Below are 57,671 nucleotides of genomic sequence, written 5' to 3' on the forward strand. Positions count from 1 at the left end.
AACAAATAATTTACAAAAACACATAACACAATGCTTTACATACAAAAAACCGCTCTTAAAAAAGAGCGGCTTGCTTTTATCGGGGTGTCGCTAGCAAATGTGTTTTGACGATACTTACCTACAATCTACTGATTTCTCGGTTAAGTTCAAATTCCCTTGAGGTCACATACGTTTCCATCTTACGTAGTCGTATTTCCGATTTTTGAAAGCGATTACGAATATCGTGAAATGCCTGTTTAGGTGGCTCACCAGCCTGCCAAACTTTTGTTTTCACTTCCACTTTGTGACTCTCTTTATTGGCTGCCACGTTTGCATTTTTCCAACCCTTACCGCGGCTTTGATGCACAGTGGTTTGCTCTTCTGAAACATCACCTAAAGGCTTTTTATCTAAGATAAACCAGCCAGCGATGTAAGCAACAAACATGAATGGACCTGCAAGTAAGAAGAAGCCTGTCACCGCTAGAATTCGCACTAACCATGTCTCTAAACCAAAGTAGTGCGCTATTCCTGAACATACACCCGCTATTCTTGCGTTGTCTGTATCACGGTATAACTGCTTGCCGTTTCTCATGCGCGATTCCTCCACTCTGGGGCTTCGCTGTCTAAAATAGCCTCTAAGGTTTGAATTCTGTCACTCATTTTTTCAGCTTGTTCCGCTAGTGATTGTAGTGAAGCTTGTTCTTCAACACTCAAACCTTGATTAACTTGTTTTTTGCTTCGGTAATGTAAAATCAACCAAATCGGCGCCACAAAAATCATAAAGATGACTAAGGGCATTACCAACATTGCAATGATACCTTCATCCATTGTAAATACCTCCAATAAACCCCGATGAGCCTGCCTAGCCCCCTAACACTAAATACCTAGTGTAATACGCTCAGTGCTATGCGCTTAGAAGCAAGGCAGACTACCTATAATTATTATTCTGATGTTGAAGATGAACTAGTGTTACCTTTCACTCTCGCTTTAAGCGCAGCTAGCTCTTCGTCTATTTTATCGCCCGTTTCTAATTCTGCAAATTCATCATTTAAGGTTTTCTTACCTAGGTCGTAAGCATCTACCTGCGACTCTAAATCATCAATCTTACGCTCGTATTGTTCAAAGCGCCCCATGGCTGAATCTACTTTTGTACTATCTAACGTGCGTTTCACTTCTAAACGTGAACTCGCTGTTTTCTGACGCATAATAATCGTTTTCTGGCGACTCTTCGCATCAGCTAGCTTGTCTTGAAGCTGACCAATTTCATCTTGAAGCTTGCTAATTTGCTGTTCAACAACCGTTAGCTCGTTAGTCAATGTTTCAGCAGCTTCTGCTGATTTCTTTCTTTCTTGCAATGCTGCGCGGGCTAAATCATCGCGGTCTTTGCTTAACGCAAGTTCCGCTTTCGCCTGCCAATCGTTAGCGTCTGCTTCATATTTATTAATTTGGCTTACAATTTCCTTTTTGTTCGCCAACGTTTTAGCCGATGCCGAGCGCACCTCTACTAATGTGTCTTCCATTTCTTGAATAATCAACCGGACCATTTTCTCCGGATCTTCCGCTTTATCTAAAAGCGCATTAATATTCGAATTCACAATGTCAGTGAAACGCGAGAAGATACCCATAATAATTACCTCATAGTCGAAAACTGGTTGTACCAAGTTAAACTTGTAATAAGACTATTCAATATGCTTGCCAGTTTTTTAAAATACCCTAACTTGATAATTTTAAAAGATATTCGTTTAGTTTAAATAATGCTCGAACAACAAGTTTTTTTACTCTACACTATTAATTGGTCGAAATGACTAATATTTGAGGGATTTAATGAGTAGGTATCGTCAGCAGGATAATTTGCTAGGCCAAGCGAATAGTTTTTTAGAAGTGCTAGAACAAATTTCACAAATAGCACCACTGGATAAACCCGTATTGGTTATTGGTGAGCGCGGAACCGGTAAAGAGCTTATAGCAGCACGTTTACATTTTCTGTCTAAGCGCTGGGATCAAAATTACGTTAAGCTCAATTGTGCCGCACTAAACGAAAGCTTATTGGAAAGTGAGCTATTTGGCTACGAAGCTGGTGCATTTACAGGCGCAGCAAAACGCCGAGAAGGACGTTTTGAGATTGCCCACAATGGCACCTTGTTTCTTGATGAGCTGGCGAACACGTCTGGTTTAATCCAGGAAAAGTTATTACGGGTAGTGGAATACGGCGAATTTGAACGTGTGGGCGGTAACAAAACGGTTAAAACCGATGTACGCTTAGTAGCCGCTACAAATGAAGATTTACCTGCCCTGGCTGACGCGGGGGAGTTCCGTGCTGACTTACTCGACAGGCTCGCTTTCGATGTTATTACCATCCCTCCTTTAAGAGAGCGACGTGATGATATCATGATGCTTGCTGAGAACTTTGCCATTAGCATGGCAAGAGAAATGGAAATGGAGCTTTTTAGCGGTTTTACTGAAAAAGCAAAACGCACCTTGCTTGATTACGATTGGCCAGGGAATATTCGAGAGCTTAAAAACGTGGTTGAACGTGCGGTTTATAGAACGAACAATCCACATTTGCCGGTACACGACATTGTTCTCGACCCCTTTGAATCTTTATTCAGACCCACCTCTCGTATTAAAACAAACGACAGAACCTCAAGTACGTCTGAAGCAAAGTCGACTTTGCCATCTAATACACTGCCATCTAATACAGTAGGTGCCAATGTAGAGGGTATAGCTAAAATTAACGCCAACAATAATGAACCTGCTGCGAATTCATCCCCTGCGGTGTTACCCTCGTTAAAACCCGATACGGTAGAATACCCAATTGATTTAAAAGACCGCTCTCAGCAATACGAAATTGACATGATTAAGCAAGCGTTATCCGACAGCCAATTCAATCAGAAAAAGACTGCTGAGAAACTTAGTCTCACTTATCATCAACTTCGAGGTTATCTAAAAAAATACAACCTGTTAGACTCTTCACCTGAATCGATGGAGTGCTAACTGAATGCCTGTGAAACCGCTTTTTTATGCTGCCTTTACTGTTGTTATGGTAATACTGGTAGCGGCCTGTTCAAAACAAGATGAACATGCATTTTATAATAGCGGTTTAGTGTATTGCTCTGAAAGCAACCCAGTTACCTTTAATCCTCAATTAGATACATCTAGCACTACAACCGATGCGTCATCGCATCAATTGTATGACAGATTGTTAGATTTCGATCCTGATTCTGGCCGTATTATACCTAGCGTGGCCAGTAGCTGGTTAGTATCTGATGACGGCTTAACCTACACTTTTCAACTCAGAAAAGACGTAGAGTTTCATACCACCAGCTATTTCACGCCCAGCAGAAATTTTAATGCCGATGATGTCATTTTTAGTATTGATAGATGGCGACTTACCTCGCACCCTTACCATTACGTGTCTGGCGGGCGTTACCCGTATTTTGAAAGTTTGGGGCTGGCACAAAATATTGCTTCAGTTGAGCGATTAAACGGATACCGAGTAGAGATAAATTTAAAACGTCGAGACAGTTCTTTTTTAGCTAATTTAGCTACTGACTTTTCGGTGATGTTGTCGCAAGAGTACGGTGAAGCATTGTTAGAACAAGGCTTGCCCAATCGAATTGACCAATACCCTATTGGTACAGGCCCATTTAAATTCGAAAACTACCGTAAAGATCACTACATTCGTTACCAACGTCACCAAACGTATTGGGGTGAGCAAGATAATGCTGAACGCTTAATTTATGACATCACACCAAAGAGTTCATTGCGGCTGGCTAAGTTAATGACCGGTGAGTGTGACGCTACAGCTTTTCCTGCCCAAACAGAATTGGAAATTATCCGTTCCCGTGACGACTTATTACTGGCTGAAAAGCCAGGGTTGAATGTAGGTTTTTGGGCATTTAATACCCAGCGCCCTCCCTTTGACAATCCGGATGTTAGGCGCGCATTAGCCGCGGCTATCGATAAAAACACCTTGTTAGAAGCGGTATATTTCGACAGTGCTACCCGCGCTAAAACATTACTACCCGCCGCTAGTTGGGCCTTTCAAAACGATGCAGATGATACAGCTTACAATCCTGTGTTAGCGAGAAAGCTACTTGAAAATGCAGGCGTGGAGCCTGGGTTCACCATGACCATATGGGCTATGCCCATTGAACGCGCTTATAATCCTAATGCAGCTAAGATGGCAGAGCTTATTCAACGATATTTACGTGAGGTGGGTGTTACCGCCACTATTGTTAGTTACGACTGGGCAACGTTTAGACGTCACTTGCAAGAAGGCCTACACGACTCTGTATTAATAGGCTGGTCTGCCGATAATGGCGACCCTGATAACTTTTATCGACCATTACTTAGTTGTGGCGCCATTCCCTCTGGTACTAATCGCGCTATGTGGTGTGACAGCGATTATGACGAACTTTTAGATAAAGCCTTGCAGACAGAAGACCTTGAGGCCAGGCGCTTAATCTATCAGCAAGTCAATAGACTGCTTTACGAACGATTGCCGTTGGTGCCTATTGCCCACGCTTATCGTTATCAAGCCTATAGAAATGAGCTTGAGGGCATGACCATTAACCCCTTTGGCGGCGTTAGATTTGGCGGAGTAGGTAAATCACTGTGATTCAAATATTATCTCGATACGGTGTGTTATTTATTTTAACCCTTTTAGTATTGACCGCCATGTCATTCTCGCTGGTGTATCTGTTTCCCGGTGATGTATTAGAAAACCTTACCGGCATTGTGCCGCAGAATGAGATTCAGCGTGAGGCGCTTATGCGCCAATTTCGCCTAGACCAACCCTATATAGTACAGTTTTTTTACTATTTATCGTCGTTACTACAAGGAGATTGGGGTTACAGCCTAGCGTCAGGATTGCCCCTTCGAGAAGAAATTGGCATCGCTATGCCCGCTACTATCGAGCTAAGCACTTATGCAATGCTGATGGCGCTTTTCATAGGCATCCCGTTGGGATATTACGCTGGGCTGAAAAGTTACTCTACTACCGACCACACCATTAATGCTTTAAGCATAACCACCTACTCATTCCCTGTTTTTTGGTTAGCACTCATTTTAATCCTGTTTTTTAGCTTACACCTTGATATCGCGCCTTTGTCGGGTCGGATTAGTTTATTGTTCGATATTGAACCGGTTACCGGCTTTGTGCTTATTGATATTATGCTGGCAGAGGGTATTGACCATGGACTGGCCTACCGTGATGCCATTTCACATCTTGCATTGCCTACACTGGCAATTGGGGCAATTACAACCGCTTCAATGGTGCGTATTACCCGCCGTTCGGTTATTGATGTTATTCACCGCCCATATATTGTGGCCGCGCGCTCTAGAGGTGTGTCTGAATGGCAGATTTTCTTTAGGCATGTATTACGTAATGCGTTGCTGCCTATTTTGCCCTTAATGGCAATCCAAATTACCACGCTCATCACCAATGCCATGATAGTAGAAACCTTATTTTCATGGCCAGGGATTGGTAGCTGGTTAATTCAAGCAATTTATCAACGAGACTTCCCTGCGCTTCGAGTAGGAATGTTGGCGGTATCAACGCTCGTTATTACGTTAACTATTATGGTCGATTTGTTTAACCGCATTATCGATCCTAGCCGAGAAAAGTACGAACGTGCCACAGTTTAGTTTATACGAAGAGGAGTTTCATCCGTCTCCCTGGCAACGCACTTGGGCAGCTTTCCGTGGCAGTCACATTGCAATTGTTGGTCTTATTTTGCTTGGCTTCTTTATCATTTTTTCGCTGTTCGCACCGGTGGTGTCGCCCTACAACCCTGCAGAACAGAATATAGACGCGTTACTTATTCCCCCAAGTTGGGAAAGTAGTGGCTCAATAACCCATTTATTTGGCACCGACCCTCTCGGACGAGATGTTTTCTCTCGTATTATTTACGGCTGCCGCACTACATTAGGTTCGGGATTTCTTATGGTGGTGCTAGCCATGTTGATTGGCGTAAGCATTGGTACATTTGCAGGCATGTTGCGGGGCGTGCGTTCAAGTATAGTGAATCACTTGCTAGATGCCTTAATGGCTATTCCAACCCTGCTAATCGCTATTATTATCGTGGCTATTCTCGGAACTGGGTTGGTGAATAGCATGTGGGCGATTACTCTAGCGCTCATTCCACAATTTGTTCACCGTACACGCACCTTTGTGCGAGCTGAAATGAAAAAAGAATATATTATGGCGTCGAAATTAGATGGCGCAAATAGATGGCAACTGTTCGTGCATTCTATTCTTCCTAACATGACAGAAATGCTTGTGGTACAAGGCACTGTGGCACTGTCGATTGCGGTGATTGATGTGTCTGCATTAGGCTTTTTAAATTTAGGTGCACAATCACCACTCGCCGAGCTTGGGGCTATTTTGGGCGATGGTCTTGATGTGGCCTACCTTGCACCTTGGAATGTAGCATTGCCTGGCATTGCCATTTTCTTATTGGTGTTGTCGATAAATATTGTGGGGGACGGTCTACGTTCTGCACTCAGAAAAAGAGTGAGCCACTAATATGCCTATGCTAGATATTAAAAATTTGACCCTAGAAATGGTAGATGGCGACACCACTATTAAGGCGTTAGACAAGGTTAACTTAACCGTTAATACAGGTGAAATTCGAGCCCTTGTGGGTGAATCTGGCTCGGGAAAAAGTTTAATCGTGTCTGCCATTTGTGGTGCCCTGCCCTCGCAGTGGAGAATGACCGCAGATCGCATGAGCTGGAAAGGCGAAAACCTATTAGGTATGTCTAAATACCAGCGCAGAGAAGTGATGCGCCGAGATATTGCCGTGGTATTCCAAAACCCACAAACCAGCTTAGACCCCTCTGCCACATTAGGTGAACAGCTTGAAGAAAGTATTCCCGATGAATTTGTAGAAGGTTACTGGTTTTGGCAACGTGCACAGCACAGAAAACGCATAGCCATAAGCACAGTACACAAGGTAGGAATAAAGCAACACAGACATTATTTAAATGCCTACCCACACCAAATTCCCAGTGATATTGGGCAAAAGTTCATGATAGCCATGGCGTTGGTATCTCAGCCGAAACTATTAATAGCAGATGATCCCACCCGTGGAATGGAGCCAACCACTAAAACGCAAATTCTTAAGTTATTTACGCGTTTAAACCAAACCCGTTCGTTAAGCATATTGTTTGTGAGTCATGATTTGCTAGCAATCGCCAGTATGTCTCATTCCATGACGGTGCTTTACGCAGGGCAAACGGTAGAGTCGGGTAAAATGAAGCATATTAAGAAACGCCCGCTTCACCCTTATACCAAGGCATTGTTGGACAGCGCACCGAGCTTCAGAAAAGATTTACCGCCAAAATCACAATTACCGACACTAGGTGGCTCTATTCCTACGTTGCAGCATTTGCCTATTGGATGCCGGTTAGGCCCACGCTGCCCTCGCGCGCAGCGTGCCTGTGTTTCCAGACCTGCAGTAAGGCACATTCACGACCATACCTATAACTGCCACTACCCGCTGCATATGGAGAAGTTATGACAGATATTATGCAGGTAGATGGCTTAACGTTTAGGCATAACGACAAGAAACGTTGGCTAAAAAAACCCGAAATATTTGAACTGGGGCCTATCGACCTGACTGTGCAGCGTGGTGAAACCATTGCGATTATTGGTGAAAACCGCGCAGGTAAGTCATTGTTAGCCAAATTACTGGTAGGCGCTATTCCTGCTGATGAAGGGGTTATTGAGCTTAATAGTCACAAATATTTAGCGAAATACAATCAACACAACAATCAGCAAAAGCGCACCCATGATATCCGCATGATATTGCAACACAGTAGTGAGTCGATGAACCCTTCTGTGCCCGTGGGAAAAGTACTCGACGAACCCCTTCGTTTAAACACAGATTTAACGGAAGCGGAACGTAAATCTCTTATTGAAGAAATGCTGACAAAAGTGGGTTTGTTACGCGAGCATTATTATTTCTATCGTCATATGCTATCTGATGGCCAACAGCAGCGTGTATCTCTTGCACGCGCCATAATATTGAAACCGAAAGTCCTTATTGCTGACGAACCGTTTGCGGCACTAGACCCATCTATACGCTCTCAAACGGTAAACCTTATTTTGAAGCTACAACAGGAAATGGGGTTGGCGTTTATTTTCATTAGCCATAACTTGGGAATAGTTCGACATATCGCCGATCGGGTTATTGTGATGGAAAATGGCAATATTGTGGAAGAAGGGAAAACCGAAACGATTTTTCGTTGGCCTGAGCATGCCATTACTAAAAAACTCATAGTGGCTTATCAGTCGTTAATTACGAGCAATACTATCAGCTAGTTAACGTTAATCTCAAGATGCTTGGAAATTGATTTAAAGCAACCTTAAAACGATTCTGACCCTATTATTATAACGCTTTTCACATGCGCTTTATGCAAAAACAAAAAATGCGGCCTAGTGAAGAGGCCGCATTTTAGTTTTTAAATAAACGGGTTTATTAAACCTCGCCCTGTCGCCAATTTAAATAAATTGGCTAACGCATTAGCCTACTAGCGCCAGCAAGATACCTGCCGCAACTGCTGAACCAAGCACACCTGCCACATTGGGCCCCATTGCATGCATCAATAAGAAGTTATGAGGGTTTGCCTCAAGTCCAACCTTATTCACAACCCTTGCGGCCATTGGAACAGCCGATACACCAGCGGCACCAATCAGTGGGTTTATCTTTCCACCACTCATACGGCTCATTAGCTTAGCCATTAACACGCCAGTTGCAGTACCAATAGCGAACGCTACTGCACCTAACCCAAGAATGCCCAAGGTTTCAACGGTTAAGAATTTGTCTGCAGATAGCTTTGAACCTACCGCTAGCCCTAAGAAAATAGTAACTATGTTAATCAGCTCGTTTTGTGCCGTTTTGCTAAGCCTATCTACAACACCACACTCTTTCAGTAAGTTACCAAAGCAAAACATACCCACTAGAGGCGTTGCTGAAGGCAAAAACAAGATAGTTAGGAATAGTGTAGCCAGTGGGAAGATAATCTTCTCACGTTGCGATACAGGGCGTAATTGCGCCATTTCTATGGTGCGTTCTTCTTTGCTAGTTAACGCTTTCATAATTGGAGGCTGAATAATAGGTACCAGCGCCATGTATGAATAAGCAGCAACCGCAATAGCACCTAATAAATCGGGCGCTAATCGAGAAGCTAAAAAGATAGCCGTTGGACCATCAGCACCGCCAATTATAGCAATCGCGCTGGCATCTTTGAGAGTGAACTCAAAACCAGGGATCATGTTGAGCGCAATAGCACCGAACAAGGTCGCAAAAATACCGAATTGCGCAGCCGCCCCTAAAAGTAACATTCTAGGGTTTGCAATTAACGCACTGAAGTCCGTCATTGCGCCCACGCCCATAAAGATAAGCAGCGGGAAAACCCCAGTGTCTATACCGATAGCGTAAATGTAATGGAGCAATCCTCCCGCCTCTGAAAACCCGGCTAATGGAATATTGGTCAATAAGGCACCAAACCCAATAGGGATTAACAACAGCGGTTCAAACTTTTTCACAATCGCTAAGAACAGCAACAGGAAACCTACTGCCATCATGATTAACTGGCCTGACTCAAAATGCGCCAGTGCAGTGCTGTCCCACAGCACCATCAACTTATCCATGAATTACCCCAGCGCAATAAGTGGTTGAGCACTGGCTACGGCATCGCCTTCACCTACAAGTACTTCACTAACGGTACCGGAAACAGCTGAGCGAATTTCAGTTTCCATTTTCATGGCTTCTAAAATAATAACCACATCACCTTCATTCACAACATCGCCAGCACGAACTAGTATTTTGAACACATTACCGGCTAACGGTGCGTTAATGCTTTGCGCACTTTCACTACTGGATGAGGATGCCGGCTGAGCCGCTGGCGCTGCTGTAGATGGCTGACCTGGGGTTATACTAGATAACTCCCCTGATGCTGCTACTTCAACATGGTATACCTTGCCTTCAACTTTTACATCGTAGGCCGCTGGTGCGCCGGTAGCTGAAACGGGCGCAGCCGCTGGCACACTTGATGCTACATCAGCTTCAGTGCCAGGCGCAGGTTCAAATGCGTCAGGGTTGCCACGATTCTCTAGGAACTTCAGCCCAATTTGTGGGAACAATGCATAAGTAAGCACATCGTCAATCTTAGTATCTGATAGCGTAATACTTTTCTCTGATGCTAACTTAGTAAGCTCTGTTTCAAGGCTGTCTAGTTCAGGTGCAATATTATCTGCCGGACGACAGGTAATGGGTTGCCCACCATCTAACACGCGTTCTTGTAGTGCTTTATTTACTGGCGCGGCAGTTGCACCGTACTCGCCCTTAAGGACACCCGCCGTTTCTTTGGTGATACTCTTGTAACGCTCACCGGTGAGTACGTTCAATACAGACTGCGTACCTACAATTTGCGACGTTGGGGTAACCAGAGGAATAAAGCCTAAATCTTCACGTACGCGAGGAATTTCTTTTAGCACTTCTTCAAACTTATCTTCAGCGCCTTGCTCTTTTAACTGGCTTTCCATGTTGGTTAACATGCCGCCAGGTACTTGAGCTAGTAAGATACGGGCATCAACCCCTTTCAAGCTACCTTCAAATTTACTGTATTTTTTGCGCACGCCACGGAAGTAGCTGGCGATCTCTTCAAGATCGGGTAATGACATACCCGTATCTCGTTCTGTGCCCTCAACAATAGACACCATGGTTTCAGTTGCGGTGTGACCGTATGTCATACTCATTGAAGAAATGGCGGTATCAAGCATATCGATGCCAGCATCAATGGCTTTTTGGTAAGTCGCCGTGCTTAACCCTGTAGTGGCATGACACTGCATAGCAATAGGCACACTGACGGTTTCTTTTAAACCCGTAATTAGCGCTTCACAGTCGTAAGGCTTTAACAGCCCCGCCATATCTTTTACGCAAATAGAGTGAACCCCCATATCTTCTAGTTGCTTGGCCATATCTAGCCAAAGCTGAAGGTTATGCACTGGGCTCACGGTGTAAGAGATTGTACCTTGCGCATGAGCACCACTGTCGACGGTGGCTTTAATCGCTGTTTTCAGATTACGCATGTCGTTCATGGCGTCGAAGATACGAAATACATCAACCCCATTTTCATGTGCACGCTCAACAAAGCGTGTCACTACATCGTCAGCGTAATGGCGATAGCCTAATAAATTTTGACCACGCAACAACATCTGTTGCTTCGTGTTTGGCATTGCCGTTTTAAGCTGGCGAATGCGATCCCAAGGATCTTCCCCTAAATAGCGAATACAGGAATCAAATGTCGCCCCGCCCCAAGATTCAACAGACCAAAAACCTGCTTTATCAAGTTTTTCGGCAATAGGCAGCATATCTTCTATACGCATACGCGTAGCAAGTAGCGATTGATGGGCATCACGCAAGACTAGCTCGGTTAAGGCCAGTGGCTTAGACATGGTAACTCCTGAATGATTTGTTTAATTAATTTTTATTGGCTTGACGATGAGTATGAACAGCAGCGGTGATAGCAGCAACAACGTTACCATCGACACCAGCTTGAACCGCTTTTCTTCGGGGTGCAGCGTACTGCGGTGCGGCTTCGCCTGGAAATGCTTCACAAAATTTTGCAATTAGGTGAATTCCAACGATTAACAATGCTAAGAATGAAAAAACAAATACCATTCCTATGAGCATTAGTGAGCCGGCTTCAAGCAGCAAACTGGTAACTGATTCTGATCCCATAGCGAATCCTCAAATATTTTGATGAGGAATAAGTATCATGTGAGGGTATAAAACACAACAAAAAAGCAATCTAACTGCATAGAAAATCACGATTTATGCTGCTAAATATCAGCAAACTAACTATTTATGCTACCTCTTTGGATATTTTTTCAAAAAGAGACCCTTAATGAACACCTGTGGTTTCCGTGAAGTCAACATCAAGCTGTTTAGCAAAATTTTTAGCATGCATGGCAACGAGTTCTAATTGGAAGTCTTGCTCATCTTGAGGAGTGTAAGAAGGTACAGCAACTGGGTGACCTTCTTGATCAATCGCCATGAAGGAGATAAAGCAACGATTGGCGACTGTCATCTTGCTTTCTGTTGCCTCTCCGGAACTAACAGAAACATAGATATGCATACTAGATGTGCCCGTGTGTACAATAGAAGCCGTTAACTTTACCAACTGCCCCACTTTAATTGGTTTAATAAACCGAATTCCGTTGGCTGACACAGTCACACAATATTTCTTCGACCACTGCGCCGCACAGGCATAAGCCGCTTGATCTATCCACTTCATCACCACACCACCATGAACATTACCACCAAAGTTCACGTCGGTAGGCTCAGCTAAAAATTGAAATGTTATTGTTGCAAGTGACATGAGTACTACACCTTCATAAAGAAACTGCTGTACTGAAATGGTAGTCCATAATCCGAACAGGGGGTAGTACAACGCAGAGATAGGAGACTAAAGTGTATAGTTGGGTTGAAGCAATTTGTGCAGATCTGCAAATTAATCAGTAGAAATAAAAAAACCCACCAAATGGTGGGTTTTCTTATATGGCGCGTGTGGAAGGATTCGAACCTCCGACCGCCTGGTTCGTAGCCAGGTACTCTATCCAGCTGAGCTACACACGCGTAAACTTTTTTACTTTAAGGTGTTACCCCCAAAGGTGACGCATTTAAAAGAAGTGGCGCGTGTGGAAGGATTCGAACCTCCGACCGCCTGGTTCGTAGCCAGGTACTCTATCCAGCTGAGCTACACACGCGCAATAAAACTTTTGTTGACCGTCACACCATCAACGAACAATGGCGGAGAGGGAGGGATTCGAACCCTCGATACCAGTATTAGGTATGGTTCCTTAGCAGGGAACTGGTTTCAGCCACTCACCCACCTCTCCTTAAGTGGTGCCGCATTTTACGGATTCACTGGCCGGAGTCAAACCTTTTTTAGATAAAAATGTTTACTCGCTGTCATTTTGTACGATTCGTACAAAAAACCTGTGTTTTGGTTAGGTTATAATCAAATATTAGCGGGTTAATTTAAGATTGCACGCACTAACGCGAAATGAACTTTTTTAAAAAATATCGAAAAAAAGCTCATTTTTTTAAAATTAATTTTAAAAAAGTCCCAAAAACAAAAAAGGCCAGCATGAGCTGACCGATTTTTGTGCAGAGATTTGATTACTCAGCCGTTCCAGGTTGTCCACCCTTCTCAGCTTGAATTCTCATATAAATCTCTTCACGGTGCACAGAAACTTCTTTCGGTGCATTCACACCAATTCGGACCTGATTCCCTTTCACTCCTAGTACAGTGACAGTTACATCATCACCAACCATAAGTGTTTCACCAACTCGACGAGTCAAAATAAGCATTCGCTTGCTCCTGTTCCTTAATACTGAACATATCCTTAATTACTCCGCCACATATCGGCACGACCCGACAGTAGCAACAGTGATTCCATGTTTCTGTGTCACTTCAAAAACTCACTGCAAGTTTCAGATTTGATTATAGCTTATCTTCTAACCAAGCGTTAACTGAATCTAACGCTGTGCCTAGACACTCTGGCTTATCGCCACCCGCTTGAGCCATATCTGGGCGACCTCCCCCTTTTCCGCCAACTTGCGCGGCGATAAAGTTAACCAGTTCTCCTGCTTTCACTTTACCGGTAAGGTTTTTCGTCACCCCAGTGATAAGATTCACCTTATCTTCACTTGCCACACCTAGTACTACGATGCCTTCGCCAATTCGGTTTTTAATATCATCCATCATTGAACGCAGTGATTTCGCTTCAACACCTTCTAACTTAGCTACAAGTACTTTTACACCATTTATTTCAATAGCGTTACTAAGCATATCAGCACCTTGCTGACTCGCCAGTTTTTGTGTCGCAGAAGTGAGTAATTTCTCTAGTTCTTTAGTATGAGTCTGTACCGCAGTCACACGTTCAACCAAGTTTTGCGTATCGGTTTTTAACAAACTAGACAGCTCTGTCAGCGTCGCTTGCTGGTCTTGAACATAATATAGCGCCTGCTCACCGGTAATCGCTTCTATACGGCGTACACCTGATGCGATGCCCGCTTCGCTGGTAATTTTAAACAAACCAATATCGCCAGTACGGTTAACATGGGTTCCACCACATAGCTCTACAGAGAAAGGCCCCATAGTCACTACACGCACTTTCTCGTCGTATTTTTCACCGAATAACGCCATTGCGCCTGATGCTTTGGCTTCATCCAAATCCATCAATTGGGTTTTCAACGCATGGTTTGCACGAATTTCTTCGTTAACTCTACGCTCAACTTGAATAAGCTGGGCGGGTGTTACTGCTTCAAAGTGAGAGAAGTCAAAACGCATACGCTGTGCTTCTACTAACGATCCTTTTTGCGTGACATGGTCACCTAAGGTTTCGCGAAGTGCAGCGTGAAGTAAGTGAGTCGCACTATGGTTTTTCTTCACAGCATCACGGTTTGAATTATCGATAGCAGAAGTAACACGATCACCTTTTGCGATAGTCCCTTTTACTTTTCCTTTGTGAGCAAAAGCATTACCCATTTTTTGAGTATCGGTAACGATAAACTCGCCATTCACAACACGCAGTACACCTTTGTCACCAGACTGACCACCACTTTCAGCGTAGAAAGGCGTCTGATCTAATATCACTACTCCTTCTTGACCGTCTTCTAAACGCTCACAAAAGGCATTATCTGCGATAAGCTCTACAATGTTTGCTTCGCCTTCAACATCGCTGTAACCAGTGAAAGATGTAGTATGGTCAACCGCAAGCGTGTTGTTGTAATCGGCGCCAAAGTTACTGGCTTGTTGCGCACGGGCGCGCTGCGCCTGCATAGCACTTTCAAAGCCTTCCATATCAATTTTAAGGTCGTGTTCACGGGCAACATCGTTGGTGAGGTCGGTAGGAAAACCGTAGGTGTCATAAAGCTTAAACACCACGTCACCTGGAATAGTGTCACCTTCAAGGGTTTCTAGCGTATCGTTTAGCATCGCCATACCACGGGCTAGGGTTTTGCTAAACTGCTCTTCTTCTACTCGTAGTACTTTCTCAACTACCGGTAATTGGTCCACAAGCTCTGGGTATGCTTCACCCATTTCTTTGCTAAGTGCTGCAGCCAGTTTGTAGAAGAAAATATCGCTAGCACCTAACTGGTAACCATGACGTACAGCACGGCGAATAATACGACGAAGTACATAGCCTCGGCCTTCGTTAGATGGCATCACACCATCACAAATTAAGAAGCTACAAGAACGAATATGATCGGCAATAACCCGTAAGGATTTATTCTCTAAATCTTCAGTGCCTACAATTGTAGCCGCCGCTTGAATGAGGTTTTGGAACAAATCGATTTCGTAGTTACTGTGCACGTTTTGCAAGATAGCTGAAATACGCTCAAGCCCCATACCGGTATCGATAGATGGCTTAGGCAATGGGTCCATGGTGCCATCAGCTTGCTTGTTGTACTGCATGAATACCAGGTTCCAGATTTCGATGAAACGATCGCCATCTTCTTCTGGTGTTCCTGGAGGACCGCCCCAAATATGGGCGCCGTGGTCGTAAAATATTTCTGAACACGGACCACATGGCCCTGTGTCACCCATAGACCAGAAGTTATCTGATGTACTGATGCGGATTATCTTCTCTTTAGGTATACCAATGTGGTTTTCCCAAATATCAAAGGCTTCCTCATCTTCTGAATACACCGTAACCAGTAGTTTTTCTTTTGGAAGGCCTATTTCTGATGTTAAGAAATTCCACGCAAATTCGATGGCTTCTTTTTTAAAGTAATCACCAAAGCTGAAGTTACCTAGCATTTCAAAAAAAGTATGGTGACGGGCGGTATAACCAACGTTTTCTAAATCGTTATGCTTACCACCAGCACGAACACAGCGCTGAGAAGAAACCGCACGTGTGTAGCTGCGTTTTTCCGCACCTAAAAACGTATCTTTAAACTGGTTCATTCCCGCGTTAGTAAAAAGAAGGGTTGGATCATCTGCTGGTACGAGAGACGAGCTAGCCACAGGCTGGTGACCATGACTCTTGAAATAATCTTTAAACTTTTGGCGTAAGTCAGCAGTTGATAATGTCATTGAAAACCTAACTTCCTTAATACATTGAATGAGAATGTGCGAGATTGATGCTACTGGCCGATTAATCGTTAGATTAACTTTTCTAAGATTAACCTTACTAATAACCGCCTAGTTGTTTATGCATTTCATACCCTCGCACGGATGTGCGCAACAATACCATGGTTAGCGCTTTTTTGTTAAGCCCATAGCCTGCTCTAGCATTATAAATAAGCCCTTTTATACCCGTTATAAAGGGCATAAATGAATTTTATGCGATTTTTATTCACCCTTAACGGCAAATTCGATGTGTTCGCTATAGAAACCACGGTATTGAAGAAACTGCTTTTGCTTCATCAGCAGCTTGAAATCGGTTTCTTGAAACGGCCCGAACTTTTTATCTTTAACCCATTTCGCTTTTTCGAACCAATCAGGTTCTATTTCATCAAGGGCACGTTCAGCCGCAATTTCATCAACACCGTATTGCTGCAAATCGAGTTTAATTTTTCTAGGGCCAGAACCCTTCATATACAAAGCGCGGGCGCGACTTTCAGCAAAGCGCTCGTCACTTTGAATATCTGCTTCTCGAAAGGCTTCAAGCACAGGCATAAAAGCCTCACTTTCAATGCCTTTTTGGGAAAGCTTGCGGCAAATTTCTGAAAAGCTATGCTCTCGTCGTGCAAGCATGCGGGTAATCGCGTCGGTAATGAATTTTCTGTCAAATTCTGACATTTTATTAATCGAAACCTTCTTAAAATACTTTTCAATCTCGTTATATTACTATTAATGGTAATCTCTAGCGTCGTAGAACGAAAGTGAATAAAGTAAACGTGAGCATGGAATATAAGGTAAAAGTAGTTAATGCGGTGGCGGATATTCACCAAGCTACATGGGATGCGCTTGCTAGAGGCGAAGGCCCTTTCTTACGTTACGACTTTTTAAATGCGTTAGAACAAAGTGGATGCTGCAATGAAGCTTCTGGTTGGATACCGCAACACCTTGTCATTGAAAAAGCTGCTGTAGCTGACCAATCGCTTATAACTGAACAAGCCCTTGCAAATGATCAAGCCTCGTCTAACGAAGAACTATTCTCTGGATCAGATGAAAGTACGGTAGATGAAAGTACGGTAATCGCCATTATTCCCGGTTATTTAAAAACCCACAGCTATGGCGAATACGTGTTTGACCATTCATGGGCAAATGCGTACCACCAGCACGGTATTCCTTATTACCCGAAGTGGGTTTCCGCTATTCCTTTTACCCCTGTCACTGGTTCACGAATATTAACTCGCGAAGAAGCGCCATTTAGTGGCGCGCTTTTAGCCCTTATTTCCCAAGCTGTGCAATCCATGGGCGAAGAAACTATCTCTTCCTGTCATTGGCTATTTACCAATGCACGCACCCAAAAATTACTCGGTACCCATTCAGATCTGCTCACACGCTACGCCGTTCAATTTCAATGGCACAACTACGAATACACCAGTTTCGACAGTTTTTTAAATGCGCTAACGTCACGCAAACGTCGAGATATGAAAAAAACGCAACGTAAGCTTGTAGAACAAGGCATTCACTACCGACATTTATGTGGGAATGAAATTACCGATGAGGTACTCGATTTCTTTTTGCAGTGCTATCAAGCAACGTATTTAAAACGCAGCGGCCACACAGGCTATTTGAATGAGGCATTTTTTCATCAGTTGCGCGATACCATGGCCAACAATATGCTTATTGTCACTGCGTTTAAGCATGATTGCCCGATGGCCAGTGCGTTGTTTTTTTATGATGACTCGGGTTTATATGGCAGATACTGGGGGGCATTAGAGGAAGTCAGCGGACTACATTTTGCGTGTTGTTACTTTGAAGGCATTGCGTTTGCGATAGAGAAAAAGCTTCCACTTTTTAACCCTGGCACTCAAGGCGAGCATAAGATTCTTCGGGGGTTTGAACCTATTTATTGCCAGTCGCAACATCAATTGTTTTCGGCCCCCTTTCATGATGCTGTAGCGTCATTTTTACAACAAGAATCAGCACATATTGTTGCGTATTTCAATCAAGCCCAAGATGTTTTACCTTTTAATAACGATATAACACCTACCCTTAAAACGACAAACACCACTAACCCTTTGTTAGCGGTGAATAATCATAATGAGAAAACGATATGAAACAAAAACTACTCGCGCTAGCCATAGCAGCATCGCTAGGCTTAGCTGGCTGTGGTCAGCCAGAACAAAATAAACAACAAGCTGCTGACAAGATGGCAATGGAAGAAGAGCAAGGTCAAGCTGAACTAGGTTCATTTGGCGTAGACTTATCTGCCCGAAACGAAGCCGTTAAACCTGGCGACGACTTCTTCATGTACGCTGGCGGTACGTGGTACGACAATTATGAGCTTCCTGCTGACAAAACCCGATTCGGTGCCTTCACAGCCCTTGCTGAGCGCAGTGAAGAACAGGTCAAAAATATTATTGACGGGTTAATGGAAAAAGAAGACTTGAACGCTGATGAGCAGCTAGTTCATGACTTTTTTGTGTCTTATATGGATGTAGAAACCCTTAACGAAAAAGGACTTACACCGATTTCTGATGTGTTGTCGTCTATTGATGCTATTGCGTCAACCAAAGACTTAACTGAAGTATTTGGTAAAAGTTGGCTCACCGGTGCGAGTTCCCCTATTGATACGGGCATGTGGTACAACCGTTTAGATCCGAATGAGTACCAACTTAGCGTTGGCGTTGGCGGCCTTAGCTTACCCGATCGCGATTACTACATAAGCGATCACGAAAGGTTCGTAAAAATTCGTGAAGCTTACCTTGCTCACATCGAACAGATGTTGAACTTTGCAGGCGTAGAAAATGCCGCTGAGCAAGCTGCCACTATTCTTCAACTTGAAACCGAAATAGCAAACATTCAGTGGCCTCGTGAAAAACGCCGCGACCGCGACCTGACATTAAATCAAATTGAGCGCAGCAAACTTACCGATGCTTATCCTCAATTCGATTGGGATACTTTTTTAGCGCAAACCGGCTTTAAAGCCCCTGAACTTAATATCACCCAGCCTGAACCCATCAATGATGTCATAGATATTATCAATGAAACCAGCCTAGACGACTGGAAGGCTTACCTGACTTACCACACTATTAAAAACAATGCGGGTCTACTATCAGAAGATATTTATTTGGCCAACTTTGACTTCTATGGCACAACGTTAAGTGGTCAGCAGGAGCCTCGCCCTCGCTGGAAGCGTGCCGTAAGCCAAATGGCTGGTACTGAATCTTTAGGGTTTGCCATTGGTAAGATATACGTTACTGAGTACTTCCCTGAAAGTTCGAAAGCACAAATGGCCGAGCTGGTTGAAAATTTACGCACGGCACTGAACGAACGTATCGATAACCTAGATTGGATGAGTGAAGACACCAAAGTTAATGCGAAAGAAAAGCTGATGGCGTTTCGCCCTAAGATTGGCTACCCAGACAAATGGCAATCTTTCGACGGGTTAACTATCAACAGTGATGACTTGCTAGGAAACGTGCGTAATCTTAGAGAGTTTTTCAAAGCTGAAGGTATTGCGAAAGAGCTAGAAAAAACCGACCGTGAGCGTTGGGGCATGACGCCACAACGTGTTAACGCGTATTACAACAGTTCGTTTAACGAAATTGTATTCCCTGCTGCTATCCTCCAACCACCGTTTTTCGATCCTAATGCTGATGCCGCAGTAAATTATGGCGCAATTGGCGCGGTTATAGGTCATGAAATGGGCCACGGTTTTGACGATCAGGGTTCTAAGTCTGATGCCAAGGGTATTCAGCGTAACTGGTGGACTGACGAAGACCGCGCTGCGTTTGAGAAAAAAGCCAATATGCTGGCCGAGCAATACAATCAATACGAGCCGATTGAAGGTAACTTCGTTAATGGTCGTAACAGCTTAGGCGAAAACATTGGTGATGTAGGTGGTTTGTCTATGGCTTATCACGCTTACAAACTAAGCTTAAATGGTGAAGAAGCACCGGTTATTGATGGCCTAACTGGCGATCAGCGTTTCTTCCTTGCATGGGCGCAAGTGTGGCGTGAAAAGCGGACCGAAGAGAGTATGTTGAACCAGTTACGTGGTGGAACACATGCACCGGGACGCTACCGTGCGCAAGCACCACGAAACCACGATGCTTGGTATGAAGCCTTTAACGTGCAACCTGGCGATGATTTGTATCTTCCGCCAGAAGAACGAGTTCGTATTTGGTAATGTTAGTGGATACCCATGCGGACGCTTTGTCCGTGTGGGCTTCTTTGATGACAGTATATGTATTTGCAGCATTTATGATTGAAGGCATTTAATGTCATATTCCCTGCTACCACGCCGCTTTTATTGATATTGTGATACTACCAATCGTACATAACGCTTCACTGCGTTACTCGTCCTAATTACATTTTCCTTATTATTTTGCTTTTCACCTTCAAGGGCATTGCGTAACCAAAAACCATCTATCATAGCTGCGGTAGACAACGCAGCCTCTTTGGCATGCTCCCTAGGAATAAGGTTTGCAAAACTATAAGTTAAGTTACTTTCTAACCGTTTGTGGTTTATTCGTTGAAGACGGTGTAAGCCTTTGTTGTGCAGTGATAACGCCCAAAAATTCAACCATGTATTGGTGGCTGAGGATTCTTGCTGTTCACCGGAGAAATTGCTTTCAATAATGGCGTCTAAGCGATCTATATGGCTGCTAAAATCACCCTGCAGTTTCAACTTTTCTAACAAATATCGCATAGCAGCTTCAATCAGCCCCTGTTTATCACCAAAATAATGGCTAATAATACCGGTTGAAAGACCCGCTTGTTTACTAATTAAACTAATTGTGGCGCTGTGAAACCCGTGTTCAGCTATGACCACCAAAGTGGCATCGATTAGCTGCTGCTTTCGAATGGGCTCCATTCCTACTTTAGGCATGTAACTGCTCCATACCGTATGAGTCGCTGCAACATATGCCTATGTCACAGCGACCTAAATTACAGTGAATTAAAACGTTAAACGTGCATTAATGGCGACCGCTCGTGGCGCACCAATCCAAAATGCATTAGGGGCAATGGTAGACGCATAGTCTTCATCTAGCAGGTTATTTACAGTTAGGCGCACTTCAAGCTCTTCCATGCCTTGACCTATATTGCTGATGTATCCACCAATATAAAGGTCGCTAACCAAATAGTCATCTACTTCAGCAGTATTGTAAATATCGATGAAACGAGAGTCGACATACTTTGTCGATATACCTGCAAAATAATTGTTTTTACTCCAGTCAAGGCTGATAACTGCCATGGTATCTGGTGTACCAATAACCGTATTCCCTTTCACCGCCACTAACGACGCTTCAGCATTAGTTGCATCGTCAATAGCGGCTTGGGCACTTGCTAGTGAATCGTACTGAGTACCTGTGCCACCAATGGTTTCAATGTATTCCGATTCACTTAATGTAAGCGAGGTAAAGACAGTGAGGTTGTCGGTAATCGCAAAGTCAGCAGACATTTCAAAACCGCTAGATTCAATCCCGCCTACATTTCGATATCCACCTGCCGCAGCTTCTAAAAAGTCTATACCGCTAGCAGTTTCATTACTGGTGAATTGAATGCGGTTATTAAACTCAATGGTGTAGTAAGTAATATTGGCATTGAACTTAGCGCTTGAGTAACGTAGACCTACATCAATGTTCTCTGCAGTTTCTGGTTCAATAAAGCGTAAATCCGTATCGTCGCGCTCAAGTTGTGCGTCTTTTATTGATGCAAAGTTTTCACCGTAGCCAGCGAAGAGTTCCAACCCATCTATTGCGATAGGCGCTACAAAACCAGCAGAAAACAACGTGTCTGAATCAGAATTAACTTCAAGGTTATTGGCGCTGTCGAAGTTATCATTTTTTGCAATATCAACATTAAAGCGCTTAGCGCCTAGACGTACTTTCGCTATTCCAAAATCAATTTCGTCTTCAACGTAATACATTAAGGTATCAATAGGGAAACTGCGATCATACTGCACCCAGTAAGGCGAGTTATTAAAATTGTAACCAATCGCTGAATCGGTGATTTTGTGCCAATCTCGGTACTCATCACGCTCATAATCTTCCCACCACAATCCAAAGCGAAGCGTATTATCGAACTCACCTAACTTGGCGTACCAGATACCATCGGCATTAAAGCCAATACGCTCTTTGTTGTAATGTGTATGTCGGTATGAGCCAACTGGAATTGCACCTTGTTCGTGACAGCTTGGGTCGTACTCGGCCCCTGCACCGCCATAAGGGAAGGTAATTGAACTTGCACAGCCAGCAATAGGAGAAAGTTGCATACCATCGCGGTCCACAAAGTAGATATTGCCAAGTGCACTACCACCGTAAACCGTGTTTCCGTTGACCAACTCTGAGTGGCCATCAGCGCCGTCATCTTTTACGTCTACAAGATACGGTGGTACCCAATCCCCACGTCCTTCGTTTTCGTGATAATAGACACTTGTCGACATATCGACCGCGCCAATAGAAAACTCTGCTTTTAAGTAAGCTAATAGATTTTCACGTAAGGTAGACCAGCCACGACGATAAGATTGGTCTTGGTAAGGAATGCCAGTCCATTCACTGGTGAGCTGATCCCAGTCTGGATTTTGTGCATATTGCTCTAGGCTATATATACGTTGGTAGTTTTCTTCATGGGTATCGTCATACGAGACATAGCCCGTTAGCGCAACGTCTTCCACCATAGAGGTTATTTTCAACGCCAGGTGATCACGGGTATTTTCAGCCACTTGATCCATAAAGTCGCTGCTTTCTTGCGTAGAAAGGCTGATCCACGCGTACGTATCTTTTAAGATTTCGCCAGTGTCATAACGCACATAATACTTAGATGCATCAAACTCCCCCGCCGTCACGCTCGCGACAACCCCTTCTTCATCGCTCGGGTTGATAGTAGTAAAGTTTAGCGTACCGCCTAGCGCTTCATGAGAGCGAGAAGCAATATCAGACGTACCTTGTGAAACTTCGATAGTTTGTAAATTTTCGGTATCAATATAACGGTTTGCTTTAGCACCGCCGCCGTAGTTCGAGTTGCCATTGGCAATGCCATCTACCGTCATACCGATTTGCTGTTCGTTAAGGTTAACTTGAAAGCCACGAATAACAATAGAAGTAGACCAATCATCGGCCCCAAAGGTATCACCTTCGTTAATTAACACACCCGGTAAGTTATCTACCACGGCAAGCACACTACTTAAATTAGCTTGTTGTTTTTGCATGTCGTCAGAAGCCGCGTTATTCGCGTATGACACACTTCGCCCAACAACAGTAATTTCTTCTATTTCATTAGATTTATCTTCGGCAATAGCTTCTGCATGGCTATTTGAAATACCTGATAATCCGGCAAGTACACTAAGTGCAATAAGATGGTAACGCGTCATGTGTATGTTTCCCTTTTTAATAGTTTGAGTATTTTTCACCCAATCAGCTTAAAAAGCGGATGTGACAGTTACGTTAAGTTAAATTGAACATTCAATTAATAAAAAATGACAGATTATGAAAAAGCACAAAAAAAAGGCCCTTCTCGAGAAGGGCCTTTATTAAATACACTAAATTATCAAAAGGTTAAGATTGCGATACAGCGTTAAAATTAACTTCTTGATTCGGTGTTTCCGTCACTTTTTTTTTCGCATAAAGCAATGCATCGTGCAAGTTATCGTAAATAACGATACCTGGATGGTTAACACAGATACTTTCTAGCACTTCGTTCACCGCAGCGTTAGCACCGCAAATCACTAGCTGCCTACCTGCCGCCATAGCATCCACAGTTACTGTTTCTACCGCCATTGCCGCAGACACATCCACAGTAGGCACACGAGTGAAGTCTAGTATCATCACCTTAGAACCGGCTTTTACGTTGTCTCGTACATGGTGACCAACATCAGCAGCGGCACCAAAACTTAACGGACCGCCAAAGCTAAAGATAGATACTTTACCTCTAAGCGACTCAAGTAACGCATTCTCTTCAGGATCGTTAAGCGACTCAGGAATTTTACGAAGCTCTTCAAGTTGCAACTGAGCAACTTGACGGACGTAAGCTAACGCAGCGAATACCACACCTACACCCACAGCAGTGATAAGATCTACAAACACAGTAAGTGCAAGTACTAAAATCATCAGACCGAAGTCCCAGCGAGGGCCTTTGTGAGCACGCTTTAGGTAGCTCCAATCGATAATATCTAAACCCACTTTTACCAAAATACCAGCTAGTACAGCATGAGGAATTTTCGCCGCAAGCGGGCTAAGACCCAACACAATCGCAAGTAATACCAATGCGTGTACCATACCCGAAATACGGTCTTTACCACCGCTACGAATATTCACAACTGTTCGCATGGTCGCGCCTGCACCAGCAATACCACCAATGAATCCAGCTACAGTGTTACCAATACCCTGACCGATTAGTTCTCTATTACTATCGTGACGTGTACGAGTCATGTTGTCGGCTACCAATGATGTCAACAAACTATCGATGGCACCTAATACCGCAAGAATAAAGGCAGCTTCTAAAATTAATAATGCTGTACCCTGCTCGAACACTGGCATTTGGATGCTTGGTAAACCCGTTGGGATTTGACCTAGAATAGGCACCGATAACGCCAAGCTTGCAAGAGTACCAATGATAAGTGCTGCTAGCGCACCCGGTACATATTTACCTAGTGATGCTGGCCATTTGTAGGCAATAATTAATGTACCGATACCTAAACCTAGGGTGGCAAAATTAATATCTGCAAGGGCAGTTGGTAAATAGCTTAATGCACCAATAGTGCCGCCTGGAGGCTCATGACCTAAAAGACGACCTAATTGTAGAATAATAATAATTGCACCTATACCAGACATAAAGCCCGATATAACAGGGTATGGTACTAGGCGGATATATTCTCCAACCTTCAAAAAGCCGAAAATAATTTGAAAAATACCAGCAAGTATAACAGCGGTAAAGATCAAGCTTGCATCACCAGATAGGCTAGCAAACAAACCGGCTAATACCACCACCATAGGCCCAGTTGGCCCAGAAATTTGTGACGGCGTACCACCAAACAACGCGGCGAAGAAACCCACCGCTATGGCGCCATAAAGACCGGCCATTGGGCCAAGTCCTGAGGCTACCCCTAGCGCCAAGGCTAGCGGTAAAGCGACAATACCGGCGGTTAAACCACCGGTGATGTCACCACGTAAATTACTTACATTTAACTTAAACATGGAATGTTTCCTAAGTTCTCAACGCGCAAAAGAGCTTAGCGTGTAAGCTGCGCTTCTGCGTGAGATTGATCCATTACCTCAAACTCACCAGACTCGCTGTTGTAGCACAACACTTCGCCACTACCTATATTATAAACCCAACCATGAAGAGTAACTTGTTTGTTCGCAATTTTTGCAGCAACAGCAGGATGTGTACGTAAATGCTGAATTTGCTGTACCACGTTTTCTTTTGTTACATCTTCTAAATGATCGTGGGTTAGTTCAGAACAACCACTACGTTCTTTAACAACTTCAGTCGCAGCGCGACAATGGCCTAGCCACTCTTTAACATGAGGCAATGAAGCAAGCCCTTCAGGCTTTAAAGCGCCTTTCATTGCGCCACAATCTGTGTGACCACAAACAACGATATGCGTAACGCCCAGCGCAGCAACTGCAAATTCGATTGAGGCAGTCATACCACCCGTTTGGTTACTATGCGGAGGCACGATGTTGCCTGCGTTACGACAGATAAACAGTTCGCCTGGTTCGGTTTGCGTCACCAAGTTAGGATCGATGCGAGAGTCTGAACACGTGATGAAAAGCACTTCTGGGTTCTGACCATTAGCCAGCTTTTGGAAAGCCGCTTTTTTTCCTGGGTAAACTTCCTTTTGGAATTTAGCAACACCCGAAATTACGTGATCCATAAATTTCTCCATTAAATAATAATTATTGTCTTTTACTGTCTACGCCAGTGTCGCCTGATAGATTAATAGTTTAATATACTAGTTCGTGATAGCTCCTAGCTATCACGCTTTTTAAATTATAAAATTAAGGCGACGTAATCACCATGTTACTGAACGGTAAAACTCCATCAATTAACCAAATTCGTTATTTTGTTGCCGTAGCTAAATACTTAAGCTTTCGACAAGCGGCCACAAGCTTAGGTATTAGTCAGCCTACTTTAACGAGTCAAATTAATACCCTCGAAGCGAGTTTGGACTTAATATTATTTGAACGTTCACGAACTGGCACCTTATTATCGCCTCAAGGCAAAGCACTTTTCGAAGCCGCCGAAGAAGTACTTCAAGCGAATCACCGTTTTAATGAAATTGCACGGGATCTGGCTGAAGGTGAAGTGGTTACTTTCCGCCTTGGAATTCCCCCTACTCTTGGCCCTTATTTGTTGCCCCATATTTTGCCTGAACTACATCAGCGCAAGCCGGGACTTCGTTTCTACGTGCGAGAAGCTGCACCGCAGGCACTACAACATGGATTGCTGCATGGCGAGTACGATTTAATTATCTCACCACTTTCCAGTGAATATTCGCAGCTAATTACGGAGCCGTTATTTAACGAACCCCTTAAATTTGTTGTTCCCTCCGATCATCACCTTGCAGGGAATGCCTTTGTTCGCCCTGAACAAATTGCCGGGGAAAAAGTACTCACATTAGAAGATAGACACCATTTTCATCATCAAGTGCAACATATTTGCGACGAGATTGGCGCAAACCTGCAACGGGACTATGAAGGAACAAGCTTAGATACACTGCGACAAATGGTAGTAATGGGTATGGGGGTAGCATTTTTACCTGGGCTATATATACATTCAGAGTTGCATCACCCTGAGGCACTTCATGTTTGTGAAATAGAAGGTATGCCCATTGAAAGACAGCACTCCTTAGCATGGAGAAATACCGCACCTGGACGCAAAACCTTCAGGGAAATTACCTCTGTGATAAGAGATATTATAGGTAATCGACTTTCAACTGCCGTGGATGTCATTCACGGTTAATTACGTATTTACGTTTCTACACTTATCGCAATTTAGCTAATTAGCATGACAAAATTGATTAAAAATAATGGTATATTTACGTTAATACATGAGCAACTTTCATAAATTATGATTGAACGTCAGCATCTTAAAATTATTAACGCTATCCATAAACACGGCACCATGACGGAAGCAGCCAAGTCCTTGTTTGTTACTCAGTCTGCACTTAGTCATTCGATGAAAAAACTAGAAGCTAGCTTTTCTTTACCGCTTTGGCAAAAAGAAGGTCGAACATTAGTGTTGACTCAAGCAGGTAAAAGCTTGGTTGGGTTATCTCAACGGGTGCTGCCTCAGTTTGAACATACTGAGGCTCAGCTTCGCCGTATGGCAGAAGGGAAGCAAGGTATATTGCGTATTGGGATGGAATGTCACCCTTGTTTCGAATGGTTGCTAAAAGTGGTTGCGCCTTTTTTAAAAGCCTTCCCCGATGTAGACGTTGATGTAAGACGAGCATTTTCGTTCGGTGGCTTACAAGCCTTACATGGCTACGATATCGATTTACTCCTCACCCCTGACCCATTACATGTAGACGCGATTAATTACACCGGCGTATTAGATTACGAACAAGTGTTAGTTATGCACAATGAGCATCCGTTGGCTGAATACGCCTATATCAAGCCTTCGCAATTAGCCAATGAAGTGGTGATCACCTATCCGGTAGAAACCAATAGACTAGATATTTTTTCAGGCTTTCTTACCCCTGCTGGTGCAAGCGTAAAACAACATAGAACTATTGAAACCACAGAAATTATTTTGCAAATGGTGGCAGCTGGGCGCGGTGTTACTGCGCTGCCTAAATGGCTGGTTGATGAAGCGAAAGAATCTGATGTGTTAACGTATAAGCCCTTAGGTGAAAAGGGCTTACAGAAAACCTTATATTTGGGTCACCGAAAAGAGGTTGACCCAATTGGGTTTGTTGACGAATTTATCTCGTTAGCCAAGGCTACCGTATTGCCTAAATGAACAGATAGCCGTGTTTACATTTTAAATCGCCCTATCCATCCATTTAACCCTATAGATACGCCACTATGCTGAGTGGCCTCAACAGCCATGATGACCTGCATTTACCATGGCTACTCAGATTACTAAAAGACCTCTAGGGTTTATGCCATTCCAGCAATAAATTGTTTGCGGGCATCTTATGAATTTCCCGTAATACTAAGTCTTGGCTCCACCCAGTTAGCTCGCTGATATCACGATAGCCGCCATATCCTCGTTCAATAAGTGATTCATGGAATGATCTGTTACTTTCAGATGAAAATTCGCCGCCAATAGTAAAGGGGCCGTATTGGCAGAAAACACCGCCTGAAGGTAAGTATTCACTTACCAATTTCATCAACAGCTCAGCTTCATGACGCTGCATGATGTGAGCGGTATTAGCACTGTAAATACCTTGAACTGCGAGTGATGGAAAGCTGTCTTTGCCTATGGTTAATGCCACTGGCTTTGAGACATTGGGTAACGCAGCATCTTTCAACCATGCTGCGATACCCTCATGGTAGTCAGGTTGGTCACTACAATGCCATTGTAAATGTGGCAAGTTTTCAGCAAAATAAACGGCATGCTGCCCCGTACCGCTGCCAATTTCTAACACACCCTTACAATTAGCAAACGTACGATTTAGCACAGCTAAAATCGGCGCTTTGTTATTTTCGCACGCTTGGCTAAACGGCTTTGAGAACGACTCAGTCATGTAAATTAGGCCCCAACCATTTCTCAGCTTCTTCCAATGTCCAACCTTTACGGGCGGCATAGTCTTCTACTTGGTCTTTTTGAATTTTAGCCACGGCAAAATATTTGCTTTGAGGGTGGGAGAAATACCAACCTGATACCGCCGCACCTGGCCACATGGCATAGCTTTCAGTAAGCTTCATACCAGTATGTTGCTCTGCCGATAATAAATCCCAAATAAGCTGCTTTTCAGAATGCTCAGGGCACGCTGCATAACCTGGCGCAGGTCGAATACCTTGGTATTTTTCACGAATAAGGTCGTCATTGGTTAAGTTTTCACTTTCGGCGTAGCCCCAATATACTTTACGTACTTGTTCGTGAAGGTATTCGGCAAATGCTTCGGCTAACCTATCGGCCACGGCTTTCACCATAATACCGTTGTAGTCATCACCAGCTTTAATGAAGCTATCGGCTAGCTCATCTTCACCTATTCCGCCTGTCACCGCGAAAGCACCGATATAATCATTAATACCTGATGATTTCTCTGCAATATAATCGGCTAAGCAATAGTTAGCGAATTTATCTTTTAAGGTTTGCTGGCGAAGATGATGCGCTACGCCTTGTACTTCTGAGCGGGACTCATCGGTATACACTTCAATATCATCATCTACCCTATTGGCAGGAAATAACCCAATAACACCTTTAGCGGCTAATGAATTATTAGCGATAATGTTATCTAGCATCTCGTTTGCATCGGCAAATAAGGACTTTGCTTCTTCCCCTACCACTTCATCATCTAGAATTCGTGGGTACTTGCCGGCCAAGGACCAAGTCAGGAAGAACGGTGTCCAATCGATATAAGGGCGTAAGGTAGCTATATCTACATCCACCGGTGTTACCCCTAATTTCTTAGGTGTTACGGGTGCTTCTGTAAAATCTGGGTTGAACGCATTGGCGCGTGCTTGGGCTAGAGTAATAGGCTTACTACGCGGCTTCTTACGGGCATGTTGCTCACGTACTTTGTCGTATTCTTTTGCCAGTTCTTCGGCGTAAATATCTCGAGAGCCACGGTTAAGCAGCTTTTGACACACGCCAACTGCACGACTCGCATTAGGTACATACACCACAGGGGCATGATAGTTTTGTTCTATCTTCACCGCTGTGTGTGCTTTGGAAGTAGTGGCACCGCCAATTAATAGTGGTAAATCGAAACCTTGCCGCTCCATCTCTTTTGCCACATGCACCATTTCATCAAGTGAAGGGGTAATAAGGCCTGAGAGGCCAATCATGTCCACATTTTCATCTTTCGCCACTTGCAAGATAGTAGCAGCGGGTACCATGACACCGAGATCTATCACTTCAAAGTTATTACACTGCAATACAACCCCTACAATGTTTTTACCAATGTCGTGAACGTCGCCTTTCACGGTGGCAAGCAATATCTTGCCATTGCTTTTGGTGCCATCGGATTTTTCAGCTTCAATGTAAGGCTGTAAGTGGGCTACGGCTTTTTTCATTACCCTCGCCGACTTTACAACTTGAGGCAAGAACATCTTACCTTCGCCAAACAAGTCACCAACAATATTCATGCCGTCCATTAACGGCCCTTCAATTACATGTAGCGGACGCTCGGCTTGCAGGCGGGCTTCTTCTGTATCATCAATGATGTAATCGGTAATGCCTTTAACAAGTGCATGGGCCAAACGCTTATTAACGTCTTGCTCTCGCCAGCTTAAATCTTCTTTTGCCGCTGCTTTGCCGTCGCCTTGATAGTTGGGGGCGATATCGAGCAAACGCTCAGTAGAGTCGCTACGACGATTTAGAATGACATCTTCTACCGCTTCACGAAGTTCTTTTGGTATTTCATCATAAACTTCAAGCTGTCCCGCATTTACGATGGCCATATCCATACCGGCACGAATAGCATGATATAAAAACACCGAATGCATCGCTTCACGCACAGGGTTATTGCCTCTAAACGAGAACGATATGTTAGAAAGGCCGCCCGAGATGTGCGCATAAGGGCAAAGCTCACGAATTTTTCGCGTGGCTTCAATAAAATCTACGGCGTAGTTATCGTGTTCTTCTATACCCGTTGCTACCGCAAAAATATTCGGATCGAAGATAATGTCTTCTGGCGGAAAACCGATAGATTCTGTCAGCAGTTTATAGCTGCGCTGGCATATCTCAACTTTACGTGCTTGTGTGTCGGCCTGCCCCGTTTCATCAAACGCCATCACTACCGTGGCGGCACCATAACGTTTAATTTTCTGTGCTTGGGCAAGAAAGCTTTCTTCACCTTCTTTAAGGCTGATTGAGTTTACAATCGCCTTGCCTTGCACACATTTAAGTCCGGCTTCAATCACTTCCCATTTTGATGAGTCAATCATAATAGGCACCCGACTGATATCAGGCTCAGATGCAATTAAGTTCAAAAAGGTAACCATGGCCTGCTTGGAATCAAGCATGGCCTCGTCCATATTGATATCGATAATTTGCGCGCCACTTTCCACTTGCTGGCGGGCAACATCAAGGGCGGTTTCATAATCGCCTTCAAGAATAAGACGTTTGAAGCGTGCTGAACCAGTTACGTTAGTACGCTCACCAATATTAATAAATGTAGAAAATTGTGCGCTCACGCTGCCTCCTAGTGTACAAACGGCTCAAGGCCAGACAAACGCATTTTAGGTTCGAACTTAGGCACCGTTCTTGGTGCTACGCTGCTTACCGCATCGGCAATAGCACGAATATGTTCTGGCGTACTGCCACAGCAGCCACCCACAATATTCACTAAACCAGATTCTGCCCATTCTTTGATATGTTCGGCCATTTCAGGCGCCTCTAAATCGTATTCGCCAAACTCGTTGGGTAAACCCGCATTCGGGTGAGCAGATACTAGACACTCGCTGATCGTTGAGACTTCTTCGACATATTGGCGCAACAAGTCTGGCCCTAACGCGCAATTCAAGCCAAACGAAAATGGACTAATGTGGCGCATTGAATAATAAAAAGCTTCAGAGGTTTGGCCTGAAAGCGTTCTGCCTGAAGCATCGGTGATGGTGCCTGAAATCATTACAGGCAAATGCTTACCTAGTTTTTCGAACACGGTTTCCACGGCAAAAGCAGCCGCTTTAGCATTTAGCGTATCGAAAATAGTTTCAAGCATAATCAAGTCTACGCCGCCTTCAATTAACGCTTCAGTAGACTCTGTGTAAGCTTCTACTAAGGCATCGAAAGTCACATTGCGCTTACCTGGGTCGTTAACATCGGGAGAGATAGAAGCAGTACGATTTGTTGGACCTAGAACACCTGCTACAAACCTGGGCTTGCCTGGCGTTTTTGCAGTGAACTCATCGGCGGCTTTTCTGGCTAATTTAGCAGCGGCAATGTTGATCTCTCTTGATTGCGCTTGCATGTCGTAATCGGCCATAGCAATAGTAGTAGCGTTAAAGGTGTTGGTTTCAACAATGTCAGCACCGGCTTCAAAGTAGTCGCAATGAATTTGGTAAATAATATCTGGCTGTGTAACAGCCAAAAGGTCGTTATTACCTTTTACGTCACAATGCCAGTCCGCAAACTGGGTGCCACGGTAATCTTCTTCTTCCAGCTTGTGTTGCTGGATCATGGTGCCCATCGCGCCATCTAATACGAGAATACGTTGTTGTGCAGCGCTTAGCAGTGTTGCTTGCGCGCTAGAAACTTGATGTTGACTCACGCGTTACCTCTTTGGCTGTGATTTTTCAGCTAACTGATTTAAGTCATACGGCGTTGTTTGGTAAACATAGTAGTTTAACCAGTTTGTGAAGAACAGACTCCCGTGGGAGCGCCATCTAACGATAGGCGATTTGTTCGGGTCGTTATCCGTAAAATAATTTTTTGGTATGGCGGGGGTTTGCCCGGCTTTGACGTCCCTAAAATATTCATCTTTAAGGGTATCAGCATCATATTCTGGATGCCCTGTAACGAAAACCATGCGCTTGTCTTCTGAGGCAACAATATAGGCGCCTACTTCTTCAGATTCTGCCACCACATGCAGTCCATCTACACTATTATAATTCGCGGTATCGATATGCCCATAACGAGAATGAGGCGCATAGAATACGGGATCGAAGCCACGTAATAATTCATTATGTGGGTCGTTTACTTTGTGCTCGAACACACCTGAAAATTTTTCTTTGCGCAGCGTGCGAGTAAAGTTATAAAAATGATACATGGCAGCATGTGCAGCCCAACATAAATATAGAGTGGAGTTAACGTGACGCTGTGCCCACTCTAAAATGGTGGTCATAGTATCCCAGTACTTTACGTCTTCGTATTTTAGTAAAGCTAGAGGTGCGCCAGTCACGATAAGCCCATCGTACTTTTTGTCTGCCACTTGCGAAAAGTCGTGGTAGAAAGCATCCATGTGAGACTGTGGGGTATTTTTGGGCGCCTGACTATCGATGCGAATAAAATCCACATCAATTTGTAATGGCGTATTGGAGAGTAACCTCAACAGCTGTACTTCAGTCTCAATTTTATTAGGCATCAAGTTTAAGATACCCACTTTAAGAGGACGTATATCCTGATTCGCCGCCCTATTGCTCTCCATGGTGAAGATATTTTCGCCCAACAACACATTCTGCGCAGGCAGTTGTTCTGGTATACGAATTGGCATAGAAGGCTCCAGTCATAAATTACTATGACTGTATTGTGGCAATTACCACACAGATGTCAACATCTTTACGTCTAGACGTCTAAACGGATGTTGAAAACCATTATTGGGAAGAGGATTGCTTGTGTACCATAAACAGCATTTCAGCTTCGGCACGAGGGATATCACAGGCTTCCATCACTTCTTGCATACTTGCGCCCTGCTTTACTAATTCCGCAGCACGCTGATAAAGCCTTAGAGAGGGATCTTGCAGTTTTAACTCGCGAATTTGATTTTCGAAATCGTCTTGTTTTTCTTGAAGGGCTTGAAGATGACGAGTAACAACGAGGCTTCGGGTTTGCGCCTCATTTTGCTGATGACCAAAATCTCGAATTTGGGTATCCATGTCATCGGTTCTGCGCGTTACAAGCTCTTGCAGTTCAACTAACGCCGCATGTGTTTTTCGCTCTTTAAACGTCAACCATATTGCAAAAATACCCAGTGCTAATACAAGCGCAAGCAATATAAGTTCGTTGAATGTTGGAGCAATAAACTGCAGATCCATATGCGAAGAAGCCTTAATTCGTAGCTATATAAAACGGAAATAAAAAAGGCAGATAACCCAGTTACCTGCCCTTTAGACGTGTTGGCTGATTAAATTGAACTTAGTTCATCCCACTCATCGTCACTTAAAAGTTTATTTAAATCGACTAGGATAAGAAGCTCACCGTCTCGGTTGCTAACACCTTGAATAAACTTAGCACTTTCTTCAGTACCCACGTTTGGCGCACTGTCAATTTCAGACGAGCGAAGGTAAACCACTTCAGCCACGCTATCAACAAGTATACCCACGACCTGCTCATCAGATTCGATGATCACAATACGGGTATTATCCGTTATCTCTGTTGGTGGTAATCCAAAACGCGCACGTGTATCAATGACCGTAACAACATTACCACGTAGGTTAATGATACCTAGTACGTAGTCAGGTGCGCCGGGTACAGGTGCAATTTCAGTGTAACGCAATACTTCTTGCACTTGCATTACGTTAATACCGTATGTTTCTTCACCTAAGCGGTATGTCACCCATTGAAGGACTTCATCGTTACTGTCGGTGGTATTACTGTTCGTTCTTTCGTCGCTCATGAACCTGGCTCCCAATACTCGGCGTCTGGTCGTTACTGCCTAAGCCTTTGTTAAGCATAGATATTAATTCGTTAACGTCAATTAACGCGCACATTTTCTCTTTAACCATCCCCGCTAACCAGGGACGCTTACCGGTAGACTCACGCCATTTGACGTCAGCTTTTGCCAAGGTGACCGTGTTAACCAGTTTCTCACTGGCCAATCCCCACGAACTATCCCCTAACATAATAAGATATCGGTAGTTCAATGACTCTGCGAGACTCTCATCATACTTTTCTGGCATGACCCATCTTGCAGAATCTACAACGCTAAGCTTCTCTTCGCGATGTATCATTACCCCCATAAACCAATCTGGTTTCCCAAATAGAGGGCCTATCTTTTCAATCTGATGAATACCACCTAGGGTGGTCAATGGCACCGCTAATGTTAACCCTGCCACTTCAAAAAACAATGCCTGAAAATTATTTTCGAGGCTGTCGACCAACAATCCATTTTCTACTGATTGCCCCTCTTCTGGAAAGGCTTGCACTGACTCAGCAGTCTCATTATCTATTTCATTGTAGTCGCTTTTTTCGTATTGCGTAGTTTCTTCGACATCTTTGCCTGTGCTAGATGACACGGCTTCAATGATGGCTTCTTCAACCACGATTTGTTCAGTGGCAGGTGCTTCATCAATTGTGGCTTCTTCGGCTAACGTTTGTACTGCCTGCTCAAGCAATTTTGCCGTTCGCGCAGTTACGTCTGCCGGATCATCTGGCTCTTTTAATAGGCTATCGAGATAAGCCTCTACAACGTCTTCCCGTGCAAAAGGTCCTTGATTGCTCATCTAACTTTACTTCTCCAAAACCTCAAGTAACTTGCTATAAGCCGTTACCCCTCGGGTTTTCGGGTATGCTGCGGAAATTGGCAACTGTACTAAACTCGCATCTCTAAAATGCGTATCTACGGGAATTACACCTTGCCAAACCCGCTCTCCATAATCGCTCATTAAACGCTTTCTTGATTCAAGTGCCGCGTTCGTGCGCTTGTCGAACATAGTAGGAATAATCACAGTGTCAAAAGACTTTTGCAGAGAGCGCCCCATTATTTCCATGGTGCGTATCATTCTGTCCAAGCCTTTCAGCGCCAAATACTCTGTTTGTGTCGGCACTATCACTTTATTACATGCTGCCAATGCGTTGACCATAAGTACACCAAGTACCGGCGGGCAATCAATAATGACAACATCAAATTCATTCTCTACTTTGGCCAGCGCTTTTTTTAGCACCAAGCCCATCCCTTGCTCACTACCCATTGTTCTGTCTAGTGTGGCTAACGCCATGGTAGCGGGCAAAACGTACAAATTATCTAGCTTAGTGGGACACAAACAGTCCATGACCATATCGGCAGTGATATCAGAAGACTTAATAAAAATGTCGTAGACAGATTGACTGAGTAACTCTGCGTCTATGCCGAAATAGTAACTAAGTGAGGCGTGGGGGTCGGTATCAACCATCAATACCCGTTTCCCGCGCTGAGCTAACAAACCACCTAAGGTTACTGTCGTTGTTGTTTTACCAACTCCGCCTTTCTGGTTTGCAACTGTCCACACCTTCATCGTTTTAATTCCCAGCTTATATTTACTTGGGTTGTTGTTCATTCACAGACAACACTGCCGCTGCGCTTTAGCTATTTCATTTCGGTTAAGATACAGCTGCTCATGTCATCTATATCAATACTGTTAACCGATATGTTTGCAACAGCTACTGCTTGAGGCATGCCATAAACAACACATGAATCCTGATCTTGCGCCCAAATGGTAGCACCATTATCTTTCATCAAACGGCAGCCTTCTCGCCCATCTGCGCCCATACCAGTTAATATAATACCCAATAAATCGCCACCATAAGCTTTGGCCAGCGAACCGAAGGTTAAATCAACACTCGGCTTATAATTTATTTTATCAGACGGGTTAGCGTCGGTAATTACTACTTTCTTATGAGAGCCTGAACCCTCTATCAACATTTGTTTACCACCGGGTGCTAAATAAGCGCACCCTGGTTTCAATATGTCACCATGTTCAGCTTCTTTAACCGCAATATTGCAATGAGAATTAAGCCGCTGTGCAAACGCGTTAGTAAAAGTGCCAGGCATATGTTGCACCAACACAATTGGATAAGGAAAATCTGAAGGCAATGCTACCAGTATCTTCTGCAATGCCACGGGCCCCCCCGTAGATGCACCAATTGCTAAACACTTATACCTTTTACCAGAAGCCTTAATCGAGGAAACGGTAGGCTGCCTCGTGGCATCTTTTCTTCCAGTCAGTAGATTAGAACTCTTGAAAAACGCTGGTTTTGGCGCGTTATCAGGAAACTTTCTACTTTCAATACGCTTCAATACAGGGCGTTTGATACCAACACCACGCCGTGCAATTAATCTTACTTTTGTACAGAGCAGTCGTGCTGCGTCTTTACGATCTTGGGCGATATCTTCGAATTTCTTTGGCAGAAAATCTAATGCACCGGCTTCTAACGCATCTAGTGTCGCTTGTGCACCATGATGCGTTAGAGACGAAAACATCAAAATAGGCACAGGCCGCTTTTCCATGATGGCCTTTACCGCTGAAATGCCATCCATTACCGGCATTTCCACATCCATTGTGACTACATCAGGTAGCAGTGTATCTATTTTATCTAGTGCATCTTGCCCGTTACGAGCTTCGCCAATAACTTCAAGTTCTCTATCGTCGTCGAGAATTTCACGAACTCGACGACGATAAAAAGTAGAATCGTCCACGACCAGGACTTTAAAGACCATGGATGTAAATTTCCTATGTGTTCCGCCGTATTACTTTAAAGGCTTCCGAGCATAACGCTTCAGTAAGCTAGGAACATCTAGGATGAGTGCAATTCCACCGTCGGATGTGATAGTTGCTCCCGCCATACCTGGCGTTCCCTGTAATAAGGCATCTAATGGTTTTATCACCACTTCTTCTTGGCCTATTAGCGCATCAACAACAAAACCAACTTGCTGGGTGCCTATTTGAACCACGACGACGTGACCTTTATCTTTGATTATATTTTTAGGTCCACGGATCAACCATTCTCCAAGGAAGAACAGTGGTATCGCTTTAGAACGAACTATCATGGTTAATTGGCCATCAACCGTATTGGTTTTCTTGATGTCCATGTTGATAATTTCGTTGACCGCACCTAACGGTAACGCGAACGTTTGTTTGCCAACCACAATCATTAGGGTCGGTAAAATCGCAAGCGTAAGTGGAACTTTAATATCGAGTCGCGTGCCTTTCCCAAGGTGAGAATCAATATTAATGGTACCGTTAAGCTGATTAATTTTTGTTTTAACCACATCCATGCCTACACCACGGCCCGAGATATCACTTATCTCAGTTTTTGTAGAGAAACCTGGTGCAAAAATGAGATTGAACGCTTCAACATCAGACATACGCGCAGCCGCATCGGCATCTAAAACACCTCGACTTATCGCAATCTCTTTTAGTTTTTCAGCATCCATTCCCTTACCGTCATCTTCAATGGTAAGTAGGATATGATCACCTTCTTGAGAAGCCGATAATCTCACGGTCCCCATTCGGGCTTTACCTGTAGCAGCACGGTCATCAGGCATTTCAATACCATGATCCACTGAGTTTCTCACTAAGTGAACCAACGGATCGGCCAATGCTTCTACCAGGTTTTTATCTAAATCTGTCTCTTCACCTTCCAACTCTAAGGTGATTTCTTTTTTCAAACTACGTGCTAAGTCTCGAACAACGCGAGGGAAGCGGCCAAACACTTTCTTAATTGGCTGCATACGGGTTTTCATAACCGCACCCTGCAAATCGCCAGTCACCACGTCAAGGTTAGCAATTGCCTTAGACATACTCTCGTCGGCATTGTTTATTCCTAAACTCAGCAAACGATTTCGTACCAATACTAACTCACCGACCATATTCATAATTTGGTCTAGGCGCTTAGTATCAACACGTACTGTGGTTTCTGCTTGAGGAGGTGTTGGGTTTGCTTTTTTGTCGTCTTTCTTAGCCGCGGCTTTAGCAGGCTCTGGCGCCTTTTTAGCTGCTGGACTAGGCGCTGGCGCTTTTGCGGCAGGCGTTGATTTAGCTGGCGTACTAGCGGCAGATTGCTCTGCTTTAGCCTTCTGAATTGCTTCTGTCGCTTTTTTATCTACAGGCGGAGTATTTGCTGCTGGTTCAGAGCCTTGCGCTGTAGGCCCTTGTCCTGAACCGTGTAGTTGGTCAAGTAGTGCTTCAAACTCATCGTCAGTAATTTCTTCACCGCTAGGCGCAGCTGCTTTGGGCGCAGCTGCAGGTGCGGGTTCTTCTTCTTTGAATTTACCTTTACCGTGCAATTCGTCTAACAGTGCTTCAAATTCGTCGTCGGTGATATCATCACCTGAACCAACGGCAGCGGGTGCAGCCGCTTTTGGTTCTGCTTTAGGCGCAGATTTACCCGGAGCATTTGAACCATGAAGTTCATCAAGTAAGGCTTCAAATTCATCTTCTGAAATTTCGTCAATACCGCCATCGCTGCTAGCAGCAGGCGCTTCAGGTACGGGCGCTTCTTCCAACGCAAATTCTTCCTCGACAACTTCGGCAGCGGGGGCTTCAGCCGCCTCACTACTGTCACCAAAGATATTTTCATCTGGGGTTTCTGGGGTGCTTAACTTATGCAGCAAATCAACTAACTTTGCGTCTGCAGGTACTAGCGGCTCTTGCGCTTTAACACGCTCAAACATATCTACTACTACATCGGTGGCCTGAAGAATGGTGTCCATCAATTCAGGCGTAAGAGTACGTTGTCCGTTTCGCATTACATCGAAAACGTTTTCTGCACCGTGGCAAATTTCAACTAATTCGGTAAGCGACAAAAAGCCGGCGCCACCTTTTACGGTATGGTAACCCCGGAAGATAGCATTAAGTAAATCTCCATCTTCAGGATTATTTTCCAGATCAACGAGCTGTTCTTGTAATTGTTCAAGGATCTCCCCAGCTTCAACTAGAAAGTCCTGTAATATATCCTCGTCAACATCAAACGCCATGCGCCCGCTCCCCTAAAAACCTAAGCTAGACAAAAGATCATCTACGTCATCTTGGCCAGATACCACATCATCGCGTTGGTCTGCATCAATAATTGGACCTTCGGCTTCGACACCATCAATCTTGTTAACTTTTTCGACTTTCGCTTCCGATGGCTTGTCTTGCTCTGACTGTTCGGGTTCACCGAACATCGTCAGCATATTAACTAAGCTATCTTCCACTTCTTTTACGAGTTCAATCACTCTGCGAATAACTTGACCGGTAAGATCTTGATAACCTTGTGCCATTAACACTTCGGTAAGCAATGATGTAAGCTTAGACGATTGTTTCGATCCGTCTTCTAGCAATTCGTCTAAATCTGCGCATAAAACTTTGAATTCACCCAACTCAAGTTGACGATTCATCAGTTTTTTCCACTCCGGCATAATTTTTTCGATGCGCGTGGAAAGCACTTCCGCAATTGGCATGCACTCTTCAACAGCATCCATGGTGGTATTGGCCGCTTTTTCCGTCTCTTCGATAACGTACATCAGTCGCGTTTGCGCATCAGGAATGTCATCAACGGTTAAATTTTTAATACGTTCATCGATTTGGAAGTTATTTAACGAATCATGAAGTTGACGCGTTAATTTACCAACTTCAGCAAAGAGCTCAATGGACTCTTTCATCGAAACGGCTTCTAAGACGGCGTTCGCAGATGCGTTATCGCCCTCTTCAAGATACGCTACCAATTTTTTGGCTTCTTCGAGCGTTATAGAGACACTTTCATTTGTCGACATCCAGTAAACCTCATTTCTCTGGTGAGCGTCTGGATCAACCTAAACGTTCGAAGATTTTGTCTAATTTCTCTTTCAACGTAGCGGCAGTGAAAGGTTTAACAACATAACCGTTCACACCAGCTTGCGCTGCGGCAACGATTTGTTCTTTCTTCGCTTCTGCTGTCACCATAAGAACCGGTAGGTGTTTCAACTTATCGTCGGCACGTATAGCGCGTAATAAGTCGATACCTTGCATACCTGGCATATTCCAATCTGTTACAACAAAGTCAAAATCACCTTGTTGTAGCATAGGCAGCGCGGTGTTACCGTCGTCCGCTTCCTGGATATTGGCAAAACCCAAATCTTTTAACAGGTTCTTTATGATACGTCTCATGGTAGAAAAATCGTCAACCACGAGAATTTTCATACTTTTATCCAAAATAGCCTCCAATGAGGGGTTAATTGTTATTAATTTCTATTCTTCGTCAACTTGCCACGATTTCATTCGTGATTTGAGTTTTAACATGGCCTGACTATGAATTTGACTCACTCGCGATTCACTAACATCAAGAACTTCACCAATTTCTCTAAGGTTCAGTTCTTCATCATAGTATAAAGAAAGTACAATCGCTTCCCGTTCGGGTAATGTAGTAATAGCATGTGCTAGCGCTTTTTGGAAAGCCCCTTGCATCAAATCTTCTAACGGTGCATCGCTGCCTCGGTTTTTTTCTGTAGAAATAACATCTTCAGAAACACCTAGGTCTTCAATACCCACCAATTTTCCAGCATTCACTTCGTTAAGCATTTGATGATAATCTTGCATGCTGACATTCATTTTAGCTGCAATATCAACATCTCGCGCGTCTCGGCCTGTTTCACCTTCAACTTGAGAGATAGCTTCGGTGATTGCCCTTCCATTTTTATGAACAGAACGAGGTGTCCAATCACCTTTTCTTATTTCATCAAGCATGGCGCCGCGAATACGAATACCTGCAAAGGTTTCGAAACTTGCACCTTTGGAACCGTCAAAATTTCGTGCAGCTTCTAGCAGTCCAATCATACCTGACTGGATTAAATCATCGACAAGAACACTGGCTGGTAATCTCGCCATTAAGTGGTGTGCTATTCGCTTCACCAGCGAAGCGTGACGCTCAACTAATTGTGACTTGTCCGTTTGCTGTTGATAAGCGGCTGCTTTGCTATTCAACGCTGACTTCCTACTGCTTTATCTGCTACTAGTTGTTCAATAAAAAATTCTAAATGGCCACCTGGTTGCGCAGGAATAGGCCATGATGCTGCTTTGGTTGCTAGCTGGCTAATCGCCACTGCTGCCGGAGAACTCGGGTAAGCATCTACAATTGACGTTTGTTTACGTACTGCTTTGCGTATGTTCTCGTCAAAAGGAACTGTTGCAACCAATTCTAGCGCAACATCCAAGAATCGCCCTGTTACTTTAGATAATTTGCTGAAAAGCTCCTGACCTTCTCTAACATCGCGGACCATGTTGGCGACCACTTTGAAGCGAAAGACACCGTGCTCTCGGTTAAGAATTTTAATTAGCGCGTAGGCATCAGTGAGTGAAGTGGGCTCATCGCACACTACCACCATAATATCTTGAGAGGCTTTGGAGAAACTTAGCACCATATCGGAAATACCCGCTGCGGTATCTACAATAAGCACATCAATGGGCGAGCGCAATTCGCTAAAAGCTCTAATGAGCCCTGCATGCTGCGTTGGTGATAGCTCTGCCATTGATTGAGAACCCGATGTGGCTGGTGCTATTTTTATACCGTGAGGGCCCGTAACGAGTACATCGTCCAAGGTACACTCACCAGATAAAACGTGTGAGAGGTTTTTCTCTACGCGCAATCCTAGCATTACATCCACATTGGCCAGACCTAAGTCTGCATCCAATACCATTACTCGCTTTCCCTGCTTTGCCATAGCAATAGCTGTGTTTAGCGTAATATTTGTCTTACCAACGCCACCTTTACCTCCGGTGACGGCGATAACTTTGATTAATCGTGATTGCTTCATTTTTCGTAAGCTACTCGCTTGATCATCAATCATACTGCTCGTGCTGTTTTAACCACATTGTTACTAGTAGTATGATTCAAACCGTACTTTTTATAAAGCTTTGCAGCAGCAGATACTAAAGATTTTGCTTCTGCAATCTTAATGTCTTCAGGAACTTTCTGTCCATCTGTTACATAACTGACAGGTAACTGGTACTCCACCGCAGCGCTAAGCACTTCGCCTAGAGAGTAGCACTCATCAAGCTTTGTAAAGATACAACCGCTAAGTTCCACCCCTTCGTACGCATCTATAATACGTTGCAACGCAGCATATTGGGTATTCGCTTGCGCTACTAGGTATTTTTTCACTGGCTGCATTTGGCCGTTATCAAATTGATTTATCTGTTTAATTAATCGACTATCTCGCTGACTAAAGCCTGCCGTATCAATTAACACTAGTCTCTTATGGCGTAATTGAAACAATAAATCTGATAATTCTTCACTACTTTGTGCTTTACGGACCGTGCAACCAATAATTTTTCCATATGTGGCTAATTGCTCAAACGCTGCAATACGGTAAGTATCTATCGTAATCATGGCAACGGAGTCAGCACCGTATTTCTGTGCGTAGCGGGCAGCCAATTTCGCTACTGTAGTAGTTTTACCTGTTCCGGTTGGCCCCACTAACGCTACTGCGCCCTTTTGCGTAAGTATATCGTTACCTGTCACATTAATGCGATTAGCCAATAGGTTTAAAAGATACACCCAAGCGTCTCGCTCGTTGTAATGCGACGGCGTATAACTAATCAGTTGCTCAGCCAGAGATTGGCTTAACCCCATATCGGTTAAACGCTGAATTAAATAATGATGTACAGGCTGCTGACGACGACTTTTTGCTTCCATCAAATCGGCAACTTGGTATTGAAGTACATTTCGTAGTGACGCCAATTCCTCTTTAATCTGAGATAACTCGTCAGATTTAGCAGCACTACCATTATCAATACTTTCATTAAGGCTAGACGCTTGATGGCTTGGGAATTCAGAGGTGTGCTGGCTTGCTTCTACGTCGTCGATAAAGGCTTCTGAAAAGTCTAAGTGCGAAGCAATTTGATTGGCATGCTGAGCATTGGCACTGGGGGCCGGCGCTGAAGCTGGGCTTTGAATACTGCCACCATGTTGTTTTTCTAACAATGCTTTTAAGCTATCTGGACCATCATCACCGATAATTTCACTAAGACTAGGAACCGCTGCTTTCGCTTGTCCTGATGTTCTAGGTGCAGGCTTTTTAATCGACAGTTTGGCTTCTGGCTCTTTATCGTAAGCGGCTACCAGTTCAATACCGTCAGCTAGCTTTCGGTTTGACATGATAACAGCATCACTGCCTAATTCCGCTTTAACTTGGCTTAAAGCTTCTCGCATATCTTTGCCAAAGAAACGTCTGATTTTCATTGAAAACTCTCCAATCACCCAGTGTCAGATTATTGACCGACCGAACTGACTATTTTTATCTGCTTATCGTCGGGTACTTCCTGATAGGAAAGTACATGTAAGCCCGCGACCGAATACTTTAAGAAGCGAGATAGTACGGGGCGCAACATACCGGAAGTGAGAAGTACCGCAGGCTCACCTTCTAATTCTTGTTGCTGACTAGCTTGCTGCAATGATTTTTGCAGCTTATCGGCCAGTCCTGGTTCTATACCAGCGCCATCTTCGCCACCTGCTTGTAATGACTGGTGCAACATCTGTTCCAACTCTGGCGCCAAGGTTATGACGGGTATCTCTTTCGCCCCTTGAGTAATTTCTTGAGTGATGAGACGTTTAAGCGCAATACGTACCGCAGACACCAGTACATCAGGGTCTTGGCTACGTGGGCCATACTCACTCAAGGTTTGTACAATGGTACGCATGTCGCGAATAGGCACCCCTTCAAATAACAAGGTTTGCAGCACTTTAACAATGGTGCTTAGCGGCAGAATATCAGGCACTAACCCTTCAACTAATTTAGGATGCTGCTTAGCTAGCATGTCTAATAGCTGCTGAGCTTCTTCATGTCCAAGTAGTTGATAGGCGTTGTTTGTCAGCAATTGACTTAAGTGAGTAGCAACTACAGTGGCAGCATCAACCACGGTATAACCTAAGGTTTGTGCGTGCTCACGCTTATTCGGTTTTATCCATACTGCATCTAAGCCGAAGGCAGGATCTTTAGTGGCACGGCCTTCCAACTTGCCAAATACTTGACCCGGATTAATCGCAAGTTCTTCATCATGACTTATCTGTGCATCGCCAATGGTGACGCCCAACATGGCAATGGTATAAAGGTTAGGCTCTAAATCTAGATTATCGCGAATGTGTACGGGCGGTATAAGAAAGCCCAGTTCTTGAGATAGCTTCTTACGCACCCCTTTAATACGAGTGAGCAGTTCTCCGCCCTGAGACTTATCTACTAATGGGATTAATCTATACCCTACTTCTAAGCCTATGGTGTCTACATGCTGAACGTCGTCCCATCCAAGCTCTTTTATTTCAGGCGCGACAGTGTCATCTTTCACTATGTTCGCTGGGGTTTTAGGCTTTTCTGCCTCGCGTTTAGCGGCAACACCCTGCCAGTAAGCGTAACCAGCTATAAGCACTGAAAAACCAATAAAGGCTAAATGAGGCATTCCGGGTATAATACCCATAACAAATAGCACACCAGAGGCAATATAAAGGGCTTGGCTATTACCCAATTGACTACGAATTTCTTTACCCATTTCTTGGGTTTCGTTTTCTCGGGTAACAATAATTGCGGTAGCCACAGACAGTAACAGCGATGGAATTTGTGCCACTAAACCGTCACCAATGGTTAATATGGTGTATACCTCAATGGCATTTCCAAAACTTAGCCCGTGTTGAATCATGCCAATAAAAAGGCCACCTACAATATTGATAAGCATGATGAATAGGCCCGCGACCGCATCACCTTTCACAAATTTTGACGCACCGTCCATCGAACCGTAGAAATCTGCTTCGGCGGTAATTTCTTCACGGCGAGCACGCGCCTGATCTTGGTCGATATAGCCTGCATTCAAGTCGGCATCGATAGCCATTTGCTTACCTGGCATAGCATCAAGCGTAAAGCGTGCACTTACTTCTGAAATACGCCCTGCACCGGCGGTGACTACTTTAAAGTTGATAATAAGTAAGATAGCAAAGACCACCACACCCACCGCATAGTTGCCGCCAATTACCACTGCACCAAAGGCTTCGATAACCTTACCCGCAGCATCGCCCCCTTCATGTCCGTACAGCAATACCACACGGGTAGAGGCCACATTTAGGGCTAATCGCAGTACGGTAGCAATCAATAACACGAGGGGAAAAATACCAAAATCAACCGGCTTTTGGGTGAGTACTGCCACCAAAATAATGACTAAAGACAGCGCAATATTAAAGCTGAACAATACGTCGAGCAGGAATGGCGGCATGGGAAGAATAACCATGCCCATAATGGCAAGAAGAACAATGGGAGCGCCTAAGCCACTGGTAATGTTCTGCAGCTGACTTTTATCGAATCGCTGAAGGTAACCGGATAACTGCATTGCAGGGAGTCTCTCTATCGGAAAATTGACGCTTAACGCTATCTTTCAATGAGTATTACAACTACCGTGCCAGCTTTATATAAAACCGATTAAACATAAGTGGGAGGGCTGCAATTCGCAGCACTACAATAAAGAGTGTCTCATTATAAGCCTAAGTTCTAGCTCCTATTCAGGCACTTATTTAGGCTTTAACTAAGCAGCGAGCAGCGCGCTAGCGGCGCAGCTCTGGTGGTATGGGTAAGTCACGTTTAAGCGGCTTGGGACGTTTTCCTTTGCCCGCCCTGTGTGCTTTTAATTGATAAACGTGTGCTAATACTTGTGCTACCGCCATAAACAAGGCGTTGGGTACTTCACCGTCAATTTCAGTCGAGTAGTAAACGGCACGGGCTAGCATGGGTGATGGAATAAGCGGCACATCGTTGGCGGTGGCTATTTTACGAATATGCATGGCCAATTCATCGGTGCCTTTTGCCACAACTACAGGGGCGCGGTTACCACTGTCATCATACTTTATCGCGACAGAGTAATGGGTTGGGTTGGTCACCACCACATCGGCCTGAGGGACTTCTTGCATCATACGCTTAGTAGCAGCTTGATACTGCAAGCGACGAATGCGGCCTTTTACCAAGGGATCACCTTCAGAGTTTTTACGCTCGTCTTTCACCTCTTGTTTAGTCATCTTAATTTCTTTGTTGTGCTTATAAATTTGATAAGGCACATCAATAAGTGCAATAGGTATCATGCCGCAAACCAACATGATAAAAGCCCATTTCAGCATATCTAACGCGTGAAAAATGTTACCCGGGTACAGCTCTAAGTCCAGATGTAGCGCTTCGTCTTCAAAAAACAGCAATGCGCCTAACGCCATCCCAACGATGACAACCACTTTGGCGATAGATTTAATTAACTCGACCAAGCCATTCATGCCGAACATACGCTTAAACCCACTAAGCGGGCTCATTTTAGAGCCTTTAAATTTGGCACCTTCCCATGTGAAGTTGTAGCCGCCTAATGCAATAGAGCCGTATATCCCGGCTAGCATGGCTACCGTCATATACAGTAAAACCGGTACACTTACCGTAGAAATCGCGTCGCCCCATGCACCAAACATATGAGTGGTATCGTAGGTTTCATCTCGTGACAAAACGAACATACGCTGAGTAAGTTTAAACACCGATTCGGCAATCCACCCTCCAACGAACAAAAACATAAAAGCACTGACTACCAACACTAAGGTTGTGGATAGTTCTCGGGATCGAGCTATCTGCCCTTTTTTTCGGGTGTCTTCGAGTTTTTTCCCCGTGGGGTCTTCTGTTTTTTCACTAGAATCTGAATCAGCCATGTATCACCTGACTTATTTTCATGGGCAAATCCTAAGAAGTTGACACATAAACTGCTCGGCCCTGAACCACTGTGTTTCAAAATGCGCGGTAAAGTTATCCAGGGTTATCCAGATAATGAGCAAACCCATCACCTGTGCAATAGAAAAACCAATACTGAAAATATTAAGCTGAGGCGCCGCTTTGGTCATTACACCAAACGCTAAATTCACAATAAGAAGGGAAACAATGGGCGCCAACGATAGCGTAATCGCAGAGATAAACATCCACCCGCCCCAATGGGCAATTTCCCTAAACTGCTCACCTGTCCACCATGCTTCCCCGATTGGGAACGCATGAAAGCTTAATACTATCATGTGGATCATAGCCAGATGGCCGTCTAACGTCCAAAACAGCAAGGTAGCTAGAATTAAGTAAAATTGGCCTACGGCCGGAACGTTAATACCATTGACGGGGTCTACAATTGAAGCGAAACCTAAACCCGTTTGCATAGCAATAATTTGCCCTGCCAGCACAAAAGTATTTAGCACCATCATGGAAATAAACCCGATAGCTACGCCTATTAACAGCTGCTGAATCCCAAGAATAAAGGTGCCTAGATTCACTAAATCATCAACAGGTGCGGGCGGCACTACCGGCATAATAATAAGGGTTAGCATTATGCCTAGCAGAGCACGAACTTGCGGGGGAATAGATTGTGCGCTTAAGCCAATCATTGCCACAAAAAGCCCACTAATGCGCATAAACGGCAGCATTAAATCAGCAAGAAACTGATTGATGGTAGCCAGTTCAACAACCATGTTAACCGACAACCTGAGGTATCATTTCTACCATGTGGAAAGTGAAATCCATTAACTTTTGCACCAACCAGTTGCCTCCCCAGCTAAGTGCTAATAAGGTAACAAGTAATCGCGGCAAGAAACTCATGGTTTGTTCGTTAATTGAGGTTGCAGCCTGAAACACGGCAACTACTAGCCCGACAATAAGGCTTGGAACAATCACCGCGGACACCAGAACAATAACCATAAACATGGCTTCGCGGAGTATTTCAACAAAGACTTCTGGTGACATAAGTCCTCCTACACACCCATACCAAAACTGGTCGCCAGTGTGCCAAATATGAGATTCCAACCATCAACTAACACAAACAACATGAGCTTAAATGGCAAAGAAACAATCATGGGTGACAGCATCATCATACCCATCGCCATTAATATTGAAGCTACAACAAGGTCGATAATAAGAAACGGAATAAACAGCATAAATCCAATTTGAAATGCGGTTTTAAGTTCACTGGTGACAAAAGCTGGAATAAGGATAGTCATTGGCACTTCTTCCGTGTCGGCATACTTTCCTTCATCGCCTGCAATGCGCACGAAAGTTTCTAAATCTTTCACCCGTGTTTGCGACAGCATAAAGGCACGCATTGGCCCTTTAGCCTGTTCTATCGCATCCAGACTTGTCATTTGCTCTGACAAATACGGCTGCAATGCGCGCTCGTTAATTTCTTCAAATACCGGCGCCATAATAAACATGGATAGAAACAAACTTACCCCTACCAAAATTTGGTTTGAAGGAGATTGCTGCAAGCCAATCGCCTGACGCAAAATCGATAACACCACTATGATACGAGTAAATGAGGTCATCATCATAATGAATGCAGGTATAAGACTGAGCGCCGTCATGATAAACAGCGCTTGTAACGTCATGGTGTAATCTTGCGAGCCGTCGTCGTTAGTCACGACGGTAACCGCAGAAATGCCTTGTTGTGCCAATGCAGGCTCAGCAATCACCCAAGAAGCTAACACTACAAAAAATGCGGTCCAAAACTTACGCATCGTTTTTATCTTCCTTTATTGAAGGGTTCAGCTTACCTGCCATGGCGGCAACCAGCTTTTGTTTAAATGCGTCACCGCTACCTTGCTGCCCATTTGCTACTGGCGTTTCTAAGTGCTTTTCAAGTTTACTTAAATGGGAAATATTATGACTGGTAACGCCCACAAGGTGTTGTTCGTCGCCCACCTGAATAACCATAATTTTTTCTTTAGTGCCTGCCACCATAGTGGCGACTACCTTCATTTGGCCACCACCCATGGTACCGACATTAAATCGACGCATAAGGTAAGCAAGCGCAAAAATAATTCCAACCACTAAAAGAAGTGATAGAAAAATTGACACTACAGAGGTGGGGTTAGTGATTGATTGGGTAGATTGCGCATTCACTACTTGCGTAAATATAAGGGGCAGCATTGCGCAACCCCTTGCTATGTAAGAAGATTTATCGAAGCTTCTTGATTCTCTCGATTTGACTAATAACATCCGTTAACCGAATACCGAATTTATCGTTGACCACTACTACTTCACCATGAGCAATCAACGTGCCATTTACCAATACATCTAATGGTTCACCAGCAACTCGGTCCAGCTCCACCACAGATCCCTGATTCAACTGTAGCAGATTTCGGATACTTATTTGACTACGCCCTACTTCCATCGAGATGGTGACTGGAATATCCAAAATGGTATCCAGCTTCTTTTTCTCTTCTTGGGTTATGGGTGTGTCGTCGGTTAATTCGTCGAGTTCTGCAACCTGAACATCATCGTTTTCCTGATCGTCAGCTTCAGAATCGGCTTGCTCCGCCATAGCGGCAGCCCAATCGTCCATACCGTCTTCACTCATGGGATATTCCCCTCACCTTACAGGTCTTCTTCGAGTACTTGCAGCTCGGCATCATTATCTATAATGCGCCCGCCGCGGGTTAATAATTGTAGCTCAGACTTCACAGAAGTCGGTCTTGCAATCTTTTCTACTATCTTCAGGGCTAAGTTATCACGTGAACGACCTAGTTTAGCTCTGAACGTAGGTAAATCTTCAATCAGCACAGTAATGGTTTCTGGCATTTCTACAGGAATAATTTCACCTGGTTTAAATTCCATTACTTGGCGTAATGACACATCCACATCAAGCATGTGGGTCGTCAGTGCCACTTTTACGTCCATGATTTCATCGCGAAGTGCTTTACTCCAACGTAAATCAGTGTCTTCTTTATCACTTTGCACACCCGCATCTAGCAATTCACGGATAGGCTCAAGCATTGAATATGGAAGCGAAACGTGGAAATCGCCACCACCACCATCAAGCTCTATATGAAACGAGCTTATCACCACCACTTCAGTGGGGCTCACAATATTCGCCATCGCTGGGTTTACTTCTGAGTCTAAATACTCAAAAGACACGTCCATGACTGGCGCCCACGCTTCCTTGTAATCTTCAAAAATAATTTTAAGCAGCATTTGAATAATACGCCGCTCTGTTGGCGTAAATTCACGCCCTTCAATTTTTGCATGGTAGCGGCCATCACCCCCAAAGAAGTTATCTACCAGAATGAAAACCAAACGGGCTTCCATGGTGATAAGGCCAGTACCTTTAAGTGGGCGAAACCGCACCATGTTCAAGCTAGTGGGTACAAACAAGGTATGAATGTATTCACCAAACTTAATCATTTGAATACCGTTAATTGACACTTCCGCAGAGCGGCGCATCATATTGAACAAACTCACCCGCATATGACGGGCAAAGCGTTCATTAACGATTTCAAGTGTAGGCATACGCCCACGAACAATCCTATCCTGTGAGGAGAAGTCGTACTCTAGCGTAGAAGCATCGGAGTCAGCATCGCCAACCTCGTCTTCTTCTACATCGTCTACCCCGTGTAGGAGGGCATCGATTTCATCTTGAGATAATAAATCACTCACAGTTTTCTACCTGTTATTGCATCACAAAACCAGTGAAGAGCACACGCTCAACCACATCACTTCCCGCGATGTCTTTAAGCACTTTTTGTACTTCAGTCACCGCTTGTTCACGCAGTTCAATTTTTCCTGCTTCAGTCACCAAATCATCGGCATTTGATGTACTAAAGACTTGCAGCAAAGTGCCTTCAATCAGCGGTATGTGGGTTTTAGCCAACTCTTCGTTGTCTGAGCCCCGCACTAGAAGCTGCACTTTAATTTGTACTAATCGGTCTCGACCTGTGCCCGGAACGTTAAAAACGAAAGGGCGTGGCATAGCAACGTACAAGGCGGTACCTACTTCAGCGCTTCCACCTGGAGCCGCTGTTTCAGTGGCTGCTTGCTCTTCGGTTTCGGCAAGTTGCTCTGCAGCAACAGGCTCATCACCTCCAGCGAATAAAAGAAAATAGGCTGCTGCACCACCGCCAACTAACACCACGGCGATAATAATAATCAGCATCATTTTGCCTTTCTTTTTACCACCTTCTTCAATCTGTAACTCTTCTTCAGCCATGTCTAATCCGTCAATATCCCACGAGGAACTCGTATTATCAGGCTTACGACGCAAATGGCAACGTAAGCCTGCATAAATTTGCAGTTCTTATAGCAGATAGCGCAATTGTACATCAACCCTACTTAAGTCTTTGCCTTCGCTATCTACCTACTAAGCGTAATAGTCTATACCGCCTTTCGCTTCCCTAGTGACAGATTGCTCTATCACCGTGGAGCCTTCGTCGAACTCACCGTCGGTATCTTGGCTAGCTACACCGTTACCTGCAAGTTGCTGGCCACTTCCATCACCATTTTGTGACGAATTATCTTTACGAACTTCTGATTCACCTAAATTAATGCCTTGCTCTGCTAGCATATCTTTTAGCCTTGGCATGGCATCGGCTAGTGCATCTTTAGCGTGTTGCGACTGCACAATGAAACTTACACTGGCTGCATCGCCAGATACATTCACACGCACCTGCATACTGCCTAGTTCAGGCGGGTCGAGCCTAATTTCTGCCATACTGTTTCGCGCATTCACCATCCAGCGAATTTTCTCATGCAACTGCTGCTGGCCTTCGGGCTTCAAAATATTGACAGGTTTGTCAGCACCATCAAATTGAAGCTGAGTTTTGGTTGACTCTGCTCGAACTTGGTTATTTTCATTCATGTGAGAATCGATACTGACTAACTCACTTTGCAATACCTGATGAGCGCTTTGTTGGGTACCGTTTACCAATTGCATAAACTGTCCGGCTAGCGCATCCGTTTGCCCCGCAACATTCTGCATTTGAGTTTGTGTTAACCCTGCTTCAGAGGCTGCATCGGCTACAAGTGCCGAAAGATCTATGCCTGGCTCACGCCCTTGAGCGACTTGTTGCTGAAACTCGTTTATACCAGCAATCAGGTTTGATTTAACCGCTTGTTGCTGGGCTGCGGTGGTCGCTGTAGGCAAAGATGCCGCTACCCGCTCGGCAAATGCTTCAGTCGCTTTTTGTGCACTTTCTGGTGACATCATCGCGAGTGACTGCAGCAAAGATTCACCCTGGCTATCGGTAAGTACATCGCTAGCTTCGGTAGAGACTGTATCGATAGGGTTGTTATTCGTTTGCGTTGATGCAGTAGATTGGCCTGAAACACCATTGGCTAACGCTGCATTTAGCGCCTCTTTGGTGTCAGTTTGCCCAGCAATTTGTTCTTGAAGAAGACTTAATACTAATGCCTCATCGGCACTCAAGGCTTGTTCATCTACTGCTTCTTGTTCGGACAAGAGCGCTTGTTCGGCATGTTGTGCCTGAGTATCAGAGCTTTCTTCACCATTTTCGCTTGCATCACCTAAAAACTGCGCAAGCAGGTTAGCTAAGGGATCAACACTTTCCGACTGCCCTGCATCAACTTCGCTTGTTGCAGCGTTTTCATTAGCTTTAGCCAATAGCGCAGCGGTGAGTGCTTTTACTGCTTCTAAGGTTTCTTTACTAAGCGCTTCTCCGGCATCTTGACTAAGTTCGTCACCGGTTTGACTCTCAAGCAAGCTCATTAGATAAGCCGTTATTTCCGTTGCTGAGCTTGCATCAACATCGTCCGGAAGACTCGTTGCGGTTAATGCACCGTTTACCCCGGCATTGCTTTCGTTGCTGCCGTTATTTAACGCCAACGCACTTAGTACGTCTTCGCTCATCAACTCATTACCCGCTAGCAAAGCTTGTGCTGATTGCTTCGCAGCTAATTCGGCATCCTCTATCCCGCCAGCGTTTAATAAATCATCGATACTGGCCGTGTTACTGCTAGCCTCGGCATCTGAAGAAACCTCAGCGTCACTAGAAGCACCTATCATTGATGTTACATACTCAATCCAGTCTGTGGAGCTTTCGCTATCCCCGCTTCCAATACTCGTTAACTCTTCGGGTGGTAAATCGATATGGCCGCCAAAGAAGTCTTTCTTAGTTTGGCCGTTATTTTCACCGATGTTTTCACCATTATTTAGGCCATCGTCTTTACCGCCTTTGTTTGCATCAGCGTCAATTCGACGTGCCTGCGCATCAGCAATGTCAGTATTTGCCGATTCATCCGTGTCTTCGCCAGGTGGGGCTACATCCCCCACTTCGCCTTTATTGCCTGTTTGGTCCGCTTGATCGCCATTTCGCGCTTGCGCTTCATCATCTTTTACCGGAGGTAAGTCAACATTTCCTTCCTCTGGGTCAACCGAGCGGTTATTAGCCGATTTCTTTTCGATAGCAGGGTTTGCACTGTCGTTTACCGAGGCACTTGCGTGTCGCGATGAATGACTTCTGTTTTGAGCGTCAAGAGACTTTGCATTTGACTCTTTTGCTTGAATATAGGCAGCTTCAAACGCTTTGTTATTCTGCGATGAATCTTCTGCACCCATTCCAGCTTCTACGGCTTTTGCCGTTGACGAAGCAGAGAAAGGCAATGCGGCAATGTCTGTTTTTTGTGCGGCAACTTGTTGCATCATATTTTTACCGTCCTGCTATGACTTTAAAAGTCAGAACCATGAAAACCCAGATTGAATCGTTTGGTCTCTACAACCCAGTGTCCGAGGGCTGCAGGCCGACACTTAGCTTAGAAAAGCTGCCATATCGGCATTCAAATTAGGCGTATAAACACATTAATGATTAACGAATTTGCAAAGAGTGTTCCACTGTGGAGATTAAACGACGAGGTATTTAAAAAATCGAAAGGATTGAAAGACTTGGGGTAACTGACTTGGGGTGAATGAAAATAAGATAAACTGACTAGAAAAAAGTTTTTCCACTCCTAAAAAATTTCTGCGTGGCAAATTCGTCCATCATAGCTTGTTCTGCTCTAGCTTCTTTTGCCACTTTAGCTAAATGACGTTTATTAAGTAACAACTCTACTGCCTTTACTTTTTGCTGCTGCTTTAGCCAAAGCTGTTTACGCTGGTCGGCGGCCATATTTGCTTGTGCAATGACATTCATTTGCTGCTCACAGGCCTTATCTAATTTGCCTACAAACGACAAATGCTGTTGATAATGGGTAGCAGTTACACCCGCTTTGCCGGTTTGCTGAATGCCCTTTAAGTAATCAATTCTATATTGCTCAAGGCTGGTGAGCTTTTGTTTCTGTTGCATCACATTTTGCTGTGCTTGTTGGAACATTTGGGCAATGCGTTGCTCTCTTTCTCGTTCAAATTCAGCGAGGCGTTCTAATTGTTTAGACATAATTGATTACCCTTGCCCTAAGCCTTTCGCTAATGCAGCCATGCCTTCTAGACATTCATCGTAAGGCAATACATTCTTCATGCCTTGTTGCAGGAATGCATTAATTGCAGGCTCTGCACGAATGGCTAAATCGATACGAGGATCTGAACCTTTGGCATAAGCACCAATGGATATAAGATCTTGGTTTTGTTTATAGTTTGAATAAACTTGCCTTACTCTGCGTGCCATTTGTTGATGTTCATCGCTGACCACCATAGGCATAACACGGCTAATAGACGCTTCAATATCGATGGCAGGGTAATGACCGCTATCGGCGAGGGTCCGTGATAACACAACGTGGCCATCTAAAATAGCCCGTGCGGCATCGGCAATGGGATCTTGTAAATCGTCACCTTCGGTAAGTACCGTGTAAAAGGCGGTGATAGAACCTTGTTTCTCACTTCCGTTACCCGCCCTTTCTACCAATGCAGGTAATCGGGCAAATACCGAGGGCGGATACCCTTTTGTGGCGGGAGGCTCACCCACCGCTAATGCAATTTCACGTTGGGCCATGGCATAGCGAGTTAAAGAATCGATAAGTAGTAGAACTTTTAAGCCCTGATCGCGAAAGTATTCAGCAATCGTGACTGCCGTTTCGCAGCCCTTCAAGCGCATTAACGGTGAAGTATCGGCCGGCGCTGCTACCACAACCGCACGGGCGCGCTCTTCTTCGGTTAAGATATCGTGAATAAACTCTTTTACTTCTCGGCCCCGCTCTCCCACTAAGCCAACCACAACCACATCGGCTTCGCAGCCTCGGGTCATCATACCGAGCAAAACACTTTTCCCCACGCCGCTACCTGCAAAAAGCCCCATGCGTTGACCTACGCCAACGGTATTTAGCGCGTTAATAGCGCGAACACCGACATCCATAGGCTGAGTAATAGCGCGGCGAATTAACGGGTTGATAGGAGGGCGCGTAGTAGGTACGCGGGTTTCAGTTTGAATTTCGCCAAGCCCATCCAGCGGGTTGCCGTTGCCATCCACCACACGACCCAATAGTCCCATGCCAACGGCAAGGCCACTTTGTCGGTTCAGCGGCATAACCCGACTCCCAGGTACAATGCCCCGCACTGCTTCGGTGGGCATGAGGTAAGTAATATCGGCGCCAAACCCCACCACTTCAGCCTCAATTTCGCCTTCAATGGTTTGCACAAGGCACTGGCTACCGACGGGTAGTTGGCACCCAACTGCTTCCAGAGTAAGGCCTATGCCTCTGACAAGTTTACCCGCCGCCACAATAGGCGGTGACGTAACTTGCTTCTGCAAGCTGTCGAAATGCGCATGCCAAGGGCTAGTCATCTGATAAACCCTGATTCACCATAAATTTGTCAATCACATCGCGACAACGGCGTTCAATGGAAACATCTACGGCATTTTGTTCAGTCGCAATATCACAGCCACCTCGCTCCATAGTAGGCGCTTCAATGAACTGCCAATCTTTCTCTTTTAACGTAGCTTCGGAATAATGTTCGGTAACTAGCGCTATATCATCCGGATGCATATGAATTTGATACCGAGTTTGATTGACTGGCAGAGCTTTCATTCCTTCGCTAAGCGCTTGTAAAATCACTTGATGATTCGACGAAATTTCGGTTTTTATTACAGATTTGGCAAGAGTAACTGCAAGCTTAACTAGCTGATCGCGGGTTTCGTCGTTAGCTTGTGATAATGGCGTATGAAGTTTTTCAATAAGTTGCTGCCAAACTTCAACTTGCGAAGAAATTATGCCCTTACCTTCTTCTAATCCTTGCTCAAGCCCCTCAGCATGACCAGATTCACGACCTTCATTAAGTCCTAGCTCTAGGCCTTCCGCTTTCCCTTCTTCGAAACCTTGCGCCTTGCCTTGTCCGTAGCCTTCATCGTGAGCAGCTTGTCTAATAGCTTCAATTTCTTGTGCAGTAGGAGGAAGGATTTCAGCTTCTTCCTCTTCTGGTGGCTCGTATTTCCAATCTGAACGGAAATTTAGCGCGTTGGTTTTGTCTTTATCTTGTGGCTTTTCGGGCTGTTCAACGAAGGGCAAATCCCAAGGTTTTGCATCACTTAATTCGTCGTCGCTGAAGCCTTTATTTGATGACATCAATCTACCCAGGTAACGTTCATGAGGCCTTTAGCAAACTAGTGCAAAGGCCTATTTTAACCACAATAGCGAATAAATAATGAAGGGTTATAAGAACTCTTCACCGCCTCCGCCGCCCAGCATAATTTCACCTGAATCGGAAAGTCTTCTGGCAACAGAGAGAATTTCTTTCTGTGCAGTTTCAACTTCAGATATACGTACAGGCCCCAAGGCTTCAAGGTCGTCGTTAAGCATTTCTGCCGCACGCTTCGACATGTTTTTCAAAATCTTGTTCTTAAGCTCTTCGTCCGCACCTTTAATCGACTTAAGCAGCGCATCTTGTTGCACTTCGCGCAAGATAGCTTGAATACCTTTGTCGTCTACATCGACTAAGTTGTCGAATACGAACATGAGATCTTGGATTTGTTGACTCATTTCTTCGTCTTGTTCACGGATAGCATCCATCAACTGACCTTCAATAGCGGTATCAAGGTAGTTCATGATGTTCGCAGCAGATTTCAGGCCGCCCATTTTAGCCGCTTGCGTACCCGCTTGACCGGCGAATTGTTTCTCCATGATTTCGTTAAGCTCTTGCAGTGCAGCAGGCTGAACTTCTTCAAGATTCGCAATACGCATAAGTAAGTCTAAGCGTACTTTTTCTGGGAACTGTGCCAATATTTCGGCACTCTGTTCTGGCTCTAAGTACGACAATACAATGGTTTGAATCTGAGGATGTTCGTTTCGGATGATACTGGCTACTTGC

General features: G+C 44.5%; 53 protein-coding genes and 3 tRNA genes (1 of these 56 running past the window's edge). 10 read left to right on the forward strand and 46 right to left on the reverse strand.

What is annotated here, in order from left to right:
• Nucleotides 1-118: 118 nt before the first annotated feature.
• From pspC to pspA, 3 genes are all read right to left on the reverse strand, one after another.
• Entirely contained in the window at nucleotides 119-571 is a 453-nt protein-coding gene (gene pspC, locus AV939_RS09715) for an envelope stress response membrane protein PspC (protein ID WP_057793229.1), read from the reverse strand.
• Nucleotides 568-807 carry an envelope stress response membrane protein PspB gene (pspB, locus tag AV939_RS09720; protein ID WP_013785052.1) on the reverse strand — a complete coding sequence of 80 codons (240 nt, stop codon included), beginning with the start codon at nucleotides 805-807 and terminating at the stop codon, nucleotides 568-570. The genes pspC and pspB overlap by 4 nt, the downstream gene beginning before the upstream one ends.
• Before the next feature lie 113 nt (nucleotides 808-920).
• Nucleotides 921-1,604 (reverse strand): phage shock protein PspA, encoded by a 684-nt coding sequence (gene pspA / locus AV939_RS09725; protein WP_057793231.1) that lies wholly within the window; start codon nucleotides 1,602-1,604, stop codon nucleotides 921-923.
• Nucleotides 1,605-1,803: 199 nt separating this feature from the next.
• On the opposite strand from pspA, the gene pspF reads away from it, so the two are divergent.
• The 6 genes from pspF to AV939_RS09755 are packed head-to-tail and all read left to right on the forward strand — an operon-like array spanning nucleotide 1,804 to nucleotide 8,308.
• Nucleotides 1,804-2,973, forward strand: coding sequence for a phage shock protein operon transcriptional activator (gene pspF, locus AV939_RS09730; RefSeq protein ID WP_057793232.1), 1,170 nt, complete (start codon nucleotides 1,804-1,806; stop codon nucleotides 2,971-2,973).
• 4 nt (nucleotides 2,974-2,977) lie between these two features.
• The gene (locus tag AV939_RS09735; RefSeq protein WP_057793234.1) at nucleotides 2,978-4,600 is read left to right on the forward strand and encodes an ABC transporter substrate-binding protein; all 1,623 of its coding nucleotides are present in this window, start codon (nucleotides 2,978-2,980) and stop codon (nucleotides 4,598-4,600) included.
• Nucleotides 4,597-5,628, forward strand: a complete 1,032-nt coding sequence (locus tag AV939_RS09740) for an ABC transporter permease (protein ID WP_057793236.1) — start codon at nucleotides 4,597-4,599, stop codon at nucleotides 5,626-5,628. The genes AV939_RS09735 and AV939_RS09740 overlap by 4 nt, the downstream gene beginning before the upstream one ends.
• Nucleotides 5,615-6,508 (forward strand): ABC transporter permease subunit, encoded by an 894-nt coding sequence (locus tag AV939_RS09745; protein ID WP_013785057.1) that lies wholly within the window; start codon nucleotides 5,615-5,617, stop codon nucleotides 6,506-6,508. The genes AV939_RS09740 and AV939_RS09745 overlap by 14 nt, the downstream gene beginning before the upstream one ends.
• 1 nt (nucleotide 6,509) lies before the next feature.
• Nucleotides 6,510-7,505, forward strand: coding sequence for a peptide ABC transporter ATP-binding protein (locus AV939_RS09750; RefSeq protein ID WP_057793238.1), 996 nt, complete (start codon nucleotides 6,510-6,512; stop codon nucleotides 7,503-7,505).
• Nucleotides 7,502-8,308, forward strand: a complete 807-nt coding sequence (locus AV939_RS09755) for an ATP-binding cassette domain-containing protein (RefSeq protein WP_057793240.1) — start codon at nucleotides 7,502-7,504, stop codon at nucleotides 8,306-8,308. Before AV939_RS09750 ends, AV939_RS09755 begins: the two co-directional genes overlap by 4 nt.
• Nucleotides 8,309-8,509: 201 nt before the next feature.
• Here AV939_RS09755 and AV939_RS09760 read toward each other — a convergent pair whose 3' ends face one another.
• The 10 genes from AV939_RS09760 to AV939_RS09805 form a co-directional block, all read right to left on the reverse strand.
• Nucleotides 8,510-9,640, reverse strand: coding sequence for a sodium ion-translocating decarboxylase subunit beta (locus AV939_RS09760; protein WP_057793242.1), 1,131 nt, complete (start codon nucleotides 9,638-9,640; stop codon nucleotides 8,510-8,512).
• A gap of 3 nt (nucleotides 9,641-9,643) precedes the next feature.
• A complete protein-coding gene (gene oadA, locus AV939_RS09765) occupies nucleotides 9,644-11,446 on the reverse strand; it encodes a sodium-extruding oxaloacetate decarboxylase subunit alpha (protein WP_061997608.1) in 1,803 nt (600 codons plus the stop codon).
• A 25-nt stretch (nucleotides 11,447-11,471) separates the two neighbouring features.
• Nucleotides 11,472-11,732, reverse strand: a complete 261-nt coding sequence (locus tag AV939_RS09770; RefSeq protein ID WP_061997609.1) for an OadG family protein — start codon at nucleotides 11,730-11,732, stop codon at nucleotides 11,472-11,474.
• Nucleotides 11,733-11,895: 163 nt separating this feature from the next.
• The gene (locus tag AV939_RS09775; RefSeq protein WP_061997610.1) at nucleotides 11,896-12,372 is read right to left on the reverse strand and encodes an acyl-CoA thioesterase; all 477 of its coding nucleotides are present in this window, start codon (nucleotides 12,370-12,372) and stop codon (nucleotides 11,896-11,898) included.
• A gap of 180 nt (nucleotides 12,373-12,552) precedes the next feature.
• A tRNA-Arg gene (locus tag AV939_RS09780) sits at nucleotides 12,553-12,629 on the reverse strand.
• A 54-nt stretch (nucleotides 12,630-12,683) separates the two neighbouring features.
• A tRNA-Arg gene (locus tag AV939_RS09785) sits at nucleotides 12,684-12,760 on the reverse strand.
• Between the two features lie 41 nt (nucleotides 12,761-12,801).
• Nucleotides 12,802-12,892: transfer RNA gene (locus AV939_RS09790), tRNA-Ser, on the reverse strand.
• A 283-nt stretch (nucleotides 12,893-13,175) separates the two neighbouring features.
• Entirely contained in the window at nucleotides 13,176-13,367 is a 192-nt protein-coding gene (csrA, locus tag AV939_RS09795; protein ID WP_013785064.1) for a carbon storage regulator CsrA, read from the reverse strand.
• Nucleotides 13,368-13,500: 133 nt separating this feature from the next.
• Nucleotides 13,501-16,098 carry an alanine--tRNA ligase gene (gene alaS / locus AV939_RS09800; RefSeq protein WP_061997611.1) on the reverse strand — a complete coding sequence of 866 codons (2,598 nt, stop codon included), beginning with the start codon at nucleotides 16,096-16,098 and terminating at the stop codon, nucleotides 13,501-13,503.
• Nucleotides 16,099-16,356: 258 nt separating this feature from the next.
• Complete coding sequence (locus tag AV939_RS09805; RefSeq protein WP_061997612.1) at nucleotides 16,357-16,806, reverse strand: regulatory protein RecX; 450 nt, start codon at nucleotides 16,804-16,806, stop codon at nucleotides 16,357-16,359.
• A gap of 83 nt (nucleotides 16,807-16,889) precedes the next feature.
• On the opposite strand from AV939_RS09805, the gene AV939_RS09810 reads away from it, so the two are divergent.
• Nucleotides 16,890-18,236, forward strand: coding sequence for a GNAT family N-acetyltransferase (locus AV939_RS09810; RefSeq protein WP_231751185.1), 1,347 nt, complete (start codon nucleotides 16,890-16,892; stop codon nucleotides 18,234-18,236).
• Nucleotides 18,233-20,311, forward strand: coding sequence for a M13 family metallopeptidase (locus AV939_RS09815; protein ID WP_061997614.1), 2,079 nt, complete (start codon nucleotides 18,233-18,235; stop codon nucleotides 20,309-20,311). The genes AV939_RS09810 and AV939_RS09815 overlap by 4 nt, the downstream gene beginning before the upstream one ends.
• Before the next feature lie 120 nt (nucleotides 20,312-20,431).
• Here the strand turns inward: AV939_RS09815 and betI are convergent, their stop codons facing one another.
• The 4 genes from betI to AV939_RS09835 all read right to left on the reverse strand — a co-directional run bounded on the left by betI (nucleotide 20,432) and on the right by AV939_RS09835 (nucleotide 26,002).
• The gene (betI, locus tag AV939_RS09820) at nucleotides 20,432-21,013 is read right to left on the reverse strand and encodes a transcriptional regulator BetI (RefSeq protein ID WP_057793257.1); all 582 of its coding nucleotides are present in this window, start codon (nucleotides 21,011-21,013) and stop codon (nucleotides 20,432-20,434) included.
• A gap of 69 nt (nucleotides 21,014-21,082) precedes the next feature.
• Complete coding sequence (locus tag AV939_RS09825) at nucleotides 21,083-23,497, reverse strand: TonB-dependent receptor domain-containing protein (RefSeq protein ID WP_061093584.1); 2,415 nt, start codon at nucleotides 23,495-23,497, stop codon at nucleotides 21,083-21,085.
• Between the two features lie 184 nt (nucleotides 23,498-23,681).
• Complete coding sequence (locus tag AV939_RS09830) at nucleotides 23,682-25,319, reverse strand: SulP family inorganic anion transporter (RefSeq protein ID WP_057793259.1); 1,638 nt, start codon at nucleotides 25,317-25,319, stop codon at nucleotides 23,682-23,684.
• A gap of 35 nt (nucleotides 25,320-25,354) precedes the next feature.
• Nucleotides 25,355-26,002 (reverse strand): carbonic anhydrase, encoded by a 648-nt coding sequence (locus AV939_RS09835; protein ID WP_057793263.1) that lies wholly within the window; start codon nucleotides 26,000-26,002, stop codon nucleotides 25,355-25,357.
• 143 nt (nucleotides 26,003-26,145) lie between these two features.
• Here AV939_RS09835 and AV939_RS09840 point away from each other — a divergent pair, with 143 nt between their 5' ends.
• On the forward strand, nucleotides 26,146-27,090 hold the full coding sequence (locus AV939_RS09840) for a hydrogen peroxide-inducible genes activator (protein WP_057793265.1): 945 nt from the start codon (nucleotides 26,146-26,148) through the stop codon (nucleotides 27,088-27,090).
• Nucleotides 27,091-27,198: 108 nt separating this feature from the next.
• Entirely contained in the window at nucleotides 27,199-28,092 is an 894-nt protein-coding gene (locus tag AV939_RS09845) for a LysR family transcriptional regulator (protein WP_057793268.1), read from the forward strand.
• A gap of 133 nt (nucleotides 28,093-28,225) precedes the next feature.
• Here AV939_RS09845 and AV939_RS09850 read toward each other — a convergent pair whose 3' ends face one another.
• The 29 genes from AV939_RS09850 to fliG form a co-directional block, all read right to left on the reverse strand.
• Nucleotides 28,226-28,822, reverse strand: a complete 597-nt coding sequence (locus AV939_RS09850) for a DUF938 domain-containing protein (protein WP_057793271.1) — start codon at nucleotides 28,820-28,822, stop codon at nucleotides 28,226-28,228.
• Nucleotides 28,815-31,439, reverse strand: coding sequence for a methionine synthase (gene metH / locus AV939_RS09855; RefSeq protein ID WP_057793273.1), 2,625 nt, complete (start codon nucleotides 31,437-31,439; stop codon nucleotides 28,815-28,817). Before metH ends, AV939_RS09850 begins: the two co-directional genes overlap by 8 nt.
• A gap of 8 nt (nucleotides 31,440-31,447) precedes the next feature.
• On the reverse strand, nucleotides 31,448-32,515 hold the full coding sequence (locus AV939_RS09860; RefSeq protein ID WP_057793275.1) for a homocysteine S-methyltransferase family protein: 1,068 nt from the start codon (nucleotides 32,513-32,515) through the stop codon (nucleotides 31,448-31,450).
• Nucleotides 32,516-32,518: 3 nt separating this feature from the next.
• Entirely contained in the window at nucleotides 32,519-33,457 is a 939-nt protein-coding gene (gene metA, locus AV939_RS09865) for a homoserine O-acetyltransferase MetA (protein ID WP_057793277.1), read from the reverse strand.
• A 100-nt stretch (nucleotides 33,458-33,557) separates the two neighbouring features.
• On the reverse strand, nucleotides 33,558-33,998 hold the full coding sequence (locus AV939_RS09870; protein ID WP_057793279.1) for a DUF2802 domain-containing protein: 441 nt from the start codon (nucleotides 33,996-33,998) through the stop codon (nucleotides 33,558-33,560).
• Nucleotides 33,999-34,087: 89 nt separating this feature from the next.
• Entirely contained in the window at nucleotides 34,088-34,579 is a 492-nt protein-coding gene (locus AV939_RS09875; protein WP_057793281.1) for a chemotaxis protein CheW, read from the reverse strand.
• Complete coding sequence (locus AV939_RS09880) at nucleotides 34,554-35,405, reverse strand: chemotaxis protein CheW (RefSeq protein ID WP_057793283.1); 852 nt, start codon at nucleotides 35,403-35,405, stop codon at nucleotides 34,554-34,556. The genes AV939_RS09875 and AV939_RS09880 overlap by 26 nt, the downstream gene beginning before the upstream one ends.
• Before the next feature lie 6 nt (nucleotides 35,406-35,411).
• Complete coding sequence (locus tag AV939_RS09885; RefSeq protein WP_057793285.1) at nucleotides 35,412-36,176, reverse strand: ParA family protein; 765 nt, start codon at nucleotides 36,174-36,176, stop codon at nucleotides 35,412-35,414.
• A gap of 71 nt (nucleotides 36,177-36,247) precedes the next feature.
• Nucleotides 36,248-37,378, reverse strand: coding sequence for a protein-glutamate methylesterase/protein-glutamine glutaminase (locus AV939_RS09890; RefSeq protein ID WP_057793286.1), 1,131 nt, complete (start codon nucleotides 37,376-37,378; stop codon nucleotides 36,248-36,250).
• Nucleotides 37,379-37,408: 30 nt separating this feature from the next.
• On the reverse strand, nucleotides 37,409-39,637 hold the full coding sequence (locus AV939_RS09895) for a chemotaxis protein CheA (protein WP_057793288.1): 2,229 nt from the start codon (nucleotides 39,635-39,637) through the stop codon (nucleotides 37,409-37,411).
• Between the two features lie 12 nt (nucleotides 39,638-39,649).
• Nucleotides 39,650-40,414 (reverse strand): protein phosphatase CheZ, encoded by a 765-nt coding sequence (locus AV939_RS09900; RefSeq protein WP_057793290.1) that lies wholly within the window; start codon nucleotides 40,412-40,414, stop codon nucleotides 39,650-39,652.
• 34 nt (nucleotides 40,415-40,448) lie between these two features.
• Complete coding sequence (gene cheY, locus AV939_RS09905; RefSeq protein ID WP_013785088.1) at nucleotides 40,449-40,832, reverse strand: chemotaxis response regulator CheY; 384 nt, start codon at nucleotides 40,830-40,832, stop codon at nucleotides 40,449-40,451.
• A 36-nt stretch (nucleotides 40,833-40,868) separates the two neighbouring features.
• Nucleotides 40,869-41,600 (reverse strand): RNA polymerase sigma factor FliA, encoded by a 732-nt coding sequence (locus AV939_RS09910; protein ID WP_013785089.1) that lies wholly within the window; start codon nucleotides 41,598-41,600, stop codon nucleotides 40,869-40,871.
• Complete coding sequence (locus AV939_RS09915) at nucleotides 41,597-42,463, reverse strand: MinD/ParA family protein (protein WP_057793292.1); 867 nt, start codon at nucleotides 42,461-42,463, stop codon at nucleotides 41,597-41,599. Before AV939_RS09915 ends, AV939_RS09910 begins: the two co-directional genes overlap by 4 nt.
• Nucleotides 42,460-43,857, reverse strand: coding sequence for a flagellar biosynthesis protein FlhF (gene flhF / locus AV939_RS09920; protein ID WP_057793294.1), 1,398 nt, complete (start codon nucleotides 43,855-43,857; stop codon nucleotides 42,460-42,462). Before flhF ends, AV939_RS09915 begins: the two co-directional genes overlap by 4 nt.
• Nucleotides 43,858-43,886: 29 nt before the next feature.
• Complete coding sequence (flhA, locus tag AV939_RS09925; protein ID WP_013785092.1) at nucleotides 43,887-45,986, reverse strand: flagellar biosynthesis protein FlhA; 2,100 nt, start codon at nucleotides 45,984-45,986, stop codon at nucleotides 43,887-43,889.
• A 211-nt stretch (nucleotides 45,987-46,197) separates the two neighbouring features.
• Nucleotides 46,198-47,328: a flagellar biosynthesis protein FlhB gene (flhB, locus tag AV939_RS09930; RefSeq protein WP_057793297.1), complete on the reverse strand. Its 1,131-nt coding sequence runs from the start codon at nucleotides 47,326-47,328 to the stop codon at nucleotides 46,198-46,200.
• 18 nt (nucleotides 47,329-47,346) lie between these two features.
• On the reverse strand, nucleotides 47,347-48,126 hold the full coding sequence (gene fliR, locus AV939_RS09935; protein ID WP_057793299.1) for a flagellar biosynthetic protein FliR: 780 nt from the start codon (nucleotides 48,124-48,126) through the stop codon (nucleotides 47,347-47,349).
• 1 nt (nucleotide 48,127) lies between these two features.
• Nucleotides 48,128-48,397, reverse strand: coding sequence for a flagellar biosynthesis protein FliQ (fliQ, locus tag AV939_RS09940; RefSeq protein WP_013785095.1), 270 nt, complete (start codon nucleotides 48,395-48,397; stop codon nucleotides 48,128-48,130).
• Between the two features lie 8 nt (nucleotides 48,398-48,405).
• Nucleotides 48,406-49,164: a flagellar type III secretion system pore protein FliP gene (fliP, locus tag AV939_RS09945; protein ID WP_057793300.1), complete on the reverse strand. Its 759-nt coding sequence runs from the start codon at nucleotides 49,162-49,164 to the stop codon at nucleotides 48,406-48,408.
• Nucleotides 49,157-49,576, reverse strand: coding sequence for a flagellar biosynthetic protein FliO (gene fliO, locus AV939_RS09950; protein ID WP_057793302.1), 420 nt, complete (start codon nucleotides 49,574-49,576; stop codon nucleotides 49,157-49,159). Before fliO ends, fliP begins: the two co-directional genes overlap by 8 nt.
• A 28-nt stretch (nucleotides 49,577-49,604) precedes the next feature.
• Nucleotides 49,605-50,006: a flagellar motor switch protein FliN gene (gene fliN / locus AV939_RS09955; RefSeq protein ID WP_013785098.1), complete on the reverse strand. Its 402-nt coding sequence runs from the start codon at nucleotides 50,004-50,006 to the stop codon at nucleotides 49,605-49,607.
• 17 nt (nucleotides 50,007-50,023) lie between these two features.
• Nucleotides 50,024-51,082, reverse strand: coding sequence for a flagellar motor switch protein FliM (fliM, locus tag AV939_RS09960; RefSeq protein WP_013785099.1), 1,059 nt, complete (start codon nucleotides 51,080-51,082; stop codon nucleotides 50,024-50,026).
• Nucleotides 51,083-51,095: 13 nt separating this feature from the next.
• On the reverse strand, nucleotides 51,096-51,632 hold the full coding sequence (gene fliL / locus AV939_RS09965; protein ID WP_057793304.1) for a flagellar basal body-associated protein FliL: 537 nt from the start codon (nucleotides 51,630-51,632) through the stop codon (nucleotides 51,096-51,098).
• A 150-nt stretch (nucleotides 51,633-51,782) separates the two neighbouring features.
• Nucleotides 51,783-54,083, reverse strand: coding sequence for a flagellar hook-length control protein FliK (locus tag AV939_RS09970; protein ID WP_057793305.1), 2,301 nt, complete (start codon nucleotides 54,081-54,083; stop codon nucleotides 51,783-51,785).
• Between the two features lie 280 nt (nucleotides 54,084-54,363).
• Nucleotides 54,364-54,810 carry a flagellar export protein FliJ gene (gene fliJ, locus AV939_RS09975; RefSeq protein ID WP_013785102.1) on the reverse strand — a complete coding sequence of 149 codons (447 nt, stop codon included), beginning with the start codon at nucleotides 54,808-54,810 and terminating at the stop codon, nucleotides 54,364-54,366.
• 6 nt (nucleotides 54,811-54,816) lie between these two features.
• The gene (gene fliI / locus AV939_RS09980; RefSeq protein WP_057793306.1) at nucleotides 54,817-56,151 is read right to left on the reverse strand and encodes a flagellar protein export ATPase FliI; all 1,335 of its coding nucleotides are present in this window, start codon (nucleotides 56,149-56,151) and stop codon (nucleotides 54,817-54,819) included.
• Entirely contained in the window at nucleotides 56,144-56,929 is a 786-nt protein-coding gene (gene fliH, locus AV939_RS09985; protein WP_057793307.1) for a flagellar assembly protein FliH, read from the reverse strand. Before fliH ends, fliI begins: the two co-directional genes overlap by 8 nt.
• A gap of 87 nt (nucleotides 56,930-57,016) precedes the next feature.
• Nucleotides 57,017-57,671, reverse strand: partial view of a flagellar motor switch protein FliG gene (gene fliG / locus AV939_RS09990; protein ID WP_057793308.1) — the 3' portion only. It continues 386 nt past the right edge of the window; the window shows 655 of its 1,041 coding nt (coding positions 387-1,041); the start codon falls outside the window, past its right edge; the stop codon is at nucleotides 57,017-57,019.

This window comes from Alteromonas sp. Mac1, from assembly GCF_001562125.1.
Classification (GTDB): domain Bacteria; phylum Pseudomonadota; class Gammaproteobacteria; order Enterobacterales; family Alteromonadaceae; genus Alteromonas; species Alteromonas stellipolaris.

Excerpts from the sequence above, each read along its gene's own strand:
- pspC (WP_057793229.1), bottom strand. The coding sequence starts at position 571 with ATGAGAAACGGCAAGCAGTTATACCGTGATACAGACAACGCAAGAATA.
- pspB (WP_013785052.1), bottom strand. The coding sequence starts at position 807 with ATGGATGAAGGTATCATTGCAATGTTGGTAATGCCCTTAGTCATCTTT.
- pspA (WP_057793231.1), bottom strand. The coding sequence starts at position 1,604 with ATGGGTATCTTCTCGCGTTTCACTGACATTGTGAATTCGAATATTAAT.
- pspF (WP_057793232.1), top strand. The coding sequence starts at position 1,804 with ATGAGTAGGTATCGTCAGCAGGATAATTTGCTAGGCCAAGCGAATAGT.
- AV939_RS09735 (WP_057793234.1), top strand. The coding sequence starts at position 2,978 with ATGCCTGTGAAACCGCTTTTTTATGCTGCCTTTACTGTTGTTATGGTA.
- AV939_RS09750 (WP_057793238.1), top strand. The coding sequence starts at position 6,510 with ATGCCTATGCTAGATATTAAAAATTTGACCCTAGAAATGGTAGATGGC.
- AV939_RS09755 (WP_057793240.1), top strand. The coding sequence starts at position 7,502 with ATGACAGATATTATGCAGGTAGATGGCTTAACGTTTAGGCATAACGAC.
- AV939_RS09760 (WP_057793242.1), bottom strand. The coding sequence starts at position 9,640 with ATGGATAAGTTGATGGTGCTGTGGGACAGCACTGCACTGGCGCATTTT.
- oadA (WP_061997608.1), bottom strand. The coding sequence starts at position 11,446 with ATGTCTAAGCCACTGGCCTTAACCGAGCTAGTCTTGCGTGATGCCCAT.
- AV939_RS09770 (WP_061997609.1), bottom strand. The coding sequence starts at position 11,732 with ATGGGATCAGAATCAGTTACCAGTTTGCTGCTTGAAGCCGGCTCACTA.
- AV939_RS09775 (WP_061997610.1), bottom strand. The coding sequence starts at position 12,372 with ATGTCACTTGCAACAATAACATTTCAATTTTTAGCTGAGCCTACCGAC.
- csrA (WP_013785064.1), bottom strand. The coding sequence starts at position 13,367 with ATGCTTATTTTGACTCGTCGAGTTGGTGAAACACTTATGGTTGGTGAT.
- alaS (WP_061997611.1), bottom strand. The coding sequence starts at position 16,098 with ATGACATTATCAACTGCTGACTTACGCCAAAAGTTTAAAGATTATTTC.
- AV939_RS09805 (WP_061997612.1), bottom strand. The coding sequence starts at position 16,806 with ATGTCAGAATTTGACAGAAAATTCATTACCGACGCGATTACCCGCATG.
- AV939_RS09815 (WP_061997614.1), top strand. The coding sequence starts at position 18,233 with ATGAAACAAAAACTACTCGCGCTAGCCATAGCAGCATCGCTAGGCTTA.
- betI (WP_057793257.1), bottom strand. The coding sequence starts at position 21,013 with ATGCCTAAAGTAGGAATGGAGCCCATTCGAAAGCAGCAGCTAATCGAT.
- AV939_RS09825 (WP_061093584.1), bottom strand. The coding sequence starts at position 23,497 with ATGACGCGTTACCATCTTATTGCACTTAGTGTACTTGCCGGATTATCA.
- AV939_RS09830 (WP_057793259.1), bottom strand. The coding sequence starts at position 25,319 with ATGTTTAAGTTAAATGTAAGTAATTTACGTGGTGACATCACCGGTGGT.
- AV939_RS09835 (WP_057793263.1), bottom strand. The coding sequence starts at position 26,002 with ATGGATCACGTAATTTCGGGTGTTGCTAAATTCCAAAAGGAAGTTTAC.
- AV939_RS09840 (WP_057793265.1), top strand. The coding sequence starts at position 26,146 with ATGTTACTGAACGGTAAAACTCCATCAATTAACCAAATTCGTTATTTT.
- AV939_RS09845 (WP_057793268.1), top strand. The coding sequence starts at position 27,199 with ATGATTGAACGTCAGCATCTTAAAATTATTAACGCTATCCATAAACAC.
- AV939_RS09850 (WP_057793271.1), bottom strand. The coding sequence starts at position 28,822 with ATGACTGAGTCGTTCTCAAAGCCGTTTAGCCAAGCGTGCGAAAATAAC.
- metA (WP_057793277.1), bottom strand. The coding sequence starts at position 33,457 with ATGCCAATTCGTATACCAGAACAACTGCCTGCGCAGAATGTGTTGTTG.
- AV939_RS09870 (WP_057793279.1), bottom strand. The coding sequence starts at position 33,998 with ATGGATCTGCAGTTTATTGCTCCAACATTCAACGAACTTATATTGCTT.
- AV939_RS09875 (WP_057793281.1), bottom strand. The coding sequence starts at position 34,579 with ATGAGCGACGAAAGAACGAACAGTAATACCACCGACAGTAACGATGAA.
- AV939_RS09880 (WP_057793283.1), bottom strand. The coding sequence starts at position 35,405 with ATGAGCAATCAAGGACCTTTTGCACGGGAAGACGTTGTAGAGGCTTAT.
- AV939_RS09885 (WP_057793285.1), bottom strand. The coding sequence starts at position 36,176 with ATGAAGGTGTGGACAGTTGCAAACCAGAAAGGCGGAGTTGGTAAAACA.
- AV939_RS09890 (WP_057793286.1), bottom strand. The coding sequence starts at position 37,378 with ATGGTCTTTAAAGTCCTGGTCGTGGACGATTCTACTTTTTATCGTCGT.
- AV939_RS09895 (WP_057793288.1), bottom strand. The coding sequence starts at position 39,637 with ATGGCGTTTGATGTTGACGAGGATATATTACAGGACTTTCTAGTTGAA.
- AV939_RS09900 (WP_057793290.1), bottom strand. The coding sequence starts at position 40,414 with ATGTCGACAAATGAAAGTGTCTCTATAACGCTCGAAGAAGCCAAAAAA.
- AV939_RS09915 (WP_057793292.1), bottom strand. The coding sequence starts at position 42,463 with ATGATTGATGATCAAGCGAGTAGCTTACGAAAAATGAAGCAATCACGA.
- flhF (WP_057793294.1), bottom strand. The coding sequence starts at position 43,857 with ATGAAAATCAGACGTTTCTTTGGCAAAGATATGCGAGAAGCTTTAAGC.
- flhA (WP_013785092.1), bottom strand. The coding sequence starts at position 45,986 with ATGCAGTTATCCGGTTACCTTCAGCGATTCGATAAAAGTCAGCTGCAG.
- flhB (WP_057793297.1), bottom strand. The coding sequence starts at position 47,328 with ATGGCTGATTCAGATTCTAGTGAAAAAACAGAAGACCCCACGGGGAAA.
- fliR (WP_057793299.1), bottom strand. The coding sequence starts at position 48,126 with ATGGTTGTTGAACTGGCTACCATCAATCAGTTTCTTGCTGATTTAATG.
- fliQ (WP_013785095.1), bottom strand. The coding sequence starts at position 48,397 with ATGTCACCAGAAGTCTTTGTTGAAATACTCCGCGAAGCCATGTTTATG.
- fliP (WP_057793300.1), bottom strand. The coding sequence starts at position 49,164 with ATGCGTAAGTTTTGGACCGCATTTTTTGTAGTGTTAGCTTCTTGGGTG.
- fliO (WP_057793302.1), bottom strand. The coding sequence starts at position 49,576 with ATGCTGCCCCTTATATTTACGCAAGTAGTGAATGCGCAATCTACCCAA.
- fliN (WP_013785098.1), bottom strand. The coding sequence starts at position 50,006 with ATGAGTGAAGACGGTATGGACGATTGGGCTGCCGCTATGGCGGAGCAA.
- fliL (WP_057793304.1), bottom strand. The coding sequence starts at position 51,632 with ATGGCTGAAGAAGAGTTACAGATTGAAGAAGGTGGTAAAAAGAAAGGC.
- AV939_RS09970 (WP_057793305.1), bottom strand. The coding sequence starts at position 54,083 with ATGATGCAACAAGTTGCCGCACAAAAAACAGACATTGCCGCATTGCCT.
- fliJ (WP_013785102.1), bottom strand. The coding sequence starts at position 54,810 with ATGTCTAAACAATTAGAACGCCTCGCTGAATTTGAACGAGAAAGAGAG.
- fliI (WP_057793306.1), bottom strand. The coding sequence starts at position 56,151 with ATGACTAGCCCTTGGCATGCGCATTTCGACAGCTTGCAGAAGCAAGTT.
- fliH (WP_057793307.1), bottom strand. The coding sequence starts at position 56,929 with ATGTCATCAAATAAAGGCTTCAGCGACGACGAATTAAGTGATGCAAAA.